Genomic DNA, 55,858 nt, shown 5'->3' on the forward strand with positions numbered 1-55,858 from the left:
CGCTACTTCGCCGAGGGTGCCTTCACGCCGGACGCGACCCGGACCGCCCTCGCCGCGCTGACCGCGCCGGTCCTCGTGCTCGCCGGGGAACTCGACGGCGGCCCCCGCCCGGAGCTCGCCCGCCGTGCCGCCGAGGCCTTCCCGAACGCGGAGGTCGCCGTCCAGCCCGGAGCCGGACACTACCCCTGGCTGGACGACCCGGAGTGGTTCCTGCAACGCACTCTCGCCTTCCTCGACGCGCCGGCCGGGGCCGCTCTGCCCTCGGCAGAGCAGCCGGCCGGGGCCGGATCGCCCGGCTAGCGTGCCCGGCGTCGTGCTGGCGCACTGCCGGGGCGCGGACGGCGTCGTGCTGCCGTACTGCCGGGCGCGGACGGCGTCGTGCTGCCGTACTGCCGGGGCGCGGACGGCGCGGACTGGACGCACATCGCCGAGCGGCTCGCGGCACCCCCGCGCCCGCGCCGGGTGTACGCCCCCGACCGGCGGGGCCACGGACACAACGGCTGGCCGGGGGACCACCGGGCCGAGGCGATGAGCGAGGACGTCCTCGCCCTGCCGGCCGCCCTCGGCCTCGGCGGCGCCGACGTCGTGGGCCATTCGCCGGGCGGCATCGTCGCCTACCTGCTGGCCCAGCGCCGTCCCGGTGCCGTACGACGGCTGGTGCTGGAGGACGTCCGCGCACCCGTGCCGCTCGACCCGCCCCGGCCGCCCGCCGAACGGCCCGCGGGGGAGCTGCCGTTCGACTCGGAGGTAGTCCCACCAGCCTCATCCCGCGGGATCAGGTCGCGCAGCTCGCCGGTCTGATCCCCGGCGCCGCTCAGGTGACCGTGGACGCGGGGCACCTGGAGCACGAGTCCCGCCCGGAGGAATTCCTCGCCGTGGTATGGGAGTTCCTCGACCGATGACACGCTCCATGAGCACGGTCCATGAGCACGGTCCACGAGCGCGGTCCATGGGCGCGGTCCATGAGCACCGGTCCACCGGCCCGACCGGTGAGCACGGTCACCGGCGGAATCAGCCCGGTTGCGGCCCGAACGCCTTCAGGAACCGGTCGCGGAAGCTGTCCATCCCCCAGACGGGAGCGTTCGCGGCGGGCTTCAGGCCCTCCGTCCAGCCCCAGCCGGAGATCCGGGCCAGCACCTTGGGGTCACGGGCGACGACGGTGACCGGCACCTCCTTGCGGGGGCTGTTCCCGGTGACCGTCGGCACGGGCTGGTGGTCGCCCAGGAAGACCACGACCGTGTTCTCGTCGCCATAAAGCCGCAGGAACCCGACGAGGCTGTTCAGCGAGTACTCGACGGAGGTGCGGTATTCCGTGCGCACGCTCTCCGCGTTCCTCCAGACCTCCTGCTGGGACTTGCCCTCGCGCCTGATCTGCTGGAAGACCGAGCCGTCGCCCAGCTTCGCCCAGTCGACCATGCGGGGCAGCGGCGCCCACGGATAGTGGCTCGAGGTGAGGATGATCTCGGCCATGATCGGGCCCCGGCCCCGCTTGCCGAACTCCCGCCGCTGGAACGTCTGCAGGGTGAACTGGTCCGGCACCTGCGACCAGCCGAAGTCCGGGCCGTGGTAGTCGAGGTGATGGCCGTCGTAGATGTGGTCCAGGCCGAAGAACCGGCCCTCCGGCCAGGCCACCAGCACCCCCGGCACCACCCCGACCGTGCGCCAGGCACCGGTCCTGCGGAACGCCCCGGTGAGGGTGGTCCGGTCGCTGGAGGTGAGGCTGCGGAACCGCTGCTGGTTGCTGATCCACAGGCCGGACAGGAAGGTCGAGTGGGCCAGCCAGCTGCCGCCACCGGTCACCGGCGAGCGCAGCCAGCCGCTGCGCGCCCGGAATCCGGCGGCCTTGAGGGCGTCGTCGCTCTCCTTGAGGACCCTGCCGATCCGCGGGGCCATCGCCGGGTCCTCGATCGCCGAACGGCCGTAGCTCTCGATGAACGTGAACAGCACGTCCTTGCCGCGCAGGCCGGTCAGCAACTGGTTGGGCGGCGTATGGGCGAAGGCGTCGTGAGCGGCCTGACGCCGGAAGAGACGGGCGTCCGCGAGGGAGACGCGGATCTGCTTGGCCCGGTCGCCGAGGAGGTCCGCGTCGAGCGTCGAGGCGACGGGCACGCCGCCTCTCTGCACACCGAGCACGACGCAGGTGATCCAGGCCGTGCTCAGCACCAGCACGACGCGGACGGACCGGGCGCGGTGCCGGGCCAGCACGGTGCTGAGACGGACCGTGGCGCCCGCGGACAGGACGAGGACGACGACCGCGAGGAGCAGGGCGCCGGCGATGGCGACCAGTTCGCCGGTGCGGCCGGAGGTGTCCCGCAGATAGTCCGCCGCATTGCCCAGCAGACCCCAGTCCAGCACCAGGTCGAAGGGGCGGTAGAGCACCGAGTAGAAGCCGATGTCGAGGCACTTAAGGAGCGTGACCAGCCCGATCAGTACGCCGATGGCCGCCGCCGCGGCCCGCCTCGCCCGGGACGGCAGCACGAGCAGCACGACGGCGAGCAGGATCCCCTCGGCCGGCAGATGCTCGACGGCGGCCGGGGTCAGCCGGTCGGGCCGGTTGGGCAGCAGCAGCGCGGCCAGCAGGACGCCGACGGCCAGGACGGTCGAGCCCACGGCCGCGTACCGCGCGATGCGGGCCCGCCTGTCGGGCGGGCCGGCCAGTGCGGCCAAGCCCCGCGCGAGGCGACTGTGCCCGCCGAGCAGGCCGGCCCGTGCGGCGAGGCCCCGTACGACACACGCGCGTCTGCCGGGCCCGCCGGGTGTGGCGGCCGGCTTCGCCTCCCCGGCCGCCGTGGGATCCCCGGTGCCCGCCCGGCCGCTGTCCGTCTCGTCTGAGCCACCCGGCAGGTGACTAGGCGTGTGGTGAGACACCCGGAGATCCTTCCGTGCGTGGCCCGGTGCCGGTGCGGGAGGCCGGGACCGGCACGACTCGACCGACTGATAGTCACCCAAAGTAGCCGAATGGGTGTCGATCGTGCGCACAGAGTAGTGCTACCGGGTGGTGGGGGTGGTGAGACGCCCCGGCGTGTCAGTGCCGGTCGGCCGCCACCGCCACCTCACGTGCCCACCGATAGTCGGCCTTGCCGCTCGGGCTCCGCCGGATGGTGTCGGTGATCACCAGCTGCCGGGGGATCTTGTAGCCGGCCAGCCGGGTACGGCAGTGGTTCTGGATGTCGGCGAGCGAGGGGTGCGAGGCTCCGGCGCGCAACTGCACCACGGCGGCCACATGGTTGCCCCAGGTGGCGTCCGGGACCCCGGCGACCAGGGCGTCGTACACGTCCGGATGCGCCTTGAGCGCCTGCTCGACCTCCTCCGGATAGACCTTCTCGCCGCCGGTGTTGATGCACTGCGAGCCCCGGCCCAGCACGGTGACCACGCCGTCCTCGTCGACCGTCGCCATGTCGCCGAGCAGGACCCAGCGCTGCCCGTCCTTCGCGAAGAACGTCTCGGCGGTCTTCCGCGGGTCGTTGTAGTAGCCGAGCGGGACATGGCCGCACTGGGCGACCCGGCCGATCTCGCCCGCGGCCACCGGTTCGTGGGTCGCCGGATCCACCACGCGGGTACGGGAGTTGACCCGCAGGCGGAAGCCGCGCTCGGGGCCCGAGTCCTCCGTCGCCGTACCGTTGAAGCCGGACTCGGAGGAGCCGAAGTTGTTGAGCAGCATGGCGTTCGGCACCAGCTCCCGGAACTGCCGACGCACCGTTTCCGACATGACGGCGCCCGACGAGGAGACGCTGAAGAGGGCCGAGCAGTCCGTGCCCTTCAGGGGCCCGCTCAGTGCGTCGATCAGCGGCCGGAGCATCGCGTCGCCGACCAGCGACATGCTGGTGACCTTCTCCTTCTCGACGGTCCGCAGCACCTCCTCCGGCACGAACTTGCGGTGCACGACGACACGTTGGCCGAAGTTGAAGCCGATGAACGCCGTCAGGGTGGAGGTGCCGTGCATCAGCGGGGGAGTGGGGAAGAAGGTGATTCCGGCGCCCCCGGCGGCGACCCGCTCGGCCAGCTCCTCCGGTGCCTTCACCGGCTCCCCGGTCGGCGCCCCGCCGCCGAGCCCGGCGAAGAACAGGTCCTCCTGGCGCCACATGACGCCCTTGGGCATGCCGGTCGTGCCACCGGTGTAGATGATGAACTGGTCGTCCGCGGAACGGGCCGGGAAGCCACGGGCCGGCGATCCGGACGCCTCCGCGTCGCCGAACGGCACCGCCCCGGGCACCTCGGCCGTCTCCGGGCCCACCCGCAGCAGATGCCGCAGCATCGGCGCCCGCGGCAGCGCCGACGCCACCCGGTCCGCGAACTCGGCGTCGAAGACCAGCGCGACCAGATCGGCGTCCCGGTAGAGGTACACCAACTCCTCTTCGACATAGCGGTAGTTGACGTTGACCGGGACAATCCGCGCTTTCAGGCAGGCCAGCACCGTCTGCAGGTACTCGACACCGTTGTACAGATGGAGGCCGAGGTGTTCCCCGGGCCGTATCCCGCTGTCGATCAGGTGGTGGGCGATGCGGTTGGCGGCCGCGTCCAGTTCCGCGTAGGTCAGGCGGCGCTCCGCGCCGGTGCCGGGGTGGTCGACGTACACGAGCGCCTCGCGGTCCGGGACCACGTCGACGATCGACTCGAACAGGTCGGCAAGGTTGTACTCCACCGCTCCTCCTGACCCCGGCAGTGCTGGTGAACAAAGGCGCATCGGTCGGTCGGTACGCCGGTCATCAGAGCAAAGCCCACGACAACTGTGAAGGGCCCGCGCCCAAATAATCTGACTGTCTGTCAGAAAACCCTGGAAGCTCCCTTGAAGTGCCTCCCCACCTACTGCAACCTGTTCTCGTTCTCACCGAGGGGAGACAAGCCCATGGGCGGGACGGAACACCTCACCGTGCGGCGCGAGGGCGCCACGCTCGTGCTCACGCTCAACAGGCCCGACGTCAGGAACGCGCTCTCGCTTCCCATGCTCGTCGGCCTGTACGACGGCTGGCTGGCGGCCGACGCGGACGACGGGATCCGCTCGATCGTCCTCACCGGGGCCGGCGGCTCCTTCTGCGCCGGCATGGACCTCAAGGCCCTGGCCGGGAAGGGGATGGAAGGCGAGCGGTATCGCGACCGGCTCAAGGCCGACCCCGACCTGCACTGGAAGGCGATGCTGCGCCACCATCGGCCACGCAAACCGGTCGTCGCCGCCGTCGAGGGGTACTGCGTCGCGGGCGGCACCGAGATCCTCCAGGGCACCGACATCCGGGTCGCGGGCGAGTCCGCGACCTTCGGCCTGTTCGAGGTCCGGCGCGGCCTGTTCCCGATCGGCGGCTCCACCGTCCGGCTGCAACGCCAGATCCCGCGCACCCACGCCCTGGAGATGCTGCTCACCGGACGGCCGTACAGCGCCCGGGAGGCCGCGGACATCGGACTGATCGGCCATGTCGTCCCCGACGGCTCCGCGCTGGGCAAGGCGCTGGAGATCGCCGAGCAGATCAACGCCTGCGGCCCGCTCGCCGTCGAGGCCGTCAAGGCGTCGGTGTACGAGACCGCGGAGATGACGGAGACCGACGGGCTCGCGGCCGAACTCGCGCGCGGCTGGCCGGTCTTCGACACTGCCGACGCCAAGGAAGGCGCCCGCGCCTTCGCGGAGAAGCGGCCCCCCGTCTACAAACGCGCCTGAACCGCCGAAGGAGTCCTCCCGGATGCCCGAAGTCCTCAAAGCCCCCCTCGTCGTCGAGTTCCCCTTCACCCGCTCCCTCGGCCCCGTCCAGAGCGCCTTCCTCACCGGCCTGCGCGAACGCGCCGTCCTCGGCGTGAGAACGACCGACGGACGCACCCTCGTCCCACCGGTCGAGTACGACCCCGTCACCGCCGAGGAACTCCGCGACCTGGTGGAGGTCGCCCCCACGGGCACGGTCACCACCTGGGCGTGGAACCACGCGCCGCGCCGCGGGCAGCCACTCGGCACCCCCTTCGCCTGGGCCTTGGTCCGGCTCGACGGCGCCGACACCGCCCTGCTGCACGCCCTCGACGCCCCCGGCCCCGACTCCGTGCACACCGGAATGCGGGTCCGCATCCGCTGGGCCGCAGAACGCACCGGCGCCATCACCGACATCGCCTGCTTCGAGCCGTACGACGGAGCACCCGCACAAGCCGGCGACCACACCGGCGAGTTCGACGACCGGATCACCGGGATCGTCGCCCCGGCCCGCCTGGACTACACCTACTCACCCGGCCGCGCCCAGTCCGACTACATCGACGCCCTCTCGGAACGGCGGACCGTCGGCGAACGCTGCCCCTCCTGCCGCAAGGTGTACGTCCCCCCGAGGGGTGCGTGCCCCACATGTGGTGTGGCCACAGTGGAACAGGTCGAAGTGGGTCCCCGCGGCACAGTCACCACCTACTGCATCGTCAACATCAAGGCGAAGAACCTCGACATCGAGGTGCCCTACGTCTACGCGCACATCGCCCTCGACGGCGCCGACCTCGCCCTGCACGCCCGGATCGGCGGCATCCCCTACGACCAGGTGCGCATGGGCCTGCGCGTGGAGCCCGTGTGGACCGAGGGCGGCCGCTACCCCGACCACTACCGGCCCACCGGCGAGCCCGACGCCGACTACGACACCTACAAGGAGCTGCTGTGACCCGGGAGATCGCGGTCGTCGCCTTCGCCCAGACCGACCACCGGCGCTCCACCGAGGAGTCCTCCGAGGTCGAGATGCTGATGCCGGTCCTGCACGAGGTGCTGGCACAGACCGGCCTCAGGACCGCCGACATCGGCTTCACCTGCTCCGGCTCCAGCGACTACCTCGCCGGCCGCGCCTTCTCCTTCACCCTCGCCCTCGACGGCGTCGGTGCCTGGCCGCCGATCTCCGAGTCGCACGTCGAGATGGACGGCGCCTGGGCGCTGTACGAGGCCTGGACCAAGCTGCTCGCCGGCGACGCCGACACCGCGCTCGTCTACGCCTACGGCAAGTCCTCGCCCGGCTCCCTGCGCGACGTCCTCACCCGCCAGCTCGACCCGTACTACCTCGCCCCCCTGTGGCCCGACTCCATAGCCCTCGCCGCCCTCCAGGCACAGGCCCTCATGGACGCCGGCCACGCCGACGAACCCGCGCTCGCCGCCGTCGCCGCCCGCAGCCGCACGGATGCGGAAGCCAACCCGCACGCCCACCTCAAGGGGCAGGTGCCACACGGCGACTACGTCGTACGACCGCTGCGCACCGGCGACTGCCCGCCCGTCGGCGACGGCGCCGCCGCCGTGGTCCTCGCGGCGGGCGAGCGGGCCCGCCGGCTGTGCGCCCGGCCCGCCTGGATCCGCGGCGTCGACCACCGCATCGAGGCCCACGCCCTCGGCGTCCGCGACCTCACCGACTCGCCCTCCACCCGGCTCGCCGCCGAACGGGCCGGCGCCTTCGAACGGCCCGTCGACACCGCCGAGTTGCACGCCCCGTTCACCGCTCAGGAGGTGATCCTGCGCAGGGCGCTCCGGCTCGGTGACGACGTGCGCGTCAACCCCTCCGGCGGTGCGCTGGCCGCCAACCCCGTCATGGCCGCCGGACTGATCCGCATCGGCGAGGCCGCCGCCCGCATCCACCGCGGCGCGTCCGACCGCGCCCTCGCCCACGCCACCTCCGGCCCCTGCCTGCAGCAGAACCTGGTCGCCGTACTCGAAGGGGATCCACGATGAGCAAGGAGCCCGTGGCCGTCGTAGGCATCGGCCAGACCAAGCACGTGGCCGCCCGCCGGGACGTCTCGATCGCCGGACTCGTCCGCGAGGCCGCCCAAAGGGCGCTCGAGGACGCCGAGTTGACCTGGGCCGACATCGACGCCGTGGTGATCGGCAAGGCGCCCGACTTCTTCGAGGGCGTGATGATGCCCGAGCTGTACCTGGCCGACGCGCTCGGCGCCGTCGGCAAGCCCATGCTCCGGGTGCACACCGCGGGCTCCGTCGGCGGATCCACCGCGCTGGTGGCCGCGAACCTGGTCGCCGCCCGCGTCCACGGCACCGTCCTCACCCTCGCCTTCGAGAAGCAGTCCGAGTCGAACGCCATGTGGGGCCTGTCCCTGCCGATCCCCTTCCAGCAGCCCCTGCTCGCCGGCGCCGGCGGCTTCTTCGCTCCCCACGTGCGCGCCTACATGCGGCGCAGCGGCGCCCCCGACACCATCGGCTCCCTCGTCGCCTACAAGGACCGGCGCAACGCCCTGAAGAACCCCTACGCCCACCTCCACGAGCACGACATCACCCTGGAGAAGGTCCAGGCCTCACCCATGCTGTGGGACCCCATCCGCTACTCCGAGACCTGCCCCTCCTCCGACGGCGCCTGCGCGATGATCCTCACCGACCGCGCCGGAGCCGCCCGCGCGCCCCGGCCGCCCGCCTGGATGCTCGGCGGGGCCATGCGCAGCGAGCCGACCCTGTTCGCGGGCAAGGACTTCGTCTCCCCGCAGGCCGGCAAGGACTGCGCCGCCGACGTCTACCGGCAGGCCGGCATCGCCGACCCGCGCCGGGACATCGACGCCGCCGAGATGTACGTGCCGTTCTCCTGGTACGAGCCCATGTGGCTGGAGAACCTGGGCTTCGCGGAGGAGGGCGAGGGCTGGAAGCTCACCGAGTCCGGGGTGACAGAACTCGACGGCGACCTGCCCGTCAACATGTCCGGCGGAGTGCTCTCCACCAACCCGATCGGCGCCTCCGGCATGATCCGCTTCGCCGAGGCCGCCCTCCAGGTGCGCGGCCAGGCCGGGGAACACCAGGTGGACGGCGCCCGCAGGGTGCTCGGTCACGCCTACGGCGGCGGCTCGCAGTTCTTCTCCATGTGGCTCGTGGGAGCGCGGCCACCGGAGATCTGAAAGTCCTCCCCACGTGGCCTGTTGGGCATCGTGAGCGGTCGCTAGGCTGAGCCGCGGACGACGAACCGGGAGGAGCACGGACGTGGCCGAGACCACCACCCAGCAGAAGCCGCTCGCGGGCTGGGACAAGCCGGAGCTGGACCTCAGCAAGGCCGAGTGGCAGTCCAGCAGCCGAGGTATGGGCGATGTCCAGATCGCCTTTGTCGAGGGCTTCATCGCGATGCGCAACAGCGGCCGTCCGGAGAGCCCATCCCTGATCTTCACGCCGGCGGAATGGGGTGCCTTCGTCTCCGGAGCCCGGGAAGGCGAGTTCGACCTCACCTGAGCCGACCGGGCGGCGAGACCGGCACCACCACCCGGACCGAAGGGGTACCGCGCGTACTTCCGGCAGCCGAACCGGGGGTGTTCCGCGCCGATTTCCGGACACGCGACCAGCAGGACCCCGCTGGGACCCACGCCTGAGTCAGGCTGACCCCAGCAAGGGCAAGGTCGTGTTCCGAAAGGTGAGGGACGATGAGCACTGCGCCGGTCATCGCCGCGGTCGACGGCTCCAACGACAGCCTGCGCGCGCTGGAGTGGGCCGTCGACGCCGCCCGTCGCCGCGCCGCACCGCTGCGGGTGGTGCACGTGCGGCAGTACGCCGCCTGGGGCCAGGCCGATGTGCTGGTCGCCGCGGAGCCCGAGGCGGGGGGCGATCCGGTGCTGGACGACGTGCGCAACCGGCTCGCGGAGCGCGGCGCAGGGTCCGCCGTCGAGTACGTCGCCCTGGAGGGCGTACCGGGCGCCGTGCTGCCGGAACTCGGCGCCGACGCCCAGCTGTTGGTCCTCGGCTCCCGGGGCCGCGGTGGCTTCGCCAGCCTGCTGCTCGGCTCCAACGGGCTCGCCGCGGCCCGGGACGCCGAGTGCCCGGTGGTCGTCGTACCCCGGCCCGGCCGGCAGGTGCACGGCGAGGGTCCGGCCGAGCCCGGGCCCCGGGTGGTCGTCGGCCTGCATGCCGACAGCCCCGACGAGGCCACCCTCGCCTTCGCCTTCACCGAGGCCGCCCTGCGCGGCGCCCGCCTGCAGGTGATCGCCGCCTACCCGTGGCCGGTGCAGACCTGGTCAGCCCCCGGTCAGCTGGTGCCGCCCCAGATCGACCAGGGCGCCGTCGAGACCGAGACCCGTGCCCTCGCCGAGGGCTTCCTCGCCCCGCACCGCGAGCGGCACCCGGAGGTCCGCGCCGACGTCGAGGCACTGCCCGGTGACGCGGCCGGCCATCTCGTCGCCGCCTCCAAGGACGCCGAGCTGGTCGTCGTCGGCCGGCACCGGCGGCGTCTGCTCGCACCGGCCCGCATGATGGGCTCGGTCACCCAGGCCGTCCTGCTGCACGCGGCGAGCCCGATCGCGGTGGTGTCCCCCGGAGCGTCGGAGGACTGAGCGTCGGACAGGGCGCGGCCGGATCGGCGTAGCAGACCGCACGGCGGCCCGCAATCGGGCGGGTGCCGACCGGCACGGACACGGCTGTGGTGTCGGGGCCCATGGTGGCGACCCGCACGCCTTCGTACGGTGCCGCCACGCCCGGCGCCGTGCGCACAGCCCCGCGCACGAGTGGCCGGGACACGTGTCCCGCAAAGGAGCCGCCCATGCCACCGCCCCCGTTCGGAAGGCCGGCCGGAGCGCCGTCCCGTGCCCGCCGCCTGCCCCGTTTCCTGGCCCGTCTCCTCGCCGTCGTCGCCGTCGTCCTCGGCACCGCGCTCGCCGGTCCGTTGCCCGCCGCCCGGGCCTCCGTGACGCTCACCCAGGTGAGCGACTTCGGATCCAACCCCGGCGCCCTGACCATGTACGTGTACCGGCCCGCGTCCCTGCCCGCGCACCCGCCCGTCGTCGTGGCCCTGCACGGCTGCACCCAGAACGCCCAGGTCTACGCCGACGACTCCGGGCTGCCCGGGCTCGCCGACCGCGACGGCTATCTGCTGGTGCTCGCGCAGACCAGCTCGCCCAACAACCCGAGCCAGTGCTTCAACTGGTTCCAGACCTCGGACAACCGGCGCGGACAGGGCGAGGCGCTCTCCATCCGGCAGATGGTGAGCCAGGCCGAGACCGCCTACGGCGCCGACCCCCGGCGCGTCTACGTCACCGGCCTGTCCGCCGGCGGCGCCATGACCGCCGTCATGCTCGCCACCTACCCCGACGTCTTCTCCGCCGGAGCGGTCGTCGCGGGCCTGCCCTACGACTGCACCAAGGACAACAGCCCGTACACCTGCATGAACCCGGGGGTCGACCTGAGCCCGGACGAATGGGCCCAGCGGGTGCGGGACGCCTATCCGTCGTACACCGGGCCATGGCCGCGCACGGCCGTCTGGTACGGCGACCAGGACACCACGGTCGTCCCGCGCAACGCCGCGGAACTGCGCGACCAGTGGACGGCCCTGCACGGCCTCTCCCAGACCCCGAGCCGCACCACGACCATCGGGCCCGACGCCACCCGGCAGGACCAGTACCTGGCCGCCGACGGCACGGTCGCCGTCGAGGTCGACGAGGTCCCCGGCATCGGCCACGGCACCCCGGTCGACCCGGGCACCGGCACCCAGCAGTGCGGCAGCACCGGCGCGCCCTACTTCGCCGCCTCCATCTGCTCCAGCTACTGGATCGCCCGGTTCTTCGGCCTGGACACCTCCGATCCCGGCGGCGGTGGTGGCGGCACGGGCGGTGGCGGCAGCGAGGCCGCCTGCTGGACGGCGAGCAACTACGCCCAGGTGCAGGCGGGACGGGCCACCACCAGCGGCGGCTACACCTATGCCAAGGGATCCCAGCAGAACATGGGCCTCTACAACACGTTCGTCACCCACACCCTGAAGGAGTCACCCACGGGTTACTACACCATCGCCGACAACGGCTGCCCCTGACATCGAGTCAGCCAGGTCGGTCACGGTCGGTCATGGTGGCCGACGACGCTACCGGGGCCGTCTTCATGGCGGCCCCACACATGTCGGGCGCACCCACCCCGCCCCTAGCCTCCAGCGCGTCCACCCACAGCCGGAGGTACCCGTATGCCGATCGCACCGCACAGACGGCCCACCCGCCGAGCCGTTCTCCCCGCCCTCTCGCTCACCGCGGCCTGTCTGCTCCTGACCACCCCGGCCACCGCGGCACCCACCGGCACACCGGACGGACACTGTGCCGGCCGCATCCACCTCCAGGTGCCCGGCGCCGCGTACCAGCAGGCCGACTGCCTGGACGAGCTGACCACCGCCGGCACCGTGGCCTCCGCCCACACCGACCCGGCCGACTACGCCGGACTCACCCCCAAGGACCTGCCCACGCCCAGCGGCGTGCCCGGCATCCAGATCGACGGCTACTTCCCCGACAGCTCCACCACCGACACGAACCACGGCTGGAACCACGACTCCCAGTTCGTCATGCGCCTGCCCGACCACTGGAACGGCGGCCTGGTCGTCGCCGGGACGCCCGGCAACCGCGAGCAGTACGCGAACGACAAGGCCATCTCCGACTGGGTGCTCGCCCGTGGCTACGCCTACGCCGCCACCGACAAGGGCAACACCGGCACCGCCTTCTACCGCGACGGCCTGCGGCCCGGAGACGCCATCGCCGAATGGAACACCCGCCTCACCCAGCTCACCCGCGCGGCCCGCGCCGTGGTCGCCCAGCGCTACCACCGGCCCCCCGCCCGCACCATCGCCACCGGCCTGTCCAACGGCGGCTACCTCGTCCGCTGGCAGCTGGAGAACCACCCCGAGCTCTACGACGGCGGAGTCGACTGGGAAGGCACCCTCTGGCGCACCGACGGCCCCAACCTGCTCACCTTCCTGCCGCAGGCCCTGCGCCACTACCCCGCGTACGCCGCCGGCGGCCCCGGCGCCGCCGAGGCCGAGGACGCGCTGCACCGGGCCGGCTTCCCGGCCGGCTCGGAGTTCCTGTGGCCGTACCACTACCGGGTCTACTGGGACCTGACCCAGCGCATCTACCGGGAGGAACTCGACCCCGGCTACGACGGCGCCACCGAGGCCGGCACCCCGTTCTGCGCCTCCGGCACACCGGGCTGCGACGCCGACTACGACTACGCGGCCCGGCCCGCGGCCGTCCACCGCACCGTCGACCGGATCGCCCTCACCGGACGCATCGGCAAACCGCTGATCACCATCCAGGACACCCTCGACGTGCTGCTGCCGATCAGCCAGGACTCCGACGTCTACGCGCGCATGGTCCACGCGGCCGGGCGCGGCGCCCTGCTGCGCTACTACCGCATCGAGGACGGCACCCACACCGACTCCCTGGTCGACGCCTTCCCCGACCGACTCCGCCCGATGGTCCCCTGCCACCACTCGGCCTTCGAGGCCCTGGAGGCCTGGATCACCGGCAGGGCCCTCCCGCCCACCGACCACACGGTCCCACGCCCGCCAGGCGCCCCCGCATCCACCCTGCTCACCAGCTGCCCCCTGAGCTGACCGGCGGAGCCCCGAGGGCGCCCCGAGGCGGCGCCCCAAAGGGGCGCGAGGACCTGCGCGACCAGCCACAACGAACCCGCAGCCGATCGACGGCCCCATCACGGCACTCCGGAGCCAACGGCACTGTAGGCGGAGCCGCTCCGCACTTCCGGCGCACCCCACGTACCATGGCCGCATGTCGTTCCTCCGCCGCCGCAGCGCCACTCCCGCCGGACCCGATTTCGACGTGCTGGCCATGGACCCGGGCGACTGGCCGGGCAACCTCGGCGCGGGCCTGCTGCCCGCGCCCGACGGCACCTGCCAGGGTGTCTTCCTGCGCTACGACCTCTTCGGCGGCCGCGGCCCCGCCATGATCATCGGCAACCTCCCCGAGGGCTCCCCGGCCCGCGATGTCGCCGAGGGCGAGATCCCCTTCGAGGTGGGCCAGCTGCTGCTCGCGCTGGAGAACGACGAGGAGGTCACGGTCGTCGGCGTCGAGGACACCCCGGTCCTCCAGGGCGACAACCTGCTCATCGTGCGGCGGTTGAAGCTGTCCGAGTCCCGGATCTCCTGCGTCCAGTTCGACCGCAGCGACGGCGTCCTCGTCACCATCGCGGCCTGGGACCGCCCCATCACCGACGACCTGTACGCCCTGCTGAAGCCGCTCCCGGCGGAGCTTTTCCAGCAGGGCTGAGGCCGCGCCGCCGTGCCTAGCCGGCCGAGCCTTCCAGGGTCACGTCCGCGGCGCGGACGAATTCGACCCGGTGGCCGTACTGGATCTCGTAGTACAGGTCCTTGCCCAGCACGACCCGGTGCGAGTCGGTGGTGAAGGTGACCGAGTAGTAGTACTCGCCCGGCACCTCGTCACCGACCACGTACTTCTGTCCGGCCGGGATCGTGTACGGCAGCGGGACGACCGACTGCGCCGGGACACCCGCCGGGTACGCGTCCTTCTCCGGGTAGGCCCTGCCGTACACCGGAATGCTCGCCAGGCCGTCCTTCGGGGTGATCACCAGTCCCTTGGCGGGCACCGCCGTCGGAGCCTTGACCGGGTTCTGGAACCAGGCCTTCTGGCCCAGGTACCAGATCGCGGTCCAGCCGCCCCAGCGGTCCGCGACCGCGTACTGCTGTCCGGTGGAGACCCGGGAGGACAGGTCGTTCACGTCCTCGGTCGGGTCCTGCTTCAGCCCGATGTCCTTGATCAGCGGCGCGTTCACGTCGTGGTCCGAGTACAGCCGCACCTCGCTGGAGCCGTGCGCCGTGCACGCCTCGCCGCTGGTGGTGCAGCCCGTGTAGGCCGGCTGGTTCGCGGAGTAGTCCGGCAGGATGGTGACCAGCCCGTTGTGCTTGCCGCCCGCGCGCTTGAAGGGGTGGCCCAGCAGCTGGAAGTAGTGCCGCCAGTCCCAGTACGGACCCGGGTCCGTGTGCATACCGGGAATCGTGGACGTGGTCGGGCCGGGCACGTTGTCGTGGCCCAGGATGTGCTGCCGGTCCAGCGGGATGGCGTACTTGGCGGCCAGGTACCTCACCAGCCGGGCCGAGGAGCGGTACATCGCCTCCGTGTACCAGGCGTCCGGATTGGCGAGGAAACCTTCGTGCTCGATGCCGATGGACTTGGCGTTGACGTACCAGTTGCCGGCGTGCCAGGCCACGTCCTTCGCCTTGACGTGCTGGGCGATCAGCCCGTCCGTGGAGCGGATCGTGTAGTTCCACGACACATAGGTCGGGTCCTGGATCAGGTTCAGCACCCCGTCCCAGGCGCCCTCCGTGTCATGGATGACGATGTACTTGATGCTCTGCGACACCGGACGGTCGCCGAGATCGTGGTTGCCGTAGTCATCGTTCCCGAACTGCGCGTACGGCGCCCAGACCGCCTCGCAGGACACCGACTTCGGGCACTCGACGCCGTCCGTGGGCAGTGTGCCCAGCCCGGTCCGCCCCAGCTGCGCGGTGTCCGCGGTCAGCCCGGGCTGTGCGGCGAGCGCGACGAGCTGGCCGTCGTCCGTGACGCGTTCCTCGCCGGTGTGCAGGACGTCGTACACGTCGTCGGCGTACGCGGCCGCGGTCGCCGTGTCGTCGGCGCCGGAGAAGCGGGCCACCGCGCCGTACCAGTCGGCCGGGTCGGCGCTCAGCGGCTCGCCGAGCTCCTTCTGCGCGGCGGCGAGCAGGGCGGCGCCGCCGGCCACGTTCGCCGCCGGGTCGGTGCGCAGCTCCTCGGCCGGCAGCCCGGTCAGCTGTGCCGCCTTCGGCAGCGTCTTCAGGCGGGCCGGTAGCGCGGAATCGGCCGGCACCTTGATGTCCGGGTGCACGGCCGCGCGGGCGGCGTCGCCGCGGGCGTCCTCGGCGCCCTCGGCGTAGTGCTCCGTGGTGGCGATGGCGGTGCGGGCGTCCGTGAGGTGCATCGGACCGTAACCGCCGGACACGCTGGGCGCGCCGGCGTGCCAGTCCCAGCGGGACTGGAGGTAGGAGACGGCCAGCAGGACGCTCTGCGGCACGTGGTACTCGGTAGCCGCGGTGGCGAACGCGTGCTGCAGCCGGCCGGCGGAGGTGTCGGTGCTGCTCTGGGCGGGGGCCGCGCCGAGCAGCGGCAGCAGCAGGGCCGCCGACGCCAGCGGGACGGCGGCCCTGCGCAGATGTCTGTGGCCGGGTGTGGACGTGGAATCGGTGGCGGAACCTCGCAATGCGGCCTCCTGTGACGGGTGGGCGTGGCGGGGCGTGCGGCGCGGAGCTGGGTCAGTGGTACCGGCTTGCCGACGATCCGTCAATCATGCCTTCACCGTGGCGATTTCCCACGTCACGGAGGTTTTCGGCGAGTTTCGCCGCGGCGGCGCGCGGGCCTGCGGGGCGTCACTGGCGTACACCAGTGTCCATGGGAGCCCGGACACACGAAGGCCCGCGGTGCGCCGCCGCTCTGGCGCACCGCGGAACCGTCGTCCCCGTCAGCGAGTACCGACCGCCGCTCGGACGGCCTTGCGGGCCATCTGGCAGTCGTCGTGCAGCCGCCTGAGCAGCAGCCGCTGTTCCTCGCCGGACGGCGCAGCACCCGGGTGGGCCATGCCCGGTGCCGCCGGGGCCACCTCGTGCATCGAACGCTGCACGGCGGTCTCGTAGGTACGGATCTCCCGGGTCAGCACCAGCATCAGGTTCACCAGGAAGGCGTCCCTAGAGGCCGGGCCCGCCGTCTGGGCGATCTGGCTGATCTGCCGCCGGGCCACCGGCGCGTCCCCGAGCACCAGCCACAGCGTCGCCAGGTCGTACCCCGGCAGATACCAGCCGGCGTGCTCCCAGTCCACCAGCACTGGACCGGCCGGTGACAGCAGGATGTTCGACAGCTGGGCGTCGCCGTGGTTGAACTGGAGCATGCCCTGCCGGCCCACCTGGTGGGCGATGCCGTGCAGCAGTTTCTGGAGGTCGCCGAGGTCCCGGTCGGTGAGCAGGCCCAGCTCGTGGTACCGGGAGATCCGGGCGCCGTAGTCCAGCGGCATGTCGAAGGTGCCCGCCGGTGGCCGCCAGGCGTTGAGCCGGCAGATCGCGCCCAGCGCGGCCCGGATGTCCGGGCGGGGCGGCACCTCCACCGGATGGCGCTGCAGCGCCGCCACCCGGCCCGGCGCCCGCTCGATGACCAGGGTGCAGTTGTCCGGGTCCGCCGCGATCAGCCGGGGCACGCGGACCGGTGGCCGGTGCCGGACGAACGAGCGGTATGCGGCTATTTCGTGGCGGATCCGCTCGGCCCAGGCGGGCGAGTGGTCCAGCAGACACTTGGCCACGGCCGTGCCGCGCCCCGCCGTCCCGACGAGGAGGACGGACCGTCCGCTGCGCCGCAGCACCTGCACCGGAGTGAACTCCGGGCAGATCCGGTGCACCGATGCGATCGCGGTGCGTAGTTGCGCGCCCTGGGGGCCGGACAAGTCGAGTCTCCCGCTGAGCGGTTGGGTACCGGCCTGGCCCGGCACCCGCCGGAGCCGGCCCGCGACCGGCACGGGGCCGCCCGGACGCGCCGCCGGGTCCAGGTACGGCCCGCCACCCGCGGGGCGGGAGCGCAGCGGCCGGGGCGGGGCGGACACGGAGGACGATGCTGCGTACATGGGAGATACAGATCCCTTCGTGTGCCTGCGGTGCCTGCCTGTGGTGCGTGCTCGGGGCACATGCGCGGCGCCGGAGCGCGGGGGAGCCCGTACTCCGTTCGCATGCACTGCGAGCGAGCGCCTGCCCGGCCCGGTCGCCCGGGTGCACCCTGGGGAATGCACCCGTCAGCTCGGCGAGCCGAGCGGCGACCGGGTCGGGGTGGCGCGTTCCTACTCGACACCCGATGCCCAGTGGCACACCATCTGGCGGACCCTGGCGAACCCTGGCGAATAGTCGCCCGGCAACCCGCACCGGGCTACTGTCAACTCAGCCGAGAACCTGGGGGCTTACGTGAGCGGACAACCCAACACCCGCCTTGCGGACCTGTTCGGCCTGGCCGGCTGGTCCAAGGGGGAACTCGCGAGGCTGGTCAACAAGCAGGCGGCGGCCATGGGCCACCCCCAGCTGTCGACCGACACCTCCCGGGTCCGTCGGTGGATCGACACGGGAGAGATCCCGCGCGATCCGGTACCGCGGGTGCTGGCGGCCCTGTTCACCGAGCGTCTCGGCCGTGTCGTGACCATCGAGGACCTCGGTCTGGTACGGCACGGGCGTGCGGGGAAACGGCAGGGCGACGGGATCGAGGAACGTCCCGACGGCGTGCCGTGGGCGCCCGAACGTACCGCCGCGGTCCTCACCGAATTCACGGGAATGGACCTCATGCTCAACCGACGCGGCTTGGTGGGCGCGGGTGCCGCGCTCGCCGCGGGATCCGCACTCAGCAGCGCCATGTACGACTGGCTGCACATCGACCCGGCCCTGAAGGCCGACGCCCCCGTCCTCGACGACCCCCTGCACGCCGACCCCGCTGGGTTCGACCGCTATGAGGCCGCCCCCATCGGGTCGCAGGAGATCGAGGAACTGGAGCGCTCGGTCGAGGTGTTCCGAGCCTGGGACGCGGCCCGTGGCGGCGGGCTTCAGCGCAAGGCGGTCGTGGGCCAGCTCAACGAGGTGGGCGGCATGCTCGCCTACCACCATCCACCCCATCTCCAGCGGCGCCTGTGGGGCGTCGCCGCCAACCTCGCCGTCCTCGCGGGCTGGATGTCGCACGACGTCGGCCTGGAGCCCACGGCGCAGAAGTACTTCGTCATCGCCGCCCATGCCGCCCGCGAGGGCGGAGACCGGCCGCGCGCCGGTGAGGCCCTGTCCCGGGCGGCCCGGCAGATGGTGCACCTGGGCCGGCCCGACGACGCACTGGACCTGATGAAACTCGCCCAGTCCGGCGCCGGCGACCGCCTGCAGCCGCGTACGAAGGCGATGTTCCACACCATCGAGGCCTGGGCGCAGGCCTCGATGGGCAAGGGCCGGGCGATGCGCCGCACGCTGGGTCAGGCGGAGGACATGTTCGTCGCCGACCGGGGCGACGGGGAACCACTGGACTGGATGCAGACCTTCAAGGACGAGGATCTGTACGGCATGCAGGCCCTGGCCTACCGCACGCTGGCCGAGTTCGACCCGAGCGCGGCCGCGCACGCCCAGCACTACGCGGAGAAGGCCCTGTCCCTGCGCGTCGACGGACGGGAGCGCTCGAAGATCTTCGACCATCTGTCCATGGCGTCGGCCTGCTTCATCGCCGACGACCCCGAACAGGCCGACCGCTACGCCCGGCTGGCCCTGATGTCGATGGGCTCGAACTCCTCCCGTCGCACCTGGGACCGGCTGCGGCAGATGTACCGGCTGACCGCGGAGTACTCCGGCTATCCGAAGATCCAGGAACTTCGGGAGGAGATCCGGCTCGCCCTGCCCAAGCCGAGGGCCAAGGGCTCCGGCAGCGCACAGGCGTGAGCGCACAGGCACAGGGCCTGTGCGCCGGATTCCGCCGGTGATCTCAACTCAGTCGGTGATCTCAACTCATCGGCGACGTCAACTCATGCGGTGACCCTGGCGACGAGCACACAGGCGTCGTCCTCGCGTCCGGCTCCGTCGAACTCCTCGACCAGCGTGCGCACGCAGTCCTGCGCGGTGCGCGCCGCGCCGAACCGCGGGGCGAGGTCGAGCAGGCGGTCCACGGCCGAGCTCGGGCTGTGCCCCGGCACCAGTCCGTCGGTGTGCAGCAGCAGGAGGTCGCCCGGCCGGAGGGTCTCCTCGGCCTGTCCGTAGACGGCGCCCGAGGTGGCGCCGAGCAGGACGCCGTCCGGTGCGTTCAGCATGCGCCCCGTCCCGTCGCGGTACAGCAGCGGGGCGGGGTGTCCTGCCTGCGCCCAGACCAGGGTGCGGGTCTCGGGCCGGTAGCGGCAGCAGACGGCGCTGCCCAGGGCGGGCTGCACGGTGGCGTCCAGTAACTGGTTGAGCATGCCGAGCAGTTCACCGGGCCGGCTGCCCGCCAGCGCCATACCGCGTACGGCACCGAGCAGCATCGCCATCCCGGAGGCGACGGCCACACCGTGCCCGGTGAGGTCGCCGACGCTGAGCAGGGTCTCGCCGTCGGACAGTTCCAGCGCGTCGTACCAGTCGCCGCCCAGCGGTGTGCTCGTCGCCGCGGGGAGGCGGCGGGCGGCGAGGTCGAGGGTGCGTGGCCCCTGGTGCGGGAGCCGCAGGGAGCCGCGCCAGGGCGGTAGCACGGCTTCCTGCAGCTCGGCCGCGATCCGGTGCTCGGTCTGCTCCTCCCGGCGGTGACGCCGCAACGAGTCACGGGTCTCGCGCTCCGTCGTCCGGCAGCGGCGCAGTTCGCTGACGTCGCGCAGCACGGCCCACATCGAGGCCGTGCCGCCGTCGGCGCCGAGCACGGGTTCGCCCATCATGTGCACCGCCCGCACGGAGCCCTCGGGCCGCAGGACGCGGAACTCGCCGTCGATGGGTTTGCCGTCGACCAGGCAGTCCGTCACCATCGCGGTCAGTTTCGGCCGGTCCTCCTCCACGACCAGCGAGGGCAGCTCGTCCAGGGTGAGGGCGGGGGCGTCCGGGTCCAGGCCGAGGATGTGGTAAAGCTCCCCGGACCAGGTGGCCTCGTCCGTCAGCAGGTTCCACTCCGCGCTGCCGACACGGCTGAGCAGCGAGCCGCTCGGGGCGGCGGCGGGCGAGGGCCGAAGGGCGGGCGCCTCGGCCGGTCCGGCCGGCTCGGCCGCCGGTCCGTCCCGGAGCTGGGCCAAGTGGGCGTCCACGTCTTCAAGTTGGTGCAGTGCGAGGTCGTACAGGGCGCGCTGCCAGCGTTCCTCCGGGTCCGCACCGTCGCTCCGGGTGTCCCGCCGTACCGCGTCCACTTCGCCCTTGAGCCGCCGCGTCTGCTTTATCAACGCCTCCACCGAGCCGGGTCCGGGTGGCTGGGCGGCTGGGCGGTCCGCGGAGACTTGGGACGGCATGACGCACTCCGTTGGGGGACGAGACGGCCGGGGAGGACGGGGGGACCGTTACGACTCTCGCACAGCCCGCGACGCCCCGTAAGGGATTTGGCAACACACGATACGGTGGTGCTTCCGGCATATGCCAGAGTCTTCCCGGAGTGATCCGCGCGCACGAATGACGTACGCGCGGTGTGGCCCAAGTCGTAGGAAAACTACGTGTGTTGTCCCGTCCGGACCGCACTCCCCCCGGCGCTCACGCGAGTGTTCGTCGCATCCGCGTTCCAGTGTGCGGGAAGCGTCCTGTACCTGTCGAACTCTGACCGGATTTCGCGGCATGCGAGAGGCCTTCGCAGACTCCATTAAGGCATGGACGCCATCACTGTCGAACAGCCCGCCCAGGCCCGGCTCATCACCGCCGAGGACCAGGAGATCCCAGTGTCCGCCACGCTGCGCTATACAACGGACGACCCATTGGCCGTCTTCGTGGACTTCCCGGCCGAGGCCGCGCTGGACGGCGAGGAAGTCACCTGGATCTTCGCGCGCTCCCTGCTCGACGAGGGGCTGCGGGCCCCGGCCGGCCACGGGGACGTCCAGATCTGGCCGTACGGCCGCACCCGGACGGTACTGGAGTTCCACTCGCCCCACGGTCTGGCCCTGCTGCAGTTCCCCGCTTCGGCCCTGCGCCGCTTCCTGCTGCGCACATACGGGGTGGTGGCGGCCGGGCAGGAGGACCTGGCCGGAGTCGTGGAGCGGGGGCTGGGCGCCCTGTTCGGCGGGGTGTGAGACGGCCCCCTGGGCGACTTTGACTTCTGTTCACCTTTGCCTCACCGCCCCGGTATGGAGCCTGACGATCGCCGCGGGCACCCTGGCGCGCGGCGTGCCGCAGGGGCACCGACGGCGACAAGGACGAGGCGAATGACACCGATCAGCCGAAGAGGCTTCGTGGGGCTCGGCGCATCCGTGGCGGCGGGTGTGGCGCTGGGCGGCGCAGGCGTGCGCACGGCAGCGGCGGCCACCACGGCGACCGGCACGATCAAGGACCTCCAGCACGTGGTGATCCTCATGCAGGAGAACCGCAGCTTCGACCACTACTTCGGCCGGCTGAAGGGCGTGCGCGGTTTCGGCGACCGCAGCGGCATCACCCTCAGCGGCGGCCACCCGGCCTTCGACCAGCCGAACGGAACGGGCCGTCAGTACCCGTGGAAGCTCAGCGCCACCCCGTCCGCCGGCGGCAAGGACGGCGAGACCCTGGCCCAGTGCAACGGCGACCTGCCCCACTCCTGGTCCTCGCAGCACTCCGCCTGGAACAAGGGCCGCATGGACAACTGGGTCGCGGGCGTCGGCAATGTCCGCTCGCTCGGCTACCTGGACCGCTCCGACATCCCCTTCCACTACGCGCTCGCCGACAACTACACCATCTGCGACGCCTACTTCTGCTCCACGCTCAGCGCCACCGGCCCCAACCGCACCTATCTGTGGAGCGGCAAGGTCGACTCCTCCAGCTACGACGGCGGCGACGAGTCCGGCCTGACCTGGCAGAACTACGCCGAGGCGCTGCAGGCCGCCGGAGTGACGTGGAAGGTCTACCAGAACGCCGCGGACAACTACGGCGACAACGGCTGCGCCTACTTCAAGAACTTCGCGAACGCCAAGCCGGGCGACCCCTTGTACGACCGCGGCATGTCCTCGGTGCCCAAGGTGACCGGCTCCACCCCCGACGACATCGCCGCCGCCATCAAGGCCGACGTGCTCGCGGGCACCCTCCCGCAGGTCTCCTGGGTCGTTCCCAACCAGGCCTTCTCCGAGCACCCCTACGCCCCGCCCGGCGACGGCGCCCACTTCGTCAACCTCGTCTACCAGGCCCTCGCGGCCGACCAGGACGTCTTCGACTCCACCGTCCTGTTTCTGAACTACGACGAGAACGACGGCTACTTCGACCACGTGCCCCCGCCGGCACCGCCCGCCGGAACGGCCGGGGAGTTCCTCAACGGGGTGCCGTACGGCTTCGGCTTCCGCGTCCCGATGCTCGTCGTCTCGCCCTGGACGCGCGGCGGCTGGGTCTCCTCCGAGGTCTTCGAGCACACCTCGGTGCTGCGCTTCCTGGAGACCTGGACGTCCGCCCTGGGCAAGCCCGCCAAGTGCCCCAACATCAGCGACTGGCGGCGCAAGGTCAGCGGGGATCTCACCGGTGTCTTCGACTTCGCCAACCCGGTCTACGGCACGGTCTCCCTGCCCGCCACCAGCGTCATCGGCATCGACACCTGCGGCCCGCTGCCCAACCCGGTGCCGACCGACAACGCCTTGCCCACGCAGGAGTCCGGCACCCGCCCGGCCCGCGCCCTGCCGTACCAGCCGAACGGCTACCTGGACCACCTGGAGTTCGACGCGGCCGGCAAGATCCTTGCCTGGTTCACGATGACCAACCAGGGTGCCCCGGCGTCCCGCGCGGCCCACTTCTCCATCCACCCGAACGCGTACCGCGACACCACGCCCTGGCAGTACACGGTCGACGCGGGCGGCACTGCCTCCGACTACTTCAACGTCGGCACCGGCTTCGGCGGCGGCATGTACGACTTCACCATGATCGGCCCCAACCGCTTCCTGCGCCGCTTCCAGGGCGACGCGACCAAGGCGGGCAAGTCGGCGGAGGTGAGCACCCGTTACGGGGTCGAGCCGGGCACGGGCAAGCTCGCGATCTACTTCAAGATGGCCAACTCGGGTTCCTCATCCGTGAAGTTCACCATCACCTCCAACCACTACCGCAGTGACGGCCCCTGGCCCTACACCGTCGCCGCGGGCGCCTCGACGGAGGACTACTTCAACGCCGTCGCCTACCAGAACGGCTGGTACGACTTCACGGTGACCGTCGACTCCGACGCGACCTGGTCGCGCCGGTTCACCGGGCACCTGGAGACGGGCGCGGCGAGCGTCAGCGGCTGACCCCGGCGCAGGGGCCGTACAGGTCCGGGCGCGGGGCGAGGTCGACGGTCGTACGGCCGCCGGTCTCCAGCGCCCGGACCCCCGCCTCGGCGACGACGGACGCGGCGTAACCGTCCCAGGCGCTCGGACCGGTGACCTCGCCGCGCCGAGTGGCATCCACCCAGGCCTGCACCTCGCGGTCGTACGCGTCGGCGAACCGGACGAGGTAGTCCTGCGCGACCTCCTCGCGGGCGCCGCCAGCCGTGGTGACCACCATGGTGTGCTCGTCGCCGATCCGCGCGCTGCCCCGCTCGCACACGGCCTCGCAGCGCACCTGGTAGCCGAAGCCGCAGTTGACGAAGACCTCCACGTCGACCAGCGCGCCCCCGTCCGTCTCGAACAGCAGGAACTGCGGGTCCAGCAGCCCCTCGGGGGCGTCCGCGGACGGCCTGGGACGCAGCACGGTCACCGCCGTCAGCTCCTGCCCGAGCAGCCAGCGGGCCGCGTCGATCTCGTGCGAGACGGAGCTGTTGATCAGCATGGCGCTGGTGAAGTGGCCGGGGGAGGAGACGTTGCGGTGGGTGCAGTGCAGCATCAGGGGGCGGCCCAGACCGCCGCCGTCCAGCAGCGACTTGAGCCGGCCGTACTCGGTGTCGTAGCGGCGCATGAAGCCGATCTGGGCCAGCCGGCGGCCCAGTCCTGCCTCCGCCTCCACCACCCGCAGCGCACCCGTGGAGTCGGGCACCATGGGCTTCTCGCACAGCACTGGCAGCCCGCGGGCGAAGGCGGCGAGGAGGGCCTCCTCGTGGGCGGGCCCGGGGGAGGCGATCAGCACGGCCGACACGCCGGGAGCGTCGAGCGCGGCCACGGGGTCCTTGTGCACGGTCACGCCGTCGAGGCCGGCCGCGGCTTTCCCGGCCCGCTCGACCTCGGGGTCGGCCACCGCCGCGACCCTGGCTCCGCTGACCACTTGGTCGAGGCGTCGTATGTGGTCGGCCCCCATGTGTCCGGCACCCAGTACGGCCACTCCCAGCAGGTCACCCATGTGCGCGCTCCCTTACGCCGACGATCACGCCGTAGCGTACGCCGGGCAGGGAGCGCTGCCGGGGGCCTCGGACCTGGGGGCGTCCCAGACCCGGGGGTGCCTCAGTACCGCAGCACGCCGGCGATCCCGTTCGCGTCGCCCAGCGTGCCGTCCGGCACGAAGCGGACCTCGGCGCCGGTCTCCAGACACTGCTCGACGATCTCGTCCACGATGTCCTCGCGGGCGTCCAGGTCGCCGGGCTCGGCCGGCACCAGGTGCTCGCCCAGGTCACTGACGGTCGCCCGGAAGTTCTCCTCCACGGCGAGCAGCCGGATCCGGCCGTCGCGGGCACTCTGCCACAGCTCGTCCAGACCGGCCGCGTAGGTCTTGTGGCCGCGCGCCGAGGTCAGCTCACGGACCACGGCCGTGGTGTCCTTTCGGGTCTCCTCCTCCAGCACCGGCCGCAGCGCCTGCCACACCGCCTCGGGACCGGCGTGCGCGAGGCCGCCGCGCGGGACCAGGGTGGCCTCCTTGGCCGTGCTGCCGACCTCCTCCAGCAGGGACAGCGCCGCCTGCTCGCCGGTGATGTACAGCGGCCGGGGCTGGTCGCGCAGGAGCGCGGCCATGGCGGTGTCCGCCTCGCGCAGGAAGTGACGCGTGCCTTCGTCGCGGAAGGCGCTCGGCTGGTCGCCGATCTGCATCTGACGCTCCGCGTCGAAGTTCTCCTGCCGGCGCTCCAGCGGGAAGCCGCCGGACGACTCCGCCACGACACGGCCCTCGCCGCCGCTCCACAGGGTGACGCGGTCCGCGGAGACCGCCAGCGCCCAGAAGGGCCGTTCGGCGGCCTGCGCGGCGACCAGGTTGCGGGTGAGGAAGGTGTCCGAGAGCACCACCCGCTCGGGGACGGTGCGGGCCAGGGACCACACCTGGTGCTCGCCCGGGGCGGCGAAGATCACCAGGCCGTCCTCGGCGTGTGCCAGGTCCACCTCCCGCAGCGCCCGGTCGAGCTGCGCCACGACGTCGTTGCGCCGCTCACGGGTGACGGCGGGGTCGGACTCCAGGCGTTTTCGTGCCTCGGTGACGACATTGCGCAGCCGGACGGGATCCTGCTCGTTGTCCGGTTCCCGGCGGTGTGTCGGGGTCAGCACGGACACCGCAGGGTAAGGGCGCGGGCGCCGCAGTTCGGCCAGCATTGCGGGACTCAGTGCGTGCTCCATGACAGCACGATAGGGCGGATTCACCCGTACGGCATTCGGGGTGTCCCAGCCTCGGTTTCCGCAGTGAATTCCCCCGTTGAACCGGTGACGCGGTGCCCCGCGGGCGGTTACCGTACCGGCCAGTAACCGGACCGCAGCGCACCCCAGGAGGCCTGACATGCCGCAGCTCGAAGTCGACGGAGCGGCCCTGACGTACGACGACGAGGGCCCCCGTGACGCACCGGAGGTGCCGCTGGTGTTCGTGCACGGCTGGACCGCGAACCGGCGCCGCTGGGACCACCAGATCGCGCACTTCTCCGCAGGACGCCGGGTGATCCGGCTGGACCTGCGCGGTCACGGGGAGAGCACCGGCGCCGGCGTGCGCACGATCGCGGAGCTGGCGCGCGACGTCCTGGCTCTCCTGGACCACCTTCAGATCGAACGGTTCGCGCTGGTCGGCCACTCGATGGGCGGCATGATCGCGCAGACCATAGCCCTGACCCACCCCGAGCGGGTGGAGCGGATGGTGCTGGTGGGCTCGATCGGCCGGATGACGTACAGCCGTGGGCGGGGCCTGCTCATGGCCGCCTCCACCCTGGTGCCGTACCGGCTGTTCGTGGCGGCCAACATCCAGCGCGCCTTCGCGCCCGGCTATCCGCGCGAGGAGATCCGCGCGCACATCCGCGCCTCCGCCGCGACCCCGCGCGAGGTCGTGATGACGCTGTACGGCGCGATGCGCGCCTTCGACGTCCTCGACCGGGCCGGGGAGATCCGCACGCCCACGCTGATGGTGCACGGCTATCACGACGTCCAGCTGCCGGTGCGGCAGATGCTGCGGATGGCCAAGGCCTATCCGGACGCGGTCGTCCGCATCCTCGACGCGGGCCATGAGCTGCCGCTGGAGAAGCCTGCCGAGCTGACCGAGGCGCTCGACGCGTTTCTGACCGTGAAGGGGTAACGCCCGAGCTTGTTTGGCCAAGTTTTTGCCCGTGGCCGGTTCGCTGTCCTGTCGGCCCGCAGTCCCCGCGATCTGGAGATTTCGCGAAGGCAAAACCCGGCCGAAACAAGGGGGGAGGGTGGGTCATTCGTGTGACGACCGCGTTGACCGCGTCGAACACCTGACGGAGGCTCGTCATATAGGTGTTCGATACAACTGGTTTGCTCCTGGTGCGAGCCGGAGGCAGGAGGCAGCGCATGTGCGGCATCACAGGATGGGTTTCCTTCGACCGCGACCTGACCGCCGAGGCCACCACATTGCATGCGATGACCGAGACGATGGCCTGCCGCGGCCCGGACGACCGCGGTGTCTGGACCGAGGGCCCGGCCGCCCTGGGCCACCGCCGGCTCGCGATCATCGACCTCCCCGGCGGCCGTCAGCCGATGTCCGTGGCGACCCAGCAGGGAACCGTCGCCATGGTGTACTCCGGGGAGGCCTACAACTTCACCGAACTGCGCCGTGAACTGGAAGGCCGCGGCCACCGGTTCACCACCGACTCCGACACCGAGGTCGTCCTGCACGGCTACCTCGAATGGGGTGACGGGGTCGCCGAACGGCTCAACGGGATGTACGCCTTCGCGGTCTGGGACGGCCGCCACGACAAGCTCGTGATGATCCGCGACCGCATGGGCATCAAGCCGTTCTACTACCACCCCACCTCCGACGGCGTCCTGTTCGGCTCCGAGCCCAAGGCGATCCTCGCCAACCCGCTGGCCCGCCGCCGGGTGACGCTGGACGGGCTGCGGGAGCTGTTCGTCATGGTCAAGACGCCCGGCCACGCGATCTGGGACGGCATGCGCGAGGTGGAACCCGGCACGGTCGTCACCGTCGACCGCTCCGGCCTGTCCACCCGTGTCTACTGGCACCTTCAGACCCGGCCGCACACCGACGACCGCGACACCACCATCACGACCGTGCGCTCGCTGCTCGACGACATCGTGCGCCGCCAGCTGGTCGCCGACGTCCCCCGCTGCACCCTGCTCTCCGGCGGCCTCGACTCCTCCGCGATGACCGCGATCGCCGCCCGGCAACTCGCCCGGCAGGGCGAGAAGGTGCGCAGCTTCGCCGTCGACTTCGTCGGCCAGACCGACAACTTCGTCGCCGACGAGCTGCGCGGCACCCCCGACACGCCGTTCGTGCACGAGGTGGCCGAGCTCGCGGGCACCGACCACCAGGACATCGTGCTCGACGCGCAGTCCCTCGCCGACCCCGCCGTGCGCGAACAGGTGATCCGCGCCCGCGATCTGCCGGCCGGCTTCGGCGACATGGACGCCTCGCTCCTGCTGCTCTTCCGCGCCGTCCGCGAGAAGTCCACGGTGGCCCTGTCCGGCGAGTCCGCCGACGAAGTCTTCGGCGGCTACCTGCAGTTCTTCGACGAGGAGGCGCGCCGTGCCGACACCTTCCCGTGGCTGACGACCATGGGGCGCCACTTCGGCGAGGACGCCGACGTGCTGCGCGCCGACCTCACCAAGTGCCTGGACCTGGAGAGTTACGTCTCCGACGGCTACCGCACGGCCGTCGCCGGCATCGAACGGCTCGACGGCGAGAGCGACTTCGAGTACCGGATGCGGCAGATGAGCCATCTGCACCTGACCCGCTTCGTGCGCGCCCTGCTCGACCGCAAGGACCGGATGAGCATGGCCGTCGGCCTGGAGGTCCGGGTGCCGTTCTGCGACCACCGCCTCGTCGAGTACGTCTACAACGCCCCGTGGGCGCTGAAGTCCTTCGACGGCCGGGAGAAGAGCCTGCTGCGGGAGGCGGCCGCGGACGTCCTGCCGCGCTCGGTGTACGAGCGGGTCAAGAGCCCGTACCCGTCCACGCAGGATCCGCAGTACGCCCGCGCCCTCCAGGAGCAGGCCAAGGAGCTGCTCTCCCGGCCCTCGCACCAGGTCTTCGACCTCGTCGACCGCGACCGGCTCCGCCGGGCAGCCGAGCGCGAGGCGCCGGTGAGCACCCAGGCGGCCCGGCGCGGTCTGGAGCGCGCCCTGGACCTCGCGCGATGGCTGGAGGTCTACACGCCCGAGGTGATCACCGGCTGAGGCCGATGGCCCGGTCCGCGGCCGCCCGCGTGGGCTGCCACAACGTCGTCACCGGCTCCCACACCAGGACGTGCTCGCCGGTGCCGAGCTGGGCTGCGGTGAAGGAGCGGCCCGAGTGGGCGGCCGAGGCGGCCACGGTCACGGTGCCCACCCGGCGGGCCTCGGGGTCCGCCGGGTCGCCGATGGTGCGGATGTCGGCGTAGGCGGTCTGCCCGGCCGCGAGACGGAAGCTGCCGGTGCCGCCCTCGGGCGTCGGCAGCGCGGCGCCGTCCAGGTCCCCGAAGGTCACCGTGGGCACCCGGTCGACGACGCACGCGCGGGCGCCGTGGTGGGTGACGCCGACCCGCAGCACGGTCGGATCGGCGGACGCGGCCTTGGCCCGGACCGTCAGCGACTTCTCCGTGCAGCGGACGGGCCGGGCGTGGTCCGCCGTGGCGGCCTGGCTCTGCGGCGCGGTCAGCAGCAGGCCCGCCACGGCGGCCGAGGCGGCGGGTACGGCGATGGTGGCGCGGATGCGCATGACGGTGTCCCCCAGTCGCTCAGGTACGGGATGCGGCGGCTGCCGAAACACGCCCAGCCAGTGTGACGGCCGGGAGGGGCTGTCACCAGTTGGTGGCGCTCGTGGTGGCGCTCCAGTCATTGCCGTCCGCCGGGCAGGAGCTGCCGTTCGGCGGCAGGGAGCCGTACAGCAGGTAGTCGTCGATCTTCTGGTGCACGCACTTGGAGGAGGTGTAACCGGTGTGGCCGTCCCCCTTGTTGTCGAGCACCACCGCCGACGAACCGAGCCGTGCGGCCGTCTCCACCGTCCACCGGTACGGCGTCGCCGGGTCGCCGCGCGTGCCCACGAGCAGCATCCTCGCCGAGTGGACGTCCTTCACCCGGTCGCGGATGAAGTCGGTGCCCTTGGGGCGGCCGTAGCACATGAGCAGTTCGGTCAGCCGGTAGCGGCCGAAGACCGGCGAGGCCTGCTCGTACTCGGCCCGCAGCTGCTTCAGGTCCTTGCCGATCTGCGCCGCGTCGGGCCGGTCGGGGTCGTCGGCGCAGTTGATCGCCATCAGCGCGGCCTGCAGGTTGTCCGCCGGCACGTTCTGCGGATCGACCAGACCGTCGTTGCGGTGGCCGCCCACGGGCAGTCCGGAGCCCGAGGTGGCGAAGTTCTGCACGCCCCGGGTGTCGCCGTCCTGGACGAGCGAGGCCAGGGCGCGCTCCAGGGAGGGCCACAGCTTCTTGCTGTAGAGGGCCTGCCCGATGGCGCCGACCAGGTCCTGTCCGGAGAACGAGCCGCCGAAGTCCGACGGGACCGGGTTCTGGTCGAGCGAGCGCACGAGGGTGACCACCTGGCCCCCGGCCGCGCGCCGGTCCTGCCCGAACGGACAGGCGACGTCCGTCATACACCAGTCCAGGAAATCGTCCAGCGCGGTCTGCTGTCCCTCGGCGCCGGCCACCCCCTGCTCGGACAGCGGCTCGGTCAGGGTGTCCACGCCGTCGAGGGCGAGCCGGCGCACCTTGTGCGGGAACTGTGCCGCGTACACCGCGCCGAGCCGCGTTCCATAGGAGAAGCCGAGGTAGTTGAGCTTCTTGTCGCCGAGGGCCTGGCGGATGACGTCCAGGTCGCGGGAGGCGTTCACGGTGCCTATGTGGGGCAGCACCGGGCCGGAGTTCCGGGCGCATTCGCCGGCGGCCTTGCGCAACTTCGTGAGCAGCGTCCGCGGATGGTCGAGGCCGGTCTCGTCGTCCAGCGCGGACGCGGCCTCGTCGCTGCCGTCGCCGCAGCTGACGGGGGAGGAGCGGCCGACGCCCCGCGGGTCGAAGCCGACCACGTCGTAGCCGTTGGTCAGGTCCATGAACTGCTTGCCGTCGGCGGCGAGTTCAGGGATGCCCGCACCGCCCGGGCCGCCGAAGTTCAGCAGCACCGAGCCCTGTTTCTTCCCGGTCGCCTGGTAGCGGGCGAGGGCCAGGTCGAGCGTGCCCGCGCGGGGCCGTGCGTAGTCGATCGGGACGGTGACCTTCCCGCACTGGAGGTCCTTCGGCATGTCGGGGCCCTTGCAGGCCGCCCAGGTCACCTTCTGCCGGTAGAAGCGGGACAGGTCGGGCTGTGTCCGGTCGGTCGCGGGCAGTCCGGCGCCGAGCAGCGCCAGGGCGAGGGCTCCGGTACCCGCGCAGCGCCGCACGGTGGGCCGTGTGGACAGCTTGACCAGCATCGACAGCCTCCCGGGACGCCTGTCGCGGACCGGGACGGCGCCCTCGGATCACCATAAGCGGGCCGCGGACGGCCCGCCTCCCGACGAGCGGGGCGGCGCCCCGTGCCGTATTCTCCGCCCCTCCGTGCCCTTTATCGATCACTGAGCGTCTTCGCGCGCAGTTCGATAACACTGTCGCTCGACGGGGTGAAAGGCCGATAAGCCATAACTCGGATGGTTGACCTGCGTTTTACGGGGTGCGGGTGAGTGCCCGCGACGAAGTCTGGAAGGCAGGGAACCTATGAGACGGGCTACCCGTAACGGTGTGATCGCCGTCGTCGCCGCCTCCGGAGCGATGGCCGTGACAATGCCGGTGTCCGCCGCTTTCGCCGCCGACGGCTCCGCGGCCGGCTCGCCCGGGCTGTTCTCCGGCAACGGCATCCAGCTCCCGGTGCATGTGCCGGTGAACGTGTGCGGCAACACCGTGAACGTGGTGGGGCTGCTCAACCCGGCCACCGGCAACGCCTGCGCGAACCGCTCCGGCCAGGGCGCCGCAACAGGCGGGTCGGCGACGTCCGGCGGTGCCTCTGCCCACGGCGGTGGGCAGGGCTCGCCCGGCCTGCTCTCCGGCAACGACGTCCAGCTCCCCGTCGACCTGCCGGTGAACGTCAGCGGCAACAGCGTCGGCGTGGTCGGGGTGGGCAACCCGGCCGAGGGCAACCGGTCGGTCAACGGCCCCGGTGACCATCCCCGTGCCCCTCGGAGCCCGGCCCCGAAGCCTCCCGCCCCCACCAGGCACCAGCCTCGCCCGCACACCCCGCCGACGACGTCCGCGCTGGCCCACACCGGCGCGGACGGCACCGCGCCCGCCGTCGCCGGCAGCGCCGCGCTGCTCCTCACCGGCGCCGTCCTCTACCGCCGCTTCCGCCCCGGGCACACCGACTGACCCACCCCCTCCCATGGCCCCACCGTACGTCGGCCCGGTGGGGCCTCGTTCGGGTGAGACCGGGCGGTGCCGCACGGTGCAGTAGCTTGATCGGGTGACGGACGGCATACGAGAGCGATTACGAGCGCTGCCGCGCCGGGCGCGCTGGACCCTCGTGGTGTACGCGGGCGGCTTCCTGGAGGGGACCTGCGCCCATGTCCTCGACCTGGTGCGCGGCGGACTTCACGCCTATACCGACTTCGGCCCCCTTCCGCTGCAGGTGTTCTTCGTCGCCCTGGTGGTCCTCGACCCCCTGGTCGCCGTCCTGGCGCTGCGGGCGCGGCCCCTGGGCATCTGGCTGGCGGGTGTCGTGATGCCGCTGGACGTACTCGCCAACTGGTACGTCAACTGGCCCTGGGTGAAGGAGGATCCGGCAGGCCTGCTGCGGCCCGTGGGACTGCTGCCCATCACCCTCTTCGGGGCGTTCGTCCTCGCGTCGCTGCTTCCCCTGCTGCGCGCCCTGGCCGGTGGCCGGGTCCTGCGCAACGGCTGATCTTCCCGTGGCGCGGCCCCCGTTGATCCGGAAGGATGCGGCACGGCAGTCCGGTCCCGACGGAATTGGAGCGCATCGATGACCCCTGCGGCCCCCCACGACCTCGTCGTCACCCAGGCCACCCTCGACGACTGGCCGGTGATCGCCGGATGGGCGGCGGCCGAGGGCTGGAACCCGGGACTGTCCGACGGGCCCGCGTTCTTCGCGCAGGATCCGGACGGGTTCTTCCTCGGCCGTATCGACGGTGAGCCGGTGTCGGCCATCTCCGTGGTGAACCACGGCCCGGAGTACGCCTTCCTGGGCTGCTATCTGGTCCGCCCCGACCTGCGCGGCCACGGCCACGGCCTCACCACCTGGAAGACCGCCCTCGCCCATGCCGGCAACCGCACCGTCGGCCTGGACGGCGTCGTCGCCCAGCAGGACAACTACCGCCAGTCGGGGTTCGAACTGGCCTACCGCACCATCCGGTTCACCGGGACGGCCCCGCAGGGCGGGACACCCGCCGGGGTCCGTCCGGCGGGCCCCGCCGACCTCGCCGCGATCACCGCCTACGACAGCTCCTGCCACCCGGCCGACCGGCCGCGCTTCCTCGCCGAGTGGCTCACCGGCCCCGGACACCGGGCCTTCGTCCGCCACGACGGATCCCGGCTCACCGGCTACGGCGTGCTCCGCCCCGGACACGACACCCTGCGCGTCGGCCCCCTCTTCGCGGACACCGCCGACGACGCCCGCGCCCTGTTCGCAGCCCTCACGGCCGAGGCCGCGGGAGGCCAGGTCGCCATCGACGTGCCCGAGCCGAACGCGGCCGGTGTCGCACTCGCCGAAGCGGCTGGATTCCAGGCCTCGTTCGAGACCGCCCGCATGTACACCGGGCCGGTGCGTGCATACGCCCGGCACCGCGTGTTCGGCGTCACCACGCTCGAACTCGGTTGAGACTCACGCCTGTTGCGCCCATCACACACTCGTCCAGCCTGGCCGGACAGTTGATCCGACGAGGCGACGTACACAATGCGGCCGAGCCCCACCTAGGCGTGCGCGGCCGCGTACATCGGGCAGTGCTCGCCGGAGGTGCAGACGGTGGCCGCCGCACGCCTTCGCCATCCACCGACCTCCTCGCGGCATGATCTCCGGCAGGGGCACGCTACGGCCACCGGCACCGGCTCGGCCGGCACTGAGGATCCGTGGGCTGCTGCGGCCGCCCACCTGGCCGCCGTATGCCCGGAGGCCGGTGCGGAAATCCCGTTGCCCCGGGCCGGTCCGGCATGGTCGAGTCGGGGCATGGATCACTCGGCGGTGCTCGCCCTCTACGACCGGGACATGCGCGAGAACGCGACTCCCGACGGCCCCGGTGCCCGCATCGAACGGACCGGCGCGGTGGTGCGTCACGTCGCGGACGCGCAGGGATGGAACGGTGTGCTCTGGTCCGGTCTGGACGCGGCCGGCGCGGACCGGGCGATCCACGACCAGATCGCATACTTCACCGGTCTCGGCCGCGACTTCGAGTGGAAGCACTACGGCCACGACCGGCCGGACGACCTCGGCGCCCGGCTCCTCGCCGCCGGATTCCGGGCCGAGCCCGAGGAGACGCTGATGGCCGCCGAGACCGGCCGGCTCGCCATGGACGCCGAACCTCCCGAGGGCATCCGTCTCGTGCAGGCCACCGACCCGGCCGGCGTCGACCTCGTGGTGGAGGTCCACGAAAAGGCGTTCGGCACCGACGGCGGCCGGCTGCGGCACCGGCTGCTCGCCGGCCTGGCCGCCGATCCCGGCACGGTCGTGGCCGTGGTCGCGCTGGCCGGGGACGAAGCCGTGAGCGCCGCCCGGATGGAGCTGGTGCCCGGCACCCGGTTCGCCGGGCTGTGGGGCGGCGGCACCGTCGAGGCCTGGCGGGGCCGGGGTGTCTACCGCGCCCTGGTCGCGCACCGCGCCCGCGTCGCCGCCGCCCGCGGCTACCGCTACCTCCAGGTCGACGCCTCGCCCATGAGCCGCCCGATCCTGGAGCGCCTCGGCTTTCATGCGCTGAGCACCACCACCCCGTATCTGTACGGGCGCTGACTTCGCGTCAGCGACGGACGAGGGCCCGGTCCAGTGCCGCGATCCCGGCCGCGGCCAGGGCGATCTGGATGAACCACTCGATCCAGTCGGGCCCCTTGGTGTCCGCGACCCCGAAGCCGGCGGCGATCGCCGAGCCCAGCAGGGCGGCCACGATGCCGACGACGATGGTCCACAGGATGCCGATGTGCTGTCGTCCGGGGACGACCAGGCGCCCCAGGGCGCCGATGACGAGTCCGATGACAATGGCGCTGATGATGCCCGAGATATGCATGGCCACCCCTTTTGGTCGAGCCTCCCGCTCACCGTCTGCCCGCTGAGAGCGGCGGTAGTCCGCTCCGGTCATTGCCGGGACTTTCTGTTCATCGGGCCTTCATGCCATGTACCTTTCAACCACTCGACGCGTGTAGAACTCTCAAGCGGGCTCTACGCGCGCAGACTTGGCGCCGCACCGCCTCTCCCCACCCCTCATGGAGGTTCGCCGGATGCTTGGATCCAGGAGATCCCGCCGCAGACTCACCACCGCCCTGGCCGGTTTCGGGCTGCTCCTCACCGGAGCCGCCGTCCAGATCGGCAGCGGCACCGCCGCCCACGCGGCGACCACGCACCGCATCCTGTTCGACAACGCTCACGCCGAGACGGCCGGCAACGCCGACTGGATCATCTCCACCAGTCAGCCCGACCCGCTCGGCGAGAACCCCTCCCCGTCCGCCGAGACCGACTGGACCGGCGCCCTGTCCTCCTGGGGCGTGGCGCTGCAGAAGACCGGCGACTACAGCCTGAAGACGCTGCCCTCGGGCTCCAGCCTCAGCTACGGCGGCTCGTCGTCGACCGACCTGTCGAACTTCGACACGCTGGTCCTGCCGGAACCCAACACGCTGTTCACGAGCGCCGAGAAGACAGCGATCATGAACTTCGTGAAGAACGGCGGCGGTCTGTTCATGATCTCCGACCACACCGGAGCCGACCGCAACAACGACGGCTACGACGCGGTCAAGATCCTCAACGACCTGATGACGAACAACAGCGTCGACTCCACCGACCCGTTCGGCTTCTCGGTCGACTCGCTCAACATCAGCTCCGACCACCCGGCGGCGATCAGCGACAGCACCGACCCGGTGCTGCGCGGTTCCTTCGGCACCGTCACCAAGAGCCTGATCGCCAACGGCACCACCGCCACCCTCAAGCCCGCCGACAACTCCGCCGTCAAGGGCCTGCTCTACCGCACCGGTTACTCCGGCAACACCGGCGCCTTCTTCCTCACCAGCGCCTTCGGCAGCGGCCGCGTCGCCTTCTGGGGCGACAGCTCCCCGATCGACGACGGCACCGGCCAGCCGGGCAACACCCTGTACGACGGCTGGAACGACACCAGCGCCACCAACGCCGCCCTCGCCCTCAACGCCACCGCCTGGCTGGCCGGTTCGGGCACCAGCAGCGGCGGGGGAGGCGGCGGTGGCGGCACCGGCACCTGCACCGCCGCCCAGCTCCTCGGCAACAGCGGCTTCGAGTCCGGCAACACCACGTGGAGCGCGTCCAGCGGGGTCATCACCAACGCGACCGGTGAGTCGGCTCATTCCGGCTCCTACTACGCCTGGCTCGACGGCTACGGCACCGCCACCACCGACACGCTGTCCCAGTCGGTGACCATCCCGTCCGGCTGCTCGACGGCCACGCTCAGCTTCTATCTGCACATCGACACGGCCGAGACCTCGACCAGCACGGCCTACGACACCCTCAAGGTCCAGGTCCTGAACAGCTCGGGCACGGTCCTCGGCACCCTGGCGACGTACTCGAACCTCAACGCCGCCTCCGGTTACACCCAGCGCAGCTTCGACCTCAGCAGCTACGCCGGGCAGACCGTCACGCTGAAGTTCACCGGCACCGAGGGCTCCCAGTACCAGACGTCGTTCGTCGTGGACGACACCGCGCTCAACGTCAGCTGAACCGGCCGGGGGTGGGCCGCACCTGTCCACCCCCGTTCCGTCAGGGCGCCGGCACCGTCCGCTCAGGAGTGTTCCAGCCGGAGATCCTCACCCCCGGCGCCGAGCGTGCAGATCGCCCGTCCGGAAGGTGGCGGTCAGCGTCACCGACTCGCCCGGCCACAGGCTCACCTCGGTGTCCGGCCAGCGCAACGGCAGCACCGGCTTTCCCTGCGCGTCCACGAGGCGGACGTCCGTCAGCAGCCCCTGCGGACGGTCTTCGTCTCGTGGACGGCGAGCGGGACCTGCCGGGTGAAGGTGGTCGCGCCGATGCGTCCGGTGACCTCGGCGTACCGGCGTCCGAGGGCGGCGCGAGGGAACATGGCAGAGGCTCCGGGCTCGTAAAGTTAGGAAACTTTACTGACTTGGTTCAAGCTAGGCGGCCGCACGGGTCGTGTCAATGACCATGACGGGCGGCGCCGTCAGGCCGGTCAGGTTCCGGCCGTCCTGCGCTCGAACACAAGGTCCCGCGCCGTGTCCAGGGCCGTCGCCACCGCACCGAGCAGCACAGCGTCCTCACCGAGCCGGCTCGGGGCGATCCGCGGCCGCAGCGGGGTGAGGGCACGCACCTGCTCCTGGACCGGGCGCAGCAGCAGATCGACGCTGTGCCCGACACCGCCGCCGAGCACCACCAGATCCGGGTCGAGCACGGCGGCGGCCGCCGCCACGGTGTGCGCGATCCGCTCGGCCTCCAGCTCCACCGCCCGCACAGCGGCCGGATCGCCCTGCCGGGCCGCGTCGAACACGGCCTTCGCCGTGAGCTGCCCGCGCATCCCGAACTCCCGGGCGGCCTCCACCACGGCCACCCCGGACACCGCGTCCTCCAGTCGCTCCGGCTTCTGCCGGCCCGGCCAGGGCAGGAAGCCGATCTCGCCCGCCAGTCCGTGCGCACCTGTGAACAGCCGTCCCTCGCCGACGACGCCCATGCCGAGGCCGGTGCCGATCAGGATGTACGCGAAGAGCCGGCTGCCCGTTCCCGCTCCGTACGTGTACTCGCCGAGCGCGGCCAGGTTGGCGTCATTGTGCACCTCCAGCGGTACGCCCAACTCCTCGCGCATCCGGTCGACGAGCCCGGCGCGCCCCCAGCCCGGCAGATGCATCGCGTACCGGACCCGCCGCTGCTTCTCGTCGTAGACGCCCGGCGTGCCCACCACCCCGTGCACCACCTCGGCCGGGTCCACCCCCGAGCCCGCGATCACCTGCCGGGCGGTGCCCACGACCAGATCGGCCAGTGCGGCGGAGGCGCGGGTCCGGTTGCGTACGTCGGCGCGGGCGACGACCGTGCCGTCCAGGTCGACCACCGCCACCCGCAGCCAGCCGCGGCCGATGTCCACGCCGAGCGCGTACCCCGCGGCCGGGTCGGGGGCGTAGAGCACGGCGGTGCGCCCGCGCTCCGGGGCCTGGGTGCCGACCTCGTGCACCAGGCCCGCCGCCTCCAGGGAGGCCAGCGCACTGGAGACCGTCGGCTTCGACAGGCCGGTCTCCCGGGCCAGTTGGGCGCGCGACGCCGCGCCGAGGGTGCGTAGCCGGTCCAGCAGCAGCCGCTCGTTGGTGCTGCGCAGCCGGCGGCGGCTCCAGGGCTGTCCCTGCTGCTCTTCGGCGTCGCTGACGGTCATCGGACCATTCTCATGTATTCCCGGCGCACACTTGACGCTTCTAGTAAGGCTCCTTAACTTTATCGCCCAGTCAGCCCGCCGGGTGCGCCCGTGGCGTCAGGAGTCCCCATGTCCGGTAGTCCGCCACCCTCGGGTGGTTTCGTCCGCCGTGTAGGCCTGTTCCAGGCCACGGCCATCAATATGAGCCAGATGTGCGGCATCGGGCCGTTCGTGACGATTCCGCTCATGGTCACCGCCTTCGGCGGCCCGCAGGCGGTCATCGGCTTCGTCGCGGGCGCCGTGCTCGCGCTGTGCGACGGACTGATCTGGGCCGAGCTGGGCGCCTCGATGCCCGGCTCCGGCGGCAGTTACGTCTATCTGCGCCAGGCCTTCCAGTACCGCACGGGCCGGCTGATGCCGTTCCTGTTCGTGTGGACGGCGATGCTCTTCATCCCGCTGATCATGTCCACGGGAGTCGTCGGCTTCGTCCAGTACCTCGGCTATCTGGCCCCCGACCTCGGGCAGACGGCGGGCGATCTGATCGGCCTCGGCATCATCGCCCTGGTCGTGCTCCTGCTCTGGCGCGGTATCGAGCACATCGCCCGGATCACCGCCGTGATGTGGGCGGTGATGATCGCCTCGGTGCTGCTGGTGATCGTCGCCGCGGCCTCCGACTTCAGCCCCCACCTGGCCTTCACCTACCCGTCGGGCGCCTTCGACCTGACCGGCAACCACTTCTGGCTCGGCTTCGCCGCGGGCCTGACCATCGGCATCTACGACTACCTCGGCTACAACACCACCGCGTACATGGGTGCCGAGATCAAGGACCCGGGCCGCATCCTCCCGCGCTCGATCCTCTTGTCCATCCTCGGCATCATGGCGATCTACCTGCTCCTGCAGATCGGCACCCTCGGTGTGATCGACTGGCGGAGGATGGCCGACCCGCACGACATCGCCTCCACCTCGGTCGCCTCGGCTGTGCTGGAGAAGACCTGGGGCAAGGGCGCCGCCGACACGGTGACCGTGCTGATCCTGGTCACCGCGTTCGCCTCGGTCTTCACCGGGCTGCTGGGCGGTTCCCGGGTGCCCTACGACGCCGCCCGCGACCGCGTCTTCTTCCGGCCGTACGAGAGGCTCCACCCGAAGCACCGCTTTCCCACGCTGGGCCTGGCGACCATGGGCGTGATCACCGCCGTCGGCTTCCTGATCGGCCGGCACACCGACCTTGCGACTCTGATCCAGTTGCTCACGACGGTCATGGTGATCGTGCAGGCGCTCGCCCAGATCGTCGCCCTGACCGTGCTGCGCAAACGCCAGCCGGGCCTGCGCCGCCCGTACCGGATGTGGCTCTACCCCCTGCCCAGCCTCGTCGCCTTCGCCGGCTGGTGCGTGATCTACGGGTACGCGGACAAGAACTCCCCGGGCCGCCACCCCATCGAATGGTCCCTGGCCTGGCTGGCCCTCGGCTGTGTGGCCTTCGCCGTCTGGGCCCGGCTGGAGAAGGTCTGGCCGTTCGGGGAGAAGGAGATCAGCGAGGAGTACCTGGCCGGTACGGACCCGGACGTGGCCCCCGTGGGCTGACCGACGGGCCTGTGACGGGCTATGATCACGGCAGTCTCAGCAAGCCTCCCCGGCCCGGACCCGAGTCCGCCGGGGAGGCTTTCGTTTCATGACCGAAATCCTCCTTCCCGATGTCACCGTCCGCCCCGCGACCGCCGAGGACCGGCCCACCGTGGAGCGGCTGTGGCTGATGTTCCGCCATGACCTGTCCGCCTTCCGGGGCGAGCTGCCCGCCCCCGACGGCACCTTTCGCAGCGAGCGGGTCGAGAGCGCCTTCACCCGCCCCGGCTGGACGGCCTACCTGTTCGAGTGCGGCGCCCATCCGGCCGGCTTCGCGTTCGTGCGCGGACTCGACGGCCCGGTGCGGGTGCTGAACAGCTTCTTCGTGGTCCGCGGCGCCCGGCGCAGGCGCGTCGGGCTGCGGGCCGTGCGCGCGGTGCTCACCCGGCATCCCGGGCCGTGGCAGGTCGCCCATCAGCACGACAACCCGGCCGCCGTGGCGTTCTGGCCCCAGGTCGCCGCGGACGTCGCCGGTGACGCCTGGACGCGGGAACTCCGGCCGGTTCCGGAGCGGCCCGAACTGCCCCCGGACGTATGGCTGTCCTTCCACGTCGGGGCGGCCGGGCCCGGCCACCACACGATGCGCTGACCTGGCACCGATCGGTGCGTATGCCGGTGCGTCGGCTCTACGGGCAGGCAGCTGCACTACCTCGACCCCGTACCGCTCCATGAGCCGAGGAAGCAGGTCTGGGAGGCGCTGACCGACGCCGACCTCACGGTCGCCTACTGGGGTCACCGCAACGAGTCCGACCGGCGGCCCGGCTCCCGCTGGCCGCACGTGCGCACCGACGGCTCGGGCATCGAGGACGTGGCCGGCAAGGTGGTGGAGAGCGAGCCGCCCACCCGGCTGGAGCCCTGGCTGGTGCCGGGACGCTGAGCGGACGGGGAGGGAGGCCGGCCCGCCCTGCGGACCGGCCTCCCTGCCACCGGTTCTCTTTCGTGTCCTTTCCCCGCGTCTCCTTTACGGCCTGGGGGTGCTCCGCGCCGCCGTACCGGCACAGACCAGGCCGAGTACGAGCGCCAGGGCGCCGATGATGACGTTGTTGATGATCACTCCCTTGTCCGGGCCGCTGCCCACGATCCAGGGAGCGATGATCAGCCAGATGCCCATGGCGCACATGGCCCAGCTGAGGCCGTACATCCGCTCGGGGGCCCGGGTGAATCCCAGTGCCAGCAGACCTATCGCGATGCCCATGATCAGGTTGTGGGTCATCAGCGCGGGCTGGCTCGTCGTGTAGTGCACTATCCACGGCGATGCGGCGCAGTAGAGCCCGAGCAGGAAGACCGGGCCGTCCACGAGTGCCACATCACGACCACCGAGCATGCGGGCGTAGCGTTCCCGCATTTCGGAGACATCGGGGTGAGTCGACAGATCACCCCTGTGCAGGTTGGCCATGACTCGTCTCCTTTGACCGTGCAGGCCAGACTGCGTCTGGTGCGCTGTGCGGTTACCACCGCATATCACCCAGTTTGCTCTTACTTTTTCTTTATGTGTAGGCCTCTGCCGCCTCCGTCAGTTCCCGCGCCCGGCGCACGAACGCCGCGTGCAGGTCGCGGGCCGCCCGCGGCACCGACTCCGCGCGCCGGCGCTGCAGCATCAGCAGCACCCGGGTGGTGTCGTCGGCGATCGGCCGGCAGGTGATCGTGCCGGACCGCTCCAGCGGATCCCCGACGACGCTGAAGTCCGGCAGCACCGTCGCCCCGAGCCCCTCGGCGACCATCAGCTTGCCCATCTCCGCCCCGTCGGTGGAGTACGAGAACGCCGGCGTACGGCCGGACAGCAGCCGGTGCACATACCGGTGCATCACATACCCGGTCCGCATCGCGATCAGCGGCACGCCGCGCAGGTCCTCCGCGCCGACCGCCCGGAGCCGGGCTAGCGGGCTGTCCGGACGCAGGCACACCACCGGGCGGCCGCGCAGCAGCTCCGTGGACTCCATGCCGGCGGGCACGTCGTCGCCGTCCAGGTGATTGACCAGCCCGAGGTCGAACCCGCCCTCGGCGAGCCCGCGCCGGATCTCCGTCTGCTGCGCGCCCACCACCTCCACCTGGGTGACCGGGTGTGCCGACCGGAACTCCCGCAGCACGGGAATCAGCAGCGGCACGGTCGCCGCGTTGACCGTGCCGACGCGCACCATGCGGCTGATGCGGTGCTGCTCGCCGGCCGCCGCCCGCAGCCGGTCCACCGCCTCCAGCACGTTCACGATGTGCGGCAGCAGCTCCCGGCCGGCCGCGCTCATCGTGGCCCCCGACCGTTTCCGCTCGAGCAGGTCGACGCCGAGTTCGCGTTCCAGATTGCGCACGGTCTCGCTCAGGGCGGGCTGGGACAGGCGCAGTTCGTCGGCCGCCCGGCGCAGTGAGCCGAGCCGGGTCACGGCCGCTATGTATTCCAGCTGTTCGGTCCGCACCGTCGCACAATGCGTGCTCACACAGGCCCGGTTCAAGGGTTTTCCTGTCACACCTTCGTGAAATTCAATGGTCCGCGATACGAGACCGGTCGGGTTTTCCTTGACGGTCCTGACCGGCGGCTGCCACGATCGACGGCATGATGATGCGACTGGACCTCACGCGGCGACGCCATGTCGACCTCGCGCGCGTCTCCAGCGCCTCCTGTTGCGCCGCGGCCTGATCACCCGACTCCTCCCGTCGATCCGCCGCTCTCCGCTGCCCCTCCGGCACCGCCCGAATTCCCGGCCTTTCCCGCGCCCGGAATTCCGCATGCCCGGAAAACGTCACCGAGCAATTGCGCACCAGGAGTTCCGCATGCCCGCAGCGCCCGTGAAATTCGCCTACTGGGTCCCCAACGTCAGTGGGGGACTCGTCACCAGCACGATCGAACAACGCACCGACTGGGGATACGACTACAACCGCGAACTCGCCGTCCTCGCCGAGAACAACGGGTTCGAGTACGCCCTCAGCCAGGTCCGCTACATGGCCAGCTACGGCGCCGAGTACCAGCACGAGTCGACCAGCTTCAGCCTCGCCCTGCTGCTCGCCACCCAGCGCCTGAAGGTCATCGCCGCCGTCCACCCCGGACTGTGGCACCCCGGTGTCCTCGCCAAACTCGGCGCCACCGCCGACCACCTGTCGGGCGGCCGTTTCGCCGTCAACGTCGTGTCCGGCTGGTTCAAGGGCGAGTTCACCGCGCTCGGCGAACCCTGGCTGGAGCACGACGAACGCTACCGCCGCTCCGAGGAGTTCATCACCGCCCTGCGAAGGATCTGGACCGAGGACCACGCCGAACTCGCCGGTGACTTCTACCGGTTGCGGGACTTCTCCCTCAAGCCCAAGCCCCTCGCCGCACCCGGACGGCCGCACCCGGAGATCTTCCAGGGCGGCAACTCCACCGCCGCCCGTCGGATGGCCGGCCGGGTCTCCGACTGGTACTTCTCCAACGGCAAGGACTTCGACGGCGTCGTCGAGCAGATCGCGGACGTCCGCGCGGCCGCCGCCGAAGCGGGCCGCACGTCACCGAGGTTCGGCCTCAACGGCTTCCTCATCGCCCGGGACACCGAGGCCGAGGCCCGCGAGACGCTGCGCGAGATCGTCGCCAAGGCCGACACCGAGGCGGTGGAGGGGTTCGGCGCCGCCGTGAAGCAGGCGGGGCAGTCCACGGCCGACAACAAGGGCATGTGGCAGGACTCCGCCTTCGAGGACCTGGTCCAGTACAACGACGGCTTCCGCACCGGGCTCATCGGCACCCCGGAGCAGATCGCCGAACGTGTCGTCGCCTACAAGAAGCTCGGCGTCGACCTGCTCCTGCTCGGCTTCCTGCACTACCACGAGGAGGTCGAGTACTTCGGCAAGCGCGTGCTGCCCCTCGTACGGGAGCTGGAGGCCCGACTCCCCGACAGCGAGCCCGAGTCCGTCCCGGCCCACGCCTGACACCGGAGGTCACTCAGTATGAGCAGCACCGCCACGCCCACCGACTGGTCCACCCGTCCCACCCCCGCCACCGCCCAGGACTGGATCGCCCGCGCCACCGAGGTGGCCGCCATCCTTGCCACCGACGCCGCCGCCCGGGACAGGGCCGGTGCCACCCCGCACGCCGAGGTCCGGCTGCTGAAGGACTCCGGACTCGTCACCCTGCTCGGTCCCGTCGAGCACGGCGGCGCGGGCCAGGACTGGCCGACGGCCTACCGGGTCGTCCGGGAGATCGCCAAGGCCGACGGCTCGATCGGACAGCTCCTCGGCTACCACTACCTGTGGTTCTGGGCCGCCCGTCTGGTCGGCACCCGCGAGCAGTGGGAGCAGGTGGAGGCCGAGGCCTCCCGCGGCCGCTGGTTCTTCGGCGGCGCCGTCAACCCGCGCGACAAGGACGTGACCGTCACCGAGGACGGCGACGACCTGGTCTTCACCGGACGCAAGTCCTTCTCCACCGGCAGCAGGGTCTCCGACGTCACCGTCCTGGAAGGCGTCTTCGAGGGCACCGACCGGCACGTCTTCGCCATCGTGCCCTCCGACTCCGCAGGCCTGACCTTCCACGACGACTGGGACAACATCGGCCAGCGGCTCACCGAGAGCGGCAGCGTCACCCTCGACGGCGTCCGCACCCCGTGGTCCTCCGCCGCCGGATACGTGGACAAGGAGTTCCGGCCTCGGGTCTACAACACCCTCAACGTCCCCACCATCCAGCTCGTCTTCGCGAGTTTCTACCTAGGCATCGCGGCCGGCGCGCTTCGGACGGCGGCCACCTACACCCGTACCAGGTCCCGCTCCTGGCTGCACGGCGGCCATGAGCGCGCGGTCGACGAGCCGTACGTCATCGACACCTACGGCGACCTCACCGCCAAGCTCTGGGCCGTGCAGGCGTTCGCCGACGCGGTCGCCGCCGAGGGGCAGAGGCTGCACGACGATCCCGACGCGGTGACCACGCAGGCGCGCGGCGAGTTCGAGGTAAGGGTGGCCGCGGTGAAGGCACGCGCCACCGAGGTCGCGCTGGAGATCACCAGCCGCATCTTCGAGGTGACCGGCGCCCGCTCCACCGCCACCGCCGAAGGCCTCGACCGCTTCTGGCGCAACGTGCGCACGCACACCCTGCACGACCCCGTCGCCTACAAGCGCCGCGAGGTCGGCCGCTGGGTCCTCGAAGGCGAACTGCCCGAACCCACCTGGTACTCCTGACCGATCTCCTCCCGGGCGCCCGTCCCCGTACGGGCGCCCGGCGCACCCCAGAAACGAGGCACCCATGGCCACCGTCCTGTCCGTCTCCGGCAGCCCCTCCGCCTCCTCGCGCACCGGCCGCCTGCTGCGCCATCTCGATCAGCGGCTGACCGCCCAGGGTCACGAGGTGATCCAGCTGGACGTCCGCACCATCCCGGCCGAGGCCCTGCTCGGCGCCGACTTCCGGCACCCGGCCATCGCCCGGGCCACCGAGCTGTTCGCCCGCGCCGACGGCGTCCTGATCGGCACACCCATCTACAAGGCGTCGTACTCCGGGGTTCTCAAGGCGCTGCTCGACCTGCTCCCGCAGTACGCGCTCACCGGCAAGACCGTGCTGCCGCTGGCCACCGGTGGCTCCACCGCCCATGTCCTCGCCATCGACTACGCGCTGCGCCCGGTGCTGAACTCCATGGGTGCCGCCCACATCGTTCAGGGCTGGTTCACCCTCGACAAGGACATCACGGTGCACGAGGACGGCTCGGTGACCATCGCCCCGGCCACCGACGAGGCGCTGGGGCAGGTGGTGGACCAGTTCTCCGCCGCCCTCGACCGCACCCCGGTGCTGGCGGCGGCGAGCTGACCGTCATGACCGCACATGTCATCGCCGACGACGCCGAGGCGCTCGCCGTCGCCGAGGTCCTGGCCGCCGGGTTCCGCGCCGGGGCCGCCGAGCGGGACGCACAGCGGCGGCTGCCCCGGGCCGAGGTGGACCGGCTGTCCGCCTCCGGGCTGCTCGCCGTGACCGTGCCCGCCGAGCACGGCGGCGCCGACGTACGGGCCGTGACCCTGGCGGAGGTCTTCCGGCTGCTCGGCTCGGCCGACGGCAGCCTCGCCCAGATCCCGCAGAGTCACTTCGTATACACCAATGTGATCCGCCGTCAGGGAACCGTGGAGCAACGGAAGTTCTTCTTCGCCGAGCTGCTGGCCGGGCGCCGCTTCGGCAACGCGCAGTCCGAGGCCGGCACCCGGCACGTCCAGGACATCCGTACCCGCCTGGAGCCGCGCCGCGACGGGTCGTACCTGCTGACCGGCGTCAAGCACTACTGCACCGGAGCGCTGTTCGCCGACTGGATTCCGGTGCTGGCCCGCGCCGAGGGCGACAACCTGCACGTCGCGTACGTCCCCCGGGACGCCCCCGGCGTGAGCGTGGTCGACGACTGGGACGGCATGGGCCAGCGGACGACGGCCAGCGGCACCGTCCGCCTGGACGCGGTGTCCGTGCCCGCCGACCGCGTCCTGCCGCACCACCTCACCTTCCAAGGACCCCAACTGCACGGGGCCGCCGCCCAGTTGCTGCACGCGGCCATCGACACCGGCATCGCCGGGGGAGCGCTCGCCCAGGCGGCGGAGTTCGTCCGCACCAGGAGCCGGCCCTGGTTCGAGAGCGGGAGCGAGACCGCCGCCGAGGACCCGCTCCTGATCCAGCGCTTCGGCGAACTCGCCCTCCAGGTGCGGGCGGCCGAGGCACTGCTGAAGGAGGCCGCCCGCACGGTCGACGCGGCCCGCGACCGCCTCACCGACGACTCGGCGGCCGAGGCGTCCATCGCGGTGGCCGCCGCCAAGGTGCGGGCGGCCGAGGCCGCGGTGGAGGTGGCGAGCGCCCTGTTCGAGGTGGCCGGCACCCGCTCGGCCCTGAACTCCCTCAACCTGCACAGGCACTGGAGGGACGCCCGCACCCACACCCTGCACGATCCGGCCCGCTGGAAGGTCCAGCACATCGGCCGGTACGTGCTCAGCGGAACCCGGCCGCCCCGGCACGGTCTGCTCTGACGGACACTCGCGAACGGAGACCCACGTGTCCCTCACCTTCCACTGGTTCCTGCCCACCAACGGCGACAGCCGCCATGTCGTGGGCGGCGGCCACGGCACTCCGGCCACCGCCTCCGGCCGGGACCGGCCCCCGACGGTCACCTACCTGAGCCAGATCGCCCGGGCCGCCGAGGACCTCGGCTTCACCGGCGCGCTCACCCCGACCGGCGCCTGGTGCGAGGACGCGTGGCTGACCACGGCCATGGTCAGCCAGAACTCCGAGCGGCTGAAGTTCCTCGTCGCCTTCCGGCCCGGCTTCGTCTCGCCGACACTCGCCGCGCAGATGGCGTCCACCTTCCAGCGGCAGACCGGCGGACGGCTGCTGCTGAACGTGGTCACCGGTGGTGAGAGCCACGAGCAGCGGGCCTACGGCGACTTCCTCGACAAGGACGCCCGCTACCGTCGTACCGGAGAATTCCTGCACGTCGTGCGGGAGCTGTGGGACGGCAAGAGCGTCGACCTGCACGGGGAGCACCTGCGGGTCGAGGACGCCAGGCTGAGCCGGGTGCCCGATCCGGTGCCGGAGGTGTACTTCGGTGGCTCCTCGTCGGCCGCGGGCGAGGTCGCCGCCCGGTACGCCGACGTGTACCTGACCTGGGGAGAGCCGCCCGCCCAGGTCGCCGAGAAGATCGCCTGGATCCGCACGCTGGCCGCGGCACACGGCCGGACCCTCCGCTTCGGCATCCGGCTGCACGTCATCACCCGCGACAGCTCGGCGCAGGCCTGGGCGGAGGCCGACCGGCTGCTCGACGGCTTCGACCCGGAGACGGTCCAGGCCGTACAGGCGGGGCTCGCGCGCAGCGAGTCGGAGGGCCAGCAGCGCATGCTCGCCCTGCACGGCGGCAGCCGGGCGGGCCTGGAGATCCATCCCAACCTGTGGGCCGGGATCGGCCTGGTGCGCGGCGGCGCGGGCACCGCGCTGGTGGGCAGTCACGAGGAGGTCGCCGAGCGGATCGAGGAGTACCGCGCCCTGGGGATCGAGGAGTTCGTGCTGTCCGGCTACCCGCACCTGGAGGAGGCGTACTGGTTCGGTGAGGGGGTGCTGCCCCGGCTCGCCGCTCGGGGCCTGTGGACGCATCCCGACGGTCACGCGCCCGCTCCCTCGGCCCAGGTGCCGTTCGCGGGCTGACCAACCGGCCCTGGCAGACTGCCCGTTCATGACACGAGAACCGAACGAGGTCACCGGGGCCGTCACCTGGGGTCTGCTGGCCGCATGGGCCGTGCACGACACCGAGGAAGTGGTCATGGTGCCGCGGTGGGTGCGCACCCAGGTGCCGGAGCTGCGCAAGAGGTTCCCCGGGGTGCCGGAGTCCGGGTGGCGACGGCTGGAGGCCGTGGACGCGCGGGAGTTCGGCACCGCGGTCGGCGCGATGGCGGTGGTGCTGGCCGCCGCGTGTGCCGACGGCCACCGGACCGGGGGCCGGTCCGCCGTCTACCAGACCGCGCTCAACGCCTTCGGCCTGCACGGTCTGGTCCATCTGGCCCAGGCGGCGGCGATGCGCGGCTACACCCCGGGCTCCGCGACCACGCCCCTCGTGGTGCTCCCGTTCACCCTGTGGGCCCGCGGCCGGCTCCGCCGCTCCGGCGCCCTGCGCCCCACCCGCGCACGGCAGCTCGCCGAGGGCCTCGCCTTCGCGGCGGCGGCCACGGTCGTCACCCACGCAGTGGCCCAGGGCGTGCTGCGCCGGCGGTGACGGCAGTACTTCCGGCCGGCGGTGATGCCGAAGCCCCGGCTCAGGCACCGCCCAGCGCCCGCAGATGCGCCGACCGCGTCTCCGCCGTCTGCCCCTGCACCAGCAGGAACAACGCCTCCCGGGCGAGGCGCTGGGCTCGGCTCGTCAGGGCCATCGACCGGCCGCCCCCGGCGACCACCGCCGCCGTGGTCGCCGTACGCAGCACCTCGTACGCCTCCGCGCGCACCGCCAGCCGCTCCGCGACCCGCTCCAGCGGCGCCGGATGGTCGGCCAGGGCGTAGGCGCGCCGGCGCACGTCGGCCAGGCGAGCGCGCAGCGGCGCGGCCGTGTCCTCGTCCGGCAGGCAGAGAGCGGCCTCCGCGACGCCGAAGACGGCGGGGTTGGCGTTCAGCGTTCTGGCCCGGTCCCCGGGCGCCCACCGCTCGTACGGCGTACGCAGGGCCACCGCCTCTTCCGGCAACCACAGGCCGGCCAGCTCCAGGGAGACCGTGTGCGAGGCGGTGAGCGCCGCCAGACGCATCGGCTCCGAGGCCCGCAGCCCCGGCTGGTCGCGGGCTTCGGCGAACGCGAACAGCACCTCGCCCGCCTCGGTCGCCCCGGCGAGCAGCATCACGTCGTTCAGGCCCCACCCGGTGTACCAGGGCACGGTTCCGTCGAACCGCCAGCCGTCGCCCTCCCGGCGGACCCGCACCGGCACGCGCGGGTATGACCGCAGATGCGCGTACGCCACCCCGGACAGCAGCTCCCCACGCGCCAGCGGTCCCAGCAACCGCTCGCGCACGGGCAGGTCGCTCTGGGCCAAGGTCTGCACGGGTGTGTGGTGCTGGGTCTGCACGAACCAGGTCGCACAGCACGCCCCGGACAGGATCTCCGCGATCCGGCGGACCACGTCCGGCGGCGCGCCCGAGCCGCCGTACCCGACCGGAGCGCCCGCTCCGAGCAGCCCCGACCGTTTCACCGCCTCGATATGGCTCGCGGGCACGCCTTCCCGGTCGACCCGCTCGGCCTCGGGAATCAGCAGGTCCGAGGCGAGCCGGTGGGCGCGGTCGAGGAGCGGATGCGCGGTGGAGGCTGTCATACGGAAGATTCTTTCGAAGATTTCTTCCGGCGCCGTGTCGATCGGGAGGCGGGCCGTTCGTGTAGGAGGTGACACAGACCCGAGAGACCCTTGAGTCACCGAGGAGGACGTCATGAAGCACTACCTGCTCAGCGTGGTCCAGCCGGCCGGCGGTACCCCGCCGGCCACCGAGGCCCTCGCCGAGATCATGCGCAACGTCGAGGCCTTCAACGACGAGTTGCGCGCCGCCGGGGCCTGGGTCTTCGCCGGCGGCCTGCACGGCCCGGAGACCGCCACGATGCTGCGCCCCAAGGACGGCGAGGTGCTCATCACCGACGGCCCCTATGCCGAGGGCAAGGAGTACCTGGGCGGCCTCTGCCTGATCAGGGCCGCCGATCTCGACGAGGCGCTGGAGTGGGGCCGCAAGGCCGCCCTCGCGACCACGCTGCCCATCGAGGTACGGCCCTTCGTCGACCAGCACTAGGCCGCTGACCGGAACACCTCGGGAGGCTGGTTCATGCCAGCCTCTCGTCCTTGATCGCCAGCTGCCGGTCTCCCCGCCGGTAGCCCACGGTGCGGATGCCGAGCGCGTCCTTCAGCTGTCGGGCGGGCACGACCTCGGGAGCGGGGGCGGGTGCCTGCCCCGGCTTGGGCAGCGGATAGGCGGTGGTGGTGGCGGAGTGGAAGGTGATGTTGCCCTCCGTCTTGGTGAACAGCTGATGGACGTGCCCATTGAGACAGGTGACCGAGGAGAAGCGGCGCAGCAGCGAGATCACCTTCAACGCGTCGTCCGTGCTCCAGCCCCACCGGGGGTACATGGCGAACAGCGGGATGTGGCTGAAGACCACGACGGGGGTGTCCGACGGCAGACCCGCGAGGTCCTTGCGGACGAAATCGATCTGCTCGGTGCCGAGGTGACCCAGCTTCTCCAGGCTCAAGGTGTTCACCAGGGCGACGAAGTGCACACCGTGGGTGTCGAAGCTGTACCAGCCGTCGCCGAGCGTGCCCTTGCCGAAGGCCTGCCGGTAGGCACGGCCCGCGTCGCCGATGGAGTCGTGCTCGCCCGGCACGGTGAAGACACGATCCGTCCGCAGCCCGGCCAGCATCTGCCTTACCTGGTCGAACTGTCCCGCCGTGGACAGGTGGGTCAGGTCGCCGCTGTGCATGACGAAGTCGGGCCTGTACCCGAGCCCGTTGACCCGATGGATCGCTTCGGTGAACGAGCCGACCACGTCCGTGTTGGCCGGGCCCTGGAAGCCGATGTGGCTGTCGGAGACCTGCACGAACCGCAGTGCACCGGTCGGTGCCGCGGCGGCCCGGGCGGTGGTGTCCCCGGAGTCGGCGACATGGCTGATCACCTCCCCACCGGCCACGGTGAGCACCACGGCGCCGCCGAACCATCCGGCGTGCCGCATGAGTTGACGCCGTGTCATGCCGTGCTCGGATGGGGTTTCTTCGGTGCCGCCGACCGGTGCCGCGCTCGGCTGGTCGTCGTATGCGGTCATGAGGTCACCTCCACGGTGCCGGTCATGAACGGATGGATGGTGCAGAGGTAGGCGTAGGCGCCGGGCTTGGTGAACGTGTGGGTGTAGGTGCCGTGCTGGGCGAGGGAGGACGAGTGCAGCGGGCCGCCCGAGCCGGCGCTCGTGACGGTGTGGGTGTCGGTGTCCTGATTGGTCCAGGTCACCGTCGTGCCCGCCCTGACCTTGAGCGTGGCCGGGGAGAACGCGAAGTTCTTGATCGTCACGGTGTTCGCGGACACCGGTGTGGCGGCCGTACCGCTGCTCGGAGAGGACATGGGCATGGTCATGCCGGGTGTGCCGGCCAGTTGATGCTGACCCGGGCCGGGCGTGAGGGAGCCGGGGTCCGAGGCGCGGGGCGAGTGACCGCACGCGCTCAGGAGCCCCAGTACACCCGCGGTGGCGACGGCCAGCCCGGCCGCACTGCGCGATCGGCGGCCCACAGGGCGGAAGTTGACGTACATGATGTGCATTCCCCACTGATCAGGTGATGCCGTGTGTGACGGCTCATGCCTGGTTTCACGGACGGTGGTGTCGCGTGGTTCGGTCGGTACGCATCTTTTTCGCGCTTATCGCTGCTTCCCGGTAGTAACTGGGCATAGCACGACAAATACGCGGATATGCGTGATGATCTGCCTATGTCATGGCGTGCCCGAAAACGTGGTGAAGCGGCCGATCCGAATCACTCCGGGCGCCGTGTCTCGGGTAACGGGACCATTTCGACCACGGACGAGGAACTGCTCCGGGCTCTGTATGCCGAGCACGCAGGCCCTCTGTTCCACTACGTGCTGCGACTGACGTCAGGAGACCGGCAGTGGGCCGAGGATGTCGTGCAGGAGACCCTGCTGCGGGCATGGCAGCACCCCGCCGCGTTCGACCCGGCACGCGGCCCGGCCCGCGCCTGGCTGTGCACGGTCGCCCGGCACCTGGTCATCGACACGCACCGGGCCCGGCAGGCGAGGCCGGTGGAGGTGGGCGGCGAGGCCCTGGAGCGGGCCGCGCAGACGGCGGGCGAGGACCGGATCGAGCAGGCGTTGCAGAGCTGGGCCGTGGCCGACGCCCTCCGGACGCTGTCCGCGGACCACCGCGCCGTACTGCTGGAGACGTACTACCGGGGCCGGACCGTGGCGGAGGCGGCGCGGGTGCTGGGCATCCCGCCGGGCACCGTCAAGTCTCGCACGTACTACGCCCTGCACGCCCTGAAGCTGGCGCTGCGGGAACGGGGCATCGAGCCATGACCACGGCATGGAGGAGGTGCCGGCCATGAACGCGGACCACGAGGCCCTCCGGCTGGCGCTCGGAGCATACGTCCTGGGCGCGCTGGCCCCGGCGGAGGCGGAACGGGTGCGTGCGCACCTCGCTGAATGCGACGAGTGCCGGGCGGAACACGCCGAGCTGGCCGGACTTCCGGCGCTGCTCGCGACGGTCACCGCGGCGGAGGCCGAGGGCCGGCCCGTGCCCGTCGGCGACGAGGACCCTGCCGATCGGCTGGTGCGGCGGGCGGCGGAGGGCGCCGGGGGCTCACCCCAGCCGCCGCCCGGCGCAACGGCGCCTCGGGCCCCCGAGGCGGGACTGCTCGACCGGATGCTCCAGCAGGCCGCCGCCGGGCGCCGCAGGACCCGGCGGCGGCAACTGGCCGGTGCGGTCGCGTCGCTGACGCTGGTCGCCGGGGCCGCGGTCGGCGGCACCTGGCTGGCGATCGGCGGAACCGTGACCGGTCAGGCGACAGGACCCGCACCGGTCACGCCGGCACCGTCGCGCGTCTTCTTTGGAAGCGATCCCGGCACCGGCGTCACCGCGTCGGTGCGGGTCTCCCCCTCGGCGTGGGGCAGTGTGCTGCAGATCTCCGCCCATGGGGCACCCGCGGGCATCACCTGCCGGTTGCAGGCGGTCGGGCCCGGGGGAACCAGGTCGGAGGCCGCCACCTGGCGTGCGGGGACGTACCCGCCCGGCACCACCGTACCCGGGGCGGTCCCCCTGTCCCCGGCGGCCATCGAGCACTTCGAGATCGTCGCGGGCAACGGTCAGAAGCTGGTCACGATCCGGGCGTGAGCCGATCCGGGGATGAGTCACAGAAGTTGGACAAAAAGGGCGAACGGCTCGAACCATATGCGCTCGTCGTCCGTAGAACTGAATGAGTGCTCACATTCGGGTTCCTACGCAGAAGAGCCGGAAGACCATGTTTGTGACCGATTCCGCCCGTGCCGGCTCACCCCCCGCACGGTCCTGCCGCCACCAGGCGACGCTCACGTTGCCCGCGCAGGAGGCGCATGTCCCCGCTGCCCGTCATCTCGCGGCGGAGCTGCTGGAGTGCTGGTGCGTGCCCGAGAGCGACCGGGACTCCGCCGTCCTCATCGTCGACGAACTCGCCGCCAATGCCGCCCAGTACGGCCGTGAACGCATGACGCTGCTGCTCGCCCTCGACGGCGGCACCCTGCACATCGTGGTCAGTGACTCCGGAACGGCGGTCGAGCGCGTCCGCCACGACATGGCGCCGGACGAGCACGGCCGCGGCACCGGCATCGTCGACTCCCTCGCCCAGTCGACCGAGGTCCACCAGACGCGCGGTGGCCGAGAAGTCCGCGCCTGTCTGCGCTGTTCGGCATGATCGAGCCCGTACGCTTCGGACGATCGCAGAAGGGCACGAGCGCCCATGGCGGACACCGTCGATGTCGAGGCCGTCTTCCGCGCCGAGTACGGGCGCGCGGTCTCCGTCCTCGTCCGCTTCCTCGGCGACATCGACCTCGCCGAGGAAGCGGTGCAGGACGCCTTCACCACCGCCGTACGGACCTGGCCGGAGTCCGGTGTGCCGCCGAGCCCGGCCGGCTGGATCATCACCACCGCGCGCAACCGGGCCATCGACCGGCTCCGCCGCGAGTCCTCCCGGGACGCCCGGCACGCCGAGTCCGCCCGGTTGTACGCGCCCGACGCGCCGGCCGAGGAGGGCCCCGTGCGGGACGACCGGCTCCGCCTGATCTTCACCTGCTGCCACCCCGCGCTCGCCCTCCAGGCCCGGGTCGCCCTCACCCTGCGCCTGCTCGGCGGCCTGAGCACCGGCCAGATCGCCCGCGCCTTCCTGGTGCCGGAGCCGACCCTGGCCCAGCGGCTGGTAAGGGCCAAGACCAAGATCCGGGACGCGGGCATCCCGTACCGCGTGCCCAGCGACGCCGATCTGCCCGAACGGCTCGGCGGCGTCCTCGCCGTCGTCTACCTGATCTTCAACGAGGGCTACACCGGCGACCCGGCCCTGGGCGCGGAGGCGCTCCGGCTCGGCCGGCTGCTCGCCTCGCTGATGCCGGAAGAGCCCGAGGCGACCGGCCTGCTCGCGCTGATGCTGCTGACCGAGTCCCGGCGGCCGGCCCGGCAGGGCGCGGACGGCGTCCTCGTCCCGTTGCCCGAGCAGGACCGCACACTGTGGGACCGCGAGCTGATCGCCGAGGGCCAGGACCTGGTCCGGCACTGCCTGCGCCGCGGCAGGCCCGGGCCGTACCAGATCCAGGCCGCGATCAACGCCGTGCACAGCGACGCGCCCACCGCCGAGGCCACCGCCTGGGACCAGATCCTGCGCCTGTACGACCAGCTCATGGCCGTGGCGCCGTCCCCGGTCGTCGCCCTGAACCGTGCGGTCGCCGTGGCCGAGGCCGAGGGGCCGGCCAGGGCGCTCGGCCTCGTCGACTCCCTCGACCTCGGCCGGTATCACGTGCTGCACGCCGTCCGTGCCGACCTGCTGCGCCGCTTGGGCCGCACCGCCGAGGCCGCCGCGGAGTACGGCCTGGCCGCCGAACTGGCCGGCAGCGAGGCCGAGCGGGGCTACCTGGAGCGGCGCCGCCGGGAGACGCACCCCGACGCGACGTGACCCGCGTCACCATGGCCGGTCGGAATGAACTTGAGGACCTGAAAGGTTGGCAAATACACCCAACGACCAGGCCCGGGCCGCACCGCCCGTGCACCACCAGCGAGGCACACCTGTGAACCGTCCCGCCATCGAGCAGCCCGCCGACATCGTGGCCCGGCTGCGCGCCACCTTCGCCACCGGCCGCACCAAGCCCGTCGAGTGGCGCACCGGCCGGCTGCGCCGACTGCGCGCGATGCTCACCGAGCGCGGCGCCGACCTCGCCGCCGCCCTCCGCGCCGACCTCGGCAAGAGCAGCACCGAGGCCTACCGCACCGAGATCGACTTCACCATCCGCGAGATCGACCACACCTTGGAGCACCTGGCGGACTGGCTGCGCCCGGAGCCGGCGCCCGTCCCGGCCCACCTCGGCGCCGACGCGACGGCCTGGACGCAGTACGACCCCCTCGGCGTCGTCCTCGTCATCGCCCCCTGGAACTACCCGGCGCAGCTGCTGCTCGCCCCCATGGTGGGCGCCCTGGCCTCCGGCAACGCGGTCGTCGCCAAGCCGAGCGAGCTGGCCCCGGCCACCTCGGCCGCCCTCGCCGAGCTGATCCCGGCCTACCTGGGCACCGACGCGGTCGCCGTGGTCGAGGGCGGGGTCCCGGAGACCACGGCGCTGCTGGCCGAGCGCTTCGACCACATCTTCTACACCGGCAACGGCGCCGTCGGCCGGATCGTGCTGCGCGCCGCCGCCGAGCACCTCACCCCGGTCACCCTCGAACTGGGCGGCAAGTCCCCGGTGTTCGTGGACCGCGGCACCGACCTGGACGTGGTCGCGGACCGGCTGGCCCGCGGCAAGTTCCTCAACGCCGGCCAGACCTGTGTCGCGCCGGACTACGTCCTGACCGACCCGGAGACGGCCGCCGCTCTTGAGGCCGCGCTGGCGCGCGCGGTGGAGGCGCTGTTCGGCGCCGACCCGGCCGAGTCGCCGGAGTACGGCCGGATCGTCAACGAACGGCACTTCGACCGGCTCTCCGGCCTGCTCGGCTCC

At 71.8% G+C, this 55,858-nt stretch carries 54 protein-coding genes and 2 pseudogenes (2 of these 56 running past the window's edge); 37 read left to right on the plus strand and 19 right to left on the minus strand.

The window, feature by feature from the left end; translation table 11 throughout:
• Together ACFYOH_RS34730 and ACFYOH_RS34735 are read left to right on the plus strand one after the other, a co-directional pair.
• On the plus strand, window positions 1–300 hold the end of the coding sequence (locus ACFYOH_RS34730; RefSeq protein ID WP_388634129.1) for an alpha/beta fold hydrolase. It extends 594 nt beyond the left edge of the window; the window shows 300 of its 894 coding nt (coding positions 595–894); its start codon lies off the left edge, out of view; it ends in the stop codon at window positions 298–300.
• 78 nt (window positions 301–378) lie between these two features.
• Window positions 379–801 (plus strand): alpha/beta fold hydrolase, encoded by a 423-nt coding sequence (locus ACFYOH_RS34735; RefSeq protein WP_388634132.1) that lies wholly within the window; start codon window positions 379–381, stop codon window positions 799–801.
• A gap of 210 nt (window positions 802–1,011) precedes the next feature.
• Here ACFYOH_RS34735 and ACFYOH_RS34740 read toward each other — a convergent pair whose 3' ends face one another.
• Together ACFYOH_RS34740 and ACFYOH_RS34745 are read right to left on the minus strand one after the other, a co-directional pair.
• Complete coding sequence (locus tag ACFYOH_RS34740; protein WP_388634135.1) at window positions 1,012–2,868, minus strand: sulfatase; 1,857 nt, start codon at window positions 2,866–2,868, stop codon at window positions 1,012–1,014.
• A gap of 157 nt (window positions 2,869–3,025) precedes the next feature.
• Window positions 3,026–4,642, minus strand: a complete 1,617-nt coding sequence (locus ACFYOH_RS34745) for an acyl-CoA synthetase (protein ID WP_388634138.1) — start codon at window positions 4,640–4,642, stop codon at window positions 3,026–3,028.
• Between the two features lie 204 nt (window positions 4,643–4,846).
• On the opposite strand from ACFYOH_RS34745, the gene ACFYOH_RS34750 reads away from it, so the two are divergent.
• From ACFYOH_RS34750 to ACFYOH_RS34790, 9 genes are all read left to right on the plus strand, one after another.
• Window positions 4,847–5,647: a crotonase/enoyl-CoA hydratase family protein gene (locus tag ACFYOH_RS34750; RefSeq protein WP_388634141.1), complete on the plus strand. Its 801-nt coding sequence runs from the start codon at window positions 4,847–4,849 to the stop codon at window positions 5,645–5,647.
• A gap of 22 nt (window positions 5,648–5,669) precedes the next feature.
• Window positions 5,670–6,611, plus strand: coding sequence for a Zn-ribbon domain-containing OB-fold protein (locus ACFYOH_RS34755; RefSeq protein ID WP_388634144.1), 942 nt, complete (start codon window positions 5,670–5,672; stop codon window positions 6,609–6,611).
• Window positions 6,608–7,657 carry a thiolase domain-containing protein gene (locus ACFYOH_RS34760; RefSeq protein WP_388634147.1) on the plus strand — a complete coding sequence of 350 codons (1,050 nt, stop codon included), beginning with the start codon at window positions 6,608–6,610 and terminating at the stop codon, window positions 7,655–7,657. The genes ACFYOH_RS34755 and ACFYOH_RS34760 overlap by 4 nt, the downstream gene beginning before the upstream one ends.
• On the plus strand, window positions 7,654–8,820 hold the full coding sequence (locus ACFYOH_RS34765) for a thiolase domain-containing protein (RefSeq protein WP_388634149.1): 1,167 nt from the start codon (window positions 7,654–7,656) through the stop codon (window positions 8,818–8,820). The genes ACFYOH_RS34760 and ACFYOH_RS34765 overlap by 4 nt, the downstream gene beginning before the upstream one ends.
• Window positions 8,821–8,902: 82 nt before the next feature.
• Entirely contained in the window at window positions 8,903–9,145 is a 243-nt protein-coding gene (locus tag ACFYOH_RS34770; protein ID WP_388634152.1) for a DUF397 domain-containing protein, read from the plus strand.
• A 188-nt stretch (window positions 9,146–9,333) separates the two neighbouring features.
• Window positions 9,334–10,236, plus strand: a complete 903-nt coding sequence (locus tag ACFYOH_RS34775; RefSeq protein WP_388634155.1) for a universal stress protein — start codon at window positions 9,334–9,336, stop codon at window positions 10,234–10,236.
• A 206-nt stretch (window positions 10,237–10,442) separates the two neighbouring features.
• Window positions 10,443–11,705, plus strand: a complete 1,263-nt coding sequence (locus tag ACFYOH_RS34780; protein WP_388634157.1) for an alpha/beta hydrolase family esterase — start codon at window positions 10,443–10,445, stop codon at window positions 11,703–11,705.
• Window positions 11,706–11,849: 144 nt separating this feature from the next.
• Window positions 11,850–13,265, plus strand: a complete 1,416-nt coding sequence (locus ACFYOH_RS34785) for a 3-hydroxybutyrate oligomer hydrolase family protein (RefSeq protein ID WP_388634160.1) — start codon at window positions 11,850–11,852, stop codon at window positions 13,263–13,265.
• A gap of 175 nt (window positions 13,266–13,440) precedes the next feature.
• On the plus strand, window positions 13,441–13,938 hold the full coding sequence (locus tag ACFYOH_RS34790; RefSeq protein ID WP_014670824.1) for a hypothetical protein: 498 nt from the start codon (window positions 13,441–13,443) through the stop codon (window positions 13,936–13,938).
• A gap of 16 nt (window positions 13,939–13,954) precedes the next feature.
• Here the strand turns inward: ACFYOH_RS34790 and ACFYOH_RS34795 are convergent, their stop codons facing one another.
• Window positions 13,955–15,925, minus strand: coding sequence for an N-acetylmuramoyl-L-alanine amidase (locus tag ACFYOH_RS34795; RefSeq protein ID WP_388634162.1), 1,971 nt, complete (start codon window positions 15,923–15,925; stop codon window positions 13,955–13,957).
• A gap of 258 nt (window positions 15,926–16,183) precedes the next feature.
• Window positions 16,184–17,329: an aminoglycoside phosphotransferase family protein gene (locus ACFYOH_RS34800; protein WP_388634165.1), complete on the minus strand. Its 1,146-nt coding sequence runs from the start codon at window positions 17,327–17,329 to the stop codon at window positions 16,184–16,186.
• A 331-nt stretch (window positions 17,330–17,660) separates the two neighbouring features.
• Here ACFYOH_RS34800 and ACFYOH_RS34805 point away from each other — a divergent pair, with 331 nt between their 5' ends.
• Window positions 17,661–19,154, plus strand: a complete 1,494-nt coding sequence (locus ACFYOH_RS34805; RefSeq protein ID WP_388634167.1) for a hypothetical protein — start codon at window positions 17,661–17,663, stop codon at window positions 19,152–19,154.
• 83 nt (window positions 19,155–19,237) lie between these two features.
• On the opposite strand, the gene ACFYOH_RS34810 is transcribed toward ACFYOH_RS34805, so the two are convergent.
• Window positions 19,238–20,668: a PP2C family protein-serine/threonine phosphatase gene (locus tag ACFYOH_RS34810; protein WP_388634170.1), complete on the minus strand. Its 1,431-nt coding sequence runs from the start codon at window positions 20,666–20,668 to the stop codon at window positions 19,238–19,240.
• A gap of 348 nt (window positions 20,669–21,016) precedes the next feature.
• Here ACFYOH_RS34810 and ACFYOH_RS34815 point away from each other — a divergent pair, with 348 nt between their 5' ends.
• Window positions 21,017–21,433, plus strand: coding sequence for an SsgA family sporulation/cell division regulator (locus ACFYOH_RS34815; protein ID WP_388634172.1), 417 nt, complete (start codon window positions 21,017–21,019; stop codon window positions 21,431–21,433).
• A gap of 132 nt (window positions 21,434–21,565) precedes the next feature.
• Window positions 21,566–23,590 (plus strand): phosphocholine-specific phospholipase C, encoded by a 2,025-nt coding sequence (locus ACFYOH_RS34820; RefSeq protein ID WP_388634174.1) that lies wholly within the window; start codon window positions 21,566–21,568, stop codon window positions 23,588–23,590.
• Here the strand turns inward: ACFYOH_RS34820 and ACFYOH_RS34825 are convergent.
• Together ACFYOH_RS34825 and ACFYOH_RS34830 are read right to left on the minus strand one after the other, a co-directional pair.
• Window positions 23,580–24,614: a Gfo/Idh/MocA family protein gene (locus tag ACFYOH_RS34825; protein WP_388634177.1), complete on the minus strand. Its 1,035-nt coding sequence runs from the start codon at window positions 24,612–24,614 to the stop codon at window positions 23,580–23,582. The two genes, ACFYOH_RS34820 and ACFYOH_RS34825, sit on opposite strands and share 11 nt — an antisense overlap.
• A gap of 101 nt (window positions 24,615–24,715) precedes the next feature.
• Window positions 24,716–25,810 (minus strand): chemotaxis protein, encoded by a 1,095-nt coding sequence (locus tag ACFYOH_RS34830; RefSeq protein WP_388634180.1) that lies wholly within the window; start codon window positions 25,808–25,810, stop codon window positions 24,716–24,718.
• A gap of 157 nt (window positions 25,811–25,967) precedes the next feature.
• On the opposite strand from ACFYOH_RS34830, the gene ACFYOH_RS34835 reads away from it, so the two are divergent.
• Entirely contained in the window at window positions 25,968–26,747 is a 780-nt protein-coding gene (locus ACFYOH_RS34835; protein WP_388634182.1) for an alpha/beta fold hydrolase, read from the plus strand.
• A 236-nt stretch (window positions 26,748–26,983) separates the two neighbouring features.
• A complete protein-coding gene (gene asnB, locus ACFYOH_RS34840; RefSeq protein WP_388634185.1) occupies window positions 26,984–28,825 on the plus strand; it encodes an asparagine synthase (glutamine-hydrolyzing) in 1,842 nt (613 codons plus the stop codon).
• On the opposite strand, the gene ACFYOH_RS34845 is transcribed toward asnB, so the two are convergent.
• Window positions 28,815–29,345, minus strand: a complete 531-nt coding sequence (locus ACFYOH_RS34845; protein WP_388634187.1) for a DUF4232 domain-containing protein — start codon at window positions 29,343–29,345, stop codon at window positions 28,815–28,817. The genes asnB and ACFYOH_RS34845 overlap by 11 nt on opposite strands.
• 82 nt (window positions 29,346–29,427) lie before the next feature.
• Entirely contained in the window at window positions 29,428–31,026 is a 1,599-nt protein-coding gene (locus ACFYOH_RS34850) for an alpha/beta hydrolase (protein ID WP_388634189.1), read from the minus strand.
• 280 nt (window positions 31,027–31,306) lie between these two features.
• Between ACFYOH_RS34850 and ACFYOH_RS34855 the strand changes: the two genes are divergently transcribed.
• The 3 genes from ACFYOH_RS34855 (at window position 31,307) to ACFYOH_RS34865 (ending at window position 33,416) form a co-directional block, all read left to right on the plus strand.
• The gene (locus ACFYOH_RS34855; RefSeq protein WP_388634191.1) at window positions 31,307–31,951 is read left to right on the plus strand and encodes a chaplin family protein; all 645 of its coding nucleotides are present in this window, start codon (window positions 31,307–31,309) and stop codon (window positions 31,949–31,951) included.
• 94 nt (window positions 31,952–32,045) lie between these two features.
• Window positions 32,046–32,483 (plus strand): hypothetical protein, encoded by a 438-nt coding sequence (locus ACFYOH_RS34860; protein ID WP_388634193.1) that lies wholly within the window; start codon window positions 32,046–32,048, stop codon window positions 32,481–32,483.
• Between the two features lie 78 nt (window positions 32,484–32,561).
• Complete coding sequence (locus ACFYOH_RS34865; RefSeq protein ID WP_388634196.1) at window positions 32,562–33,416, plus strand: GNAT family N-acetyltransferase; 855 nt, start codon at window positions 32,562–32,564, stop codon at window positions 33,414–33,416.
• A gap of 95 nt (window positions 33,417–33,511) precedes the next feature.
• Here ACFYOH_RS34865 and ACFYOH_RS34870 read toward each other — a convergent pair.
• A pseudogene (locus ACFYOH_RS34870) lies at window positions 33,512–33,574 on the minus strand (nucleoside deaminase); the annotation flags it as partial.
• A gap of 187 nt (window positions 33,575–33,761) precedes the next feature.
• Here ACFYOH_RS34870 and ACFYOH_RS34875 point away from each other — a divergent pair.
• The gene (locus tag ACFYOH_RS34875; protein ID WP_388634199.1) at window positions 33,762–34,538 is read left to right on the plus strand and encodes a GNAT family N-acetyltransferase; all 777 of its coding nucleotides are present in this window, start codon (window positions 33,762–33,764) and stop codon (window positions 34,536–34,538) included.
• Window positions 34,539–34,545: 7 nt separating this feature from the next.
• On the opposite strand, the gene ACFYOH_RS34880 is transcribed toward ACFYOH_RS34875, so the two are convergent.
• Window positions 34,546–34,809: a GlsB/YeaQ/YmgE family stress response membrane protein gene (locus tag ACFYOH_RS34880; RefSeq protein ID WP_388634205.1), complete on the minus strand. Its 264-nt coding sequence runs from the start codon at window positions 34,807–34,809 to the stop codon at window positions 34,546–34,548.
• A gap of 211 nt (window positions 34,810–35,020) precedes the next feature.
• On the opposite strand from ACFYOH_RS34880, the gene ACFYOH_RS34885 reads away from it, so the two are divergent.
• The gene (locus tag ACFYOH_RS34885; RefSeq protein WP_388634208.1) at window positions 35,021–36,478 is read left to right on the plus strand and encodes a hydrolase; all 1,458 of its coding nucleotides are present in this window, start codon (window positions 35,021–35,023) and stop codon (window positions 36,476–36,478) included.
• A 40-nt stretch (window positions 36,479–36,518) separates the two neighbouring features.
• Here ACFYOH_RS34885 and ACFYOH_RS34890 read toward each other — a convergent pair.
• The 3 genes and pseudogenes from ACFYOH_RS34890 to ACFYOH_RS34900 form a co-directional block, all read right to left on the minus strand.
• Window positions 36,519–36,718, minus strand: a pseudogene (locus ACFYOH_RS34890) (hypothetical protein); the annotation flags it as partial.
• Window positions 36,712–36,837, minus strand: a complete 126-nt coding sequence (locus ACFYOH_RS34895) for a hypothetical protein (RefSeq protein WP_388634211.1) — start codon at window positions 36,835–36,837, stop codon at window positions 36,712–36,714. The pseudogene ACFYOH_RS34890 and the gene ACFYOH_RS34895, both read right to left, overlap by 7 nt.
• Before the next feature lie 108 nt (window positions 36,838–36,945).
• Entirely contained in the window at window positions 36,946–38,130 is a 1,185-nt protein-coding gene (locus ACFYOH_RS34900; protein ID WP_388634214.1) for an ROK family protein, read from the minus strand.
• Window positions 38,131–38,238: 108 nt separating this feature from the next.
• Here ACFYOH_RS34900 and ACFYOH_RS34905 point away from each other — a divergent pair, with 108 nt between their 5' ends.
• The 3 genes from ACFYOH_RS34905 (at window position 38,239) to ACFYOH_RS34915 (ending at window position 40,606) form a co-directional block, all read left to right on the plus strand.
• On the plus strand, window positions 38,239–39,690 hold the full coding sequence (locus tag ACFYOH_RS34905) for an APC family permease (protein WP_388634217.1): 1,452 nt from the start codon (window positions 38,239–38,241) through the stop codon (window positions 39,688–39,690).
• An 88-nt stretch (window positions 39,691–39,778) separates the two neighbouring features.
• Window positions 39,779–40,318, plus strand: coding sequence for a GNAT family N-acetyltransferase (locus ACFYOH_RS34910; RefSeq protein WP_388634220.1), 540 nt, complete (start codon window positions 39,779–39,781; stop codon window positions 40,316–40,318).
• 51 nt (window positions 40,319–40,369) lie between these two features.
• Entirely contained in the window at window positions 40,370–40,606 is a 237-nt protein-coding gene (locus ACFYOH_RS34915) for an SRPBCC domain-containing protein (RefSeq protein ID WP_388634432.1), read from the plus strand.
• Window positions 40,607–40,690: 84 nt separating this feature from the next.
• On the opposite strand, the gene ACFYOH_RS34920 is transcribed toward ACFYOH_RS34915, so the two are convergent.
• Both ACFYOH_RS34920 and ACFYOH_RS34925 read right to left on the minus strand, forming a co-directional pair.
• A complete protein-coding gene (locus tag ACFYOH_RS34920) occupies window positions 40,691–41,125 on the minus strand; it encodes an SPW repeat protein (RefSeq protein ID WP_351546110.1) in 435 nt (144 codons plus the stop codon).
• A gap of 91 nt (window positions 41,126–41,216) precedes the next feature.
• The gene (locus ACFYOH_RS34925; protein WP_388634223.1) at window positions 41,217–42,137 is read right to left on the minus strand and encodes a LysR family transcriptional regulator; all 921 of its coding nucleotides are present in this window, start codon (window positions 42,135–42,137) and stop codon (window positions 41,217–41,219) included.
• Window positions 42,138–42,280: 143 nt separating this feature from the next.
• Here ACFYOH_RS34925 and ACFYOH_RS34930 point away from each other — a divergent pair, with 143 nt between their 5' ends.
• The 7 genes from ACFYOH_RS34930 (at window position 42,281) to ACFYOH_RS34960 (ending at window position 48,395) form a co-directional block, all read left to right on the plus strand.
• Window positions 42,281–42,358, plus strand: a complete 78-nt coding sequence (locus tag ACFYOH_RS34930; protein WP_350786652.1) for a putative leader peptide — start codon at window positions 42,281–42,283, stop codon at window positions 42,356–42,358.
• Between the two features lie 134 nt (window positions 42,359–42,492).
• Window positions 42,493–43,614: a dimethylsulfone monooxygenase SfnG gene (gene sfnG / locus ACFYOH_RS34935; protein ID WP_388634226.1), complete on the plus strand. Its 1,122-nt coding sequence runs from the start codon at window positions 42,493–42,495 to the stop codon at window positions 43,612–43,614.
• An 18-nt stretch (window positions 43,615–43,632) separates the two neighbouring features.
• The gene (locus tag ACFYOH_RS34940) at window positions 43,633–44,853 is read left to right on the plus strand and encodes an acyl-CoA dehydrogenase family protein (protein ID WP_388634229.1); all 1,221 of its coding nucleotides are present in this window, start codon (window positions 43,633–43,635) and stop codon (window positions 44,851–44,853) included.
• Between the two features lie 64 nt (window positions 44,854–44,917).
• On the plus strand, window positions 44,918–45,472 hold the full coding sequence (gene ssuE, locus ACFYOH_RS34945; protein ID WP_388634232.1) for an NADPH-dependent FMN reductase: 555 nt from the start codon (window positions 44,918–44,920) through the stop codon (window positions 45,470–45,472).
• A 5-nt stretch (window positions 45,473–45,477) separates the two neighbouring features.
• The gene (locus ACFYOH_RS34950; protein ID WP_388634235.1) at window positions 45,478–46,662 is read left to right on the plus strand and encodes an SfnB family sulfur acquisition oxidoreductase; all 1,185 of its coding nucleotides are present in this window, start codon (window positions 45,478–45,480) and stop codon (window positions 46,660–46,662) included.
• A gap of 25 nt (window positions 46,663–46,687) precedes the next feature.
• Window positions 46,688–47,830, plus strand: a complete 1,143-nt coding sequence (locus ACFYOH_RS34955) for an LLM class flavin-dependent oxidoreductase (RefSeq protein ID WP_388634238.1) — start codon at window positions 46,688–46,690, stop codon at window positions 47,828–47,830.
• A 28-nt stretch (window positions 47,831–47,858) separates the two neighbouring features.
• Window positions 47,859–48,395 carry an HXXEE domain-containing protein gene (locus ACFYOH_RS34960; RefSeq protein ID WP_388634241.1) on the plus strand — a complete coding sequence of 179 codons (537 nt, stop codon included), beginning with the start codon at window positions 47,859–47,861 and terminating at the stop codon, window positions 48,393–48,395.
• A 40-nt stretch (window positions 48,396–48,435) separates the two neighbouring features.
• Here ACFYOH_RS34960 and ACFYOH_RS34965 read toward each other — a convergent pair whose 3' ends face one another.
• Window positions 48,436–49,473, minus strand: coding sequence for an acyl-CoA dehydrogenase family protein (locus ACFYOH_RS34965; protein WP_388634244.1), 1,038 nt, complete (start codon window positions 49,471–49,473; stop codon window positions 48,436–48,438).
• Window positions 49,474–49,585: 112 nt separating this feature from the next.
• On the opposite strand from ACFYOH_RS34965, the gene ACFYOH_RS34970 reads away from it, so the two are divergent.
• Window positions 49,586–49,936 carry a YciI family protein gene (locus ACFYOH_RS34970; RefSeq protein WP_388634247.1) on the plus strand — a complete coding sequence of 117 codons (351 nt, stop codon included), beginning with the start codon at window positions 49,586–49,588 and terminating at the stop codon, window positions 49,934–49,936.
• Between the two features lie 31 nt (window positions 49,937–49,967).
• On the opposite strand, the gene ACFYOH_RS34975 is transcribed toward ACFYOH_RS34970, so the two are convergent.
• The gene (locus ACFYOH_RS34975; protein ID WP_388634249.1) at window positions 49,968–50,957 is read right to left on the minus strand and encodes a metallophosphoesterase family protein; all 990 of its coding nucleotides are present in this window, start codon (window positions 50,955–50,957) and stop codon (window positions 49,968–49,970) included.
• Window positions 50,954–51,436, minus strand: coding sequence for a cupredoxin family copper-binding protein (locus tag ACFYOH_RS34980; RefSeq protein ID WP_388634252.1), 483 nt, complete (start codon window positions 51,434–51,436; stop codon window positions 50,954–50,956). The genes ACFYOH_RS34975 and ACFYOH_RS34980 overlap by 4 nt, the downstream gene beginning before the upstream one ends.
• Before the next feature lie 156 nt (window positions 51,437–51,592).
• Between ACFYOH_RS34980 and ACFYOH_RS34985 the strand changes: the two genes are divergently transcribed.
• The 5 genes from ACFYOH_RS34985 to ACFYOH_RS35005 form a co-directional block, all read left to right on the plus strand.
• Entirely contained in the window at window positions 51,593–52,210 is a 618-nt protein-coding gene (locus tag ACFYOH_RS34985) for a sigma-70 family RNA polymerase sigma factor (RefSeq protein ID WP_388634254.1), read from the plus strand.
• Between the two features lie 25 nt (window positions 52,211–52,235).
• A complete protein-coding gene (locus tag ACFYOH_RS34990; protein ID WP_388634257.1) occupies window positions 52,236–53,024 on the plus strand; it encodes an anti-sigma factor in 789 nt (262 codons plus the stop codon).
• A gap of 199 nt (window positions 53,025–53,223) precedes the next feature.
• Window positions 53,224–53,580: an ATP-binding protein gene (locus tag ACFYOH_RS34995; protein WP_388634260.1), complete on the plus strand. Its 357-nt coding sequence runs from the start codon at window positions 53,224–53,226 to the stop codon at window positions 53,578–53,580.
• A 45-nt stretch (window positions 53,581–53,625) separates the two neighbouring features.
• Window positions 53,626–54,828: an RNA polymerase sigma factor gene (locus ACFYOH_RS35000; RefSeq protein ID WP_388634263.1), complete on the plus strand. Its 1,203-nt coding sequence runs from the start codon at window positions 53,626–53,628 to the stop codon at window positions 54,826–54,828.
• A gap of 112 nt (window positions 54,829–54,940) precedes the next feature.
• Window positions 54,941–55,858: the 5' portion of an aldehyde dehydrogenase family protein gene (locus ACFYOH_RS35005; protein ID WP_388634266.1), read on the plus strand. The gene runs 405 nt beyond the window's last position; the window shows 918 of its 1,323 coding nt (coding positions 1–918); it begins with the start codon at window positions 54,941–54,943; its stop codon lies off the right edge, out of view.

The organism is Streptomyces sp. NPDC007856 (assembly GCF_042868225.1).
Taxonomy (GTDB): Bacteria; Actinomycetota; Actinomycetes; order Streptomycetales; family Streptomycetaceae; genus Streptomyces.

Coding starts and splice junctions, on each gene's coding strand:
- ACFYOH_RS34750 (WP_388634141.1), top strand. CDS start 4,847: ATGGGCGGGACGGAACACCTCACCGTGCGGCGCGAGGGCGCCACGCTC.
- ACFYOH_RS34755 (WP_388634144.1), top strand. CDS start 5,670: ATGCCCGAAGTCCTCAAAGCCCCCCTCGTCGTCGAGTTCCCCTTCACC.
- ACFYOH_RS34765 (WP_388634149.1), top strand. CDS start 7,654: ATGAGCAAGGAGCCCGTGGCCGTCGTAGGCATCGGCCAGACCAAGCAC.
- ACFYOH_RS34775 (WP_388634155.1), top strand. CDS start 9,334: ATGAGCACTGCGCCGGTCATCGCCGCGGTCGACGGCTCCAACGACAGC.
- ACFYOH_RS34780 (WP_388634157.1), top strand. CDS start 10,443: ATGCCACCGCCCCCGTTCGGAAGGCCGGCCGGAGCGCCGTCCCGTGCC.
- ACFYOH_RS34785 (WP_388634160.1), top strand. CDS start 11,850: ATGCCGATCGCACCGCACAGACGGCCCACCCGCCGAGCCGTTCTCCCC.
- ACFYOH_RS34790 (WP_014670824.1), top strand. CDS start 13,441: ATGTCGTTCCTCCGCCGCCGCAGCGCCACTCCCGCCGGACCCGATTTC.
- ACFYOH_RS34800 (WP_388634165.1), bottom strand. CDS start 17,329: ATGTACGCAGCATCGTCCTCCGTGTCCGCCCCGCCCCGGCCGCTGCGC.
- ACFYOH_RS34810 (WP_388634170.1), bottom strand. CDS start 20,668: ATGCCGTCCCAAGTCTCCGCGGACCGCCCAGCCGCCCAGCCACCCGGA.
- ACFYOH_RS34815 (WP_388634172.1), top strand. CDS start 21,017: ATGGACGCCATCACTGTCGAACAGCCCGCCCAGGCCCGGCTCATCACC.
- ACFYOH_RS34820 (WP_388634174.1), top strand. CDS start 21,566: ATGACACCGATCAGCCGAAGAGGCTTCGTGGGGCTCGGCGCATCCGTG.
- ACFYOH_RS34825 (WP_388634177.1), bottom strand. CDS start 24,614: ATGGGTGACCTGCTGGGAGTGGCCGTACTGGGTGCCGGACACATGGGG.
- ACFYOH_RS34830 (WP_388634180.1), bottom strand. CDS start 25,810: ATGGAGCACGCACTGAGTCCCGCAATGCTGGCCGAACTGCGGCGCCCG.
- ACFYOH_RS34835 (WP_388634182.1), top strand. CDS start 25,968: ATGCCGCAGCTCGAAGTCGACGGAGCGGCCCTGACGTACGACGACGAG.
- asnB (WP_388634185.1), top strand. CDS start 26,984: ATGTGCGGCATCACAGGATGGGTTTCCTTCGACCGCGACCTGACCGCC.
- ACFYOH_RS34845 (WP_388634187.1), bottom strand. CDS start 29,345: ATGCGCATCCGCGCCACCATCGCCGTACCCGCCGCCTCGGCCGCCGTG.
- ACFYOH_RS34850 (WP_388634189.1), bottom strand. CDS start 31,026: ATGCTGGTCAAGCTGTCCACACGGCCCACCGTGCGGCGCTGCGCGGGT.
- ACFYOH_RS34855 (WP_388634191.1), top strand. CDS start 31,307: ATGAGACGGGCTACCCGTAACGGTGTGATCGCCGTCGTCGCCGCCTCC.
- ACFYOH_RS34865 (WP_388634196.1), top strand. CDS start 32,562: ATGACCCCTGCGGCCCCCCACGACCTCGTCGTCACCCAGGCCACCCTC.
- ACFYOH_RS34875 (WP_388634199.1), top strand. CDS start 33,762: ATGGATCACTCGGCGGTGCTCGCCCTCTACGACCGGGACATGCGCGAG.
- ACFYOH_RS34880 (WP_388634205.1), bottom strand. CDS start 34,809: ATGCATATCTCGGGCATCATCAGCGCCATTGTCATCGGACTCGTCATC.
- ACFYOH_RS34885 (WP_388634208.1), top strand. CDS start 35,021: ATGCTTGGATCCAGGAGATCCCGCCGCAGACTCACCACCGCCCTGGCC.
- ACFYOH_RS34895 (WP_388634211.1), bottom strand. CDS start 36,837: ATGTTCCCTCGCGCCGCCCTCGGACGCCGGTACGCCGAGGTCACCGGA.
- ACFYOH_RS34900 (WP_388634214.1), bottom strand. CDS start 38,130: ATGACCGTCAGCGACGCCGAAGAGCAGCAGGGACAGCCCTGGAGCCGC.
- ACFYOH_RS34905 (WP_388634217.1), top strand. CDS start 38,239: ATGTCCGGTAGTCCGCCACCCTCGGGTGGTTTCGTCCGCCGTGTAGGC.
- ACFYOH_RS34910 (WP_388634220.1), top strand. CDS start 39,779: ATGACCGAAATCCTCCTTCCCGATGTCACCGTCCGCCCCGCGACCGCC.
- ACFYOH_RS34920 (WP_351546110.1), bottom strand. CDS start 41,125: ATGGCCAACCTGCACAGGGGTGATCTGTCGACTCACCCCGATGTCTCC.
- ACFYOH_RS34930 (WP_350786652.1), top strand. CDS start 42,281: ATGCGACTGGACCTCACGCGGCGACGCCATGTCGACCTCGCGCGCGTC.
- sfnG (WP_388634226.1), top strand. CDS start 42,493: ATGCCCGCAGCGCCCGTGAAATTCGCCTACTGGGTCCCCAACGTCAGT.
- ACFYOH_RS34940 (WP_388634229.1), top strand. CDS start 43,633: ATGAGCAGCACCGCCACGCCCACCGACTGGTCCACCCGTCCCACCCCC.
- ssuE (WP_388634232.1), top strand. CDS start 44,918: ATGGCCACCGTCCTGTCCGTCTCCGGCAGCCCCTCCGCCTCCTCGCGC.
- ACFYOH_RS34950 (WP_388634235.1), top strand. CDS start 45,478: ATGACCGCACATGTCATCGCCGACGACGCCGAGGCGCTCGCCGTCGCC.
- ACFYOH_RS34960 (WP_388634241.1), top strand. CDS start 47,859: ATGACACGAGAACCGAACGAGGTCACCGGGGCCGTCACCTGGGGTCTG.
- ACFYOH_RS34965 (WP_388634244.1), bottom strand. CDS start 49,473: ATGACAGCCTCCACCGCGCATCCGCTCCTCGACCGCGCCCACCGGCTC.
- ACFYOH_RS34970 (WP_388634247.1), top strand. CDS start 49,586: ATGAAGCACTACCTGCTCAGCGTGGTCCAGCCGGCCGGCGGTACCCCG.
- ACFYOH_RS34975 (WP_388634249.1), bottom strand. CDS start 50,957: ATGACCGCATACGACGACCAGCCGAGCGCGGCACCGGTCGGCGGCACC.
- ACFYOH_RS34980 (WP_388634252.1), bottom strand. CDS start 51,436: ATGTACGTCAACTTCCGCCCTGTGGGCCGCCGATCGCGCAGTGCGGCC.
- ACFYOH_RS34985 (WP_388634254.1), top strand. CDS start 51,593: ATGCGTGATGATCTGCCTATGTCATGGCGTGCCCGAAAACGTGGTGAA.
- ACFYOH_RS34990 (WP_388634257.1), top strand. CDS start 52,236: ATGAACGCGGACCACGAGGCCCTCCGGCTGGCGCTCGGAGCATACGTC.
- ACFYOH_RS35000 (WP_388634263.1), top strand. CDS start 53,626: ATGGCGGACACCGTCGATGTCGAGGCCGTCTTCCGCGCCGAGTACGGG.